Below are 57671 nucleotides of genomic sequence, written 5' to 3' on the forward strand. Positions count from 1 at the left end.
CAATGCCCTTACTGCTCCAACCCGCTGGATTTCGAGCAGCGCAAACAGGAGCTGACTACTGAACAGTGGATCTCGGTTTTTGAACAAGCCCGAAGACTGGGAGCGGCACAGCTGGGCTTCTCCGGTGGCGAACCCCTGCTGCGTGATGATCTGGAAGAACTGATCAGAGCCGCCCGGGATCTGGGGTACTACACCAACCTGATCACCTCCGGCATGGGTCTGACCTATGAGCGGATGCAGGCCTTTAAAGAGGCTGGGCTGGACCATATTCAGGTCAGCTTTCAGGCCAGCAACGCCGAGATGAACAACTACCTGTCCGGCAATCAACGCTCCTTTGATGAGAAGCTGGAAGTTGCCCGCACAGTAAAAGCTCTGGGCTATCCCATGGTGTTCAACTGCGTGATCCACCGGGAAAACATCGACCAGATCGACAAGATCATCGAGCTATCTATCGAGCTGGAATCCGATTACGTGGAACTGGCCACCTCGCAATATTACGGCTGGGCCCTGAAAAACCGGGATCACCTGCTGCCATCCAAAGCGCAGCTGGTAGCCGCAGAAGCGACCACCAATCGCTATCGGGAACAGATCAAAGATACCCACCGTACCAAGCTGATTTTTGTGGTGCCGGATTACTACGAAGAGCGCCCCAAAGGCTGCATGAATGGCTGGGGCAATCTCTTCCTGACCATCACGCCGGATGGCACTGCTCTGCCTTGCCATAGTGCCCGGGAACTGCCGATTGAGTTCCCGAATGTGGCAGATACCCCGGTCGAAGAGATCTGGTATCGCTCAAAGGGCTTTAACCACTATCGCGGCTACGAATGGATGAAAGAGCCTTGCCGCTCCTGTGATGAAAAAGAGCAGGATTTCGGCGGCTGTCGCTGTCAGGCCTTTGCCCTGACCGGTGATGCAGATAACGCCGATCCTGTGTGCAGCAAGTCGCCACACCGTCATCTGATCACAGATGCTCAGGCTAATGCGGACAAAGCCCAACCGGCCAGTGAGCCTCTGATCTACCGTAACCGGAAAAACTCGGCACAGCTGATTTCTGTTCAGCAGATCGAAGAAGAGTCCGTTTAAAAAGCGTTTATGCAAATTTAAAGATGCGTCAAAGACGACAACAAGAGGATCGTGAATGGCAGCAGCGCCGGAGCAGTTAACCTATAACACGCTGACACTGGAACAGGTGGTCGCCTCTCAGGCTCAGGTAAGTTTCCCTCTGAGCATGGACTATGGCGACTTCTGGCTGCTGCACGATCCCGAAACAAGCTCTGCCACCCGCCTCTGGTGGTTGCGACTCCCTCAAACAGACGCAGAAAACCTTGATTCAGAAAGCCCCGATTCAGAAAGCCCCGATTCAGAAAGCATCGATTCAGTAAGCACTCAACCTCAGCCAGTTTTACCGGAAAACCACAGCCTGAGAAGCCGTGTTCACGAATATGGCGGCATGCCCTATACCTTAGGAAGTTGCACTGCCCTTCTGCCTGAAACATCTGAACAGACAGCTGCGACAAAGCTACTGGTCTGGGTTGAAGAAGCGGATCAGCAACTGTATTACCTGCCGTTTGATCCGGCTAATTCTGTGCCAGTCGAAACATCCCAGCTGAACTGCTTAAGTGATTGGACAAAGGAACTATCCGATCAGAGCAGATCCTTCCGTTACGGTGAACCTGTTTTGCATCCGAGTCTGCCCTGGGTTATCGCTATCGAAGAAGAGCATACGCAGGATTCGGTTATCAACCGACTGGTTGCATTTCATCTGCTAAGCCATCAACGGAAAGTGCTGGCAGAAGGCACTGATTTCTATAGCAGCGCAACTCTGAGTCCTGATGGCGAACAGCTAGTTTGGGTGCAATGGCATCATCCCCATCAGCCCTGGAGCGCCAGCCAGCTGGCAACACTGAGCGGCGCATTCGGGGAAGTTCTCGAAACCCATGACCTACCGGAGCATATAATCCTGCTGGATGGCGAGAACGCCTCTTCACATTGCAGCCTGCAACAGCCCAGATTTTGCCCTAACGGCCAGCTCTATTTTCTGAGTGATCAGAATGGGTTCTGGGGCCTTTATCGTTTTAAAGAATATCGTTTTAGAGGGTATCGCTTTAAAGAGTCTAGTTTGAAAGAGAACGGACTTAGCTCAGACGCTCCCAACATTAACGCCAACACTAATACTGACTTTTCCACTGACATCAGTATTGAAGCGGTTTACACCCCACAAGCTGACTGTGGTTCTGCCCCCTGGCAGTTTGGTAATCGTCATTTTCAGTTTCATCAAACCGACAACCAACTCAAACTGATCCTGACGCAATGCACTCAAGGATTATGGCAGCTGTTAGAAGTGGCGCTTCCTGATAAGAGCCAGGGTGAATCACCAGATGCCAGACCACTAGTTGCACTGTCAGAAATGCAAGCAGATAAACACAGTTTTTTCTCTTACCTGAGCATCGCTTCAGAAACGCAGAATCATCTTATCTGCCTGACCGCAGGCTCGAACCGCACCCTGCATCTGGCCCGATTCGATCTGAAAAAACAGAAACCGGAAGTGGTTGAACTCAGTCCAATCACCGCCTTTGCAGAACTTGCAAATTCACCTCAACCGGAACGGCTCAGCCTGAAACTGCCGGAGCATCCGGTGTACGGTATTTTCCACCCAAGTCAGAAACTTCACTCTGAATCGGATGCTAAATCAGGTTCCGAAAACGAGCAGAATCCCTTACTGATCATCACTCATGGCGGACCGACAAGTTGCGCTTTTCCGGGACTTCAGCTGATCGTTCAGTTCTGGTGTCAGCAGGGCTTTAACGTGCTGGAGCTGGATCACAGAGGTAGCACAGGTTATGGCCGTGCCTACCGTGACCTGCTTAAGGGCGAATGGGGCGAAGCCGATCTGGAAGACGCCCGCTTATTCAGCCATTACCTGCAACAGAAACGCGGTATCTCAGCAAACAAGGTGGCGATACGGGGGCACAGCGCAGGTGGTTACACCTGTATGCGCGCGGCTGCTCTGGGTTATTTTGATGCTGTGGTGAGCCTGTACGGCATCAGTGATCTGGAGCGCCTTGCAGCCAGCACGCACAAGTTTGAGTCCCACTACCCTGACTGGCTGATAGCCGCTGCTGACAGCCATCAGATGCTGTATCAACTGCGCTCACCGCGCTTTAACCTCTGTCAGCAAAACCAACATCCGGCGCTCCTTATGTTTCAGGGCGGTCAGGATAAGGTGGTTCCACCGGATCAGAGTCTGCAGTTTAAAAGTGATTACCAGAATGTCGGCGGTTATTGCGAGCTGGTGCTTTATCCGGAAGAGGGTCACGGCTTCCGCCAGTATGAAAACCGACTGGATCAGCTGAACAAAGAATTGGCTTTTTATCGCCAACAGGGAATTTTAGCGCAGGATGCATCACCAGATCAGAAGCGAGCTACTGAACTAAATCCTGACTCATCAGCTGAGCATTCCCATGAGCATCAATAATCCCAACCTTCTTCATCTAAGCCCATCCGATGATAACTATTGCCGCGTCATCATTACCATCCCATTTGGCAGCGGACATGAGCCAGAGGAATGGCTGGGGTTAGCGCACCTTCTGGAACACGCTCTATTTCTGGGTAGCCATGCGCTGCTTCTGGGAAGCCATACCCTGCCGGAAGGTTTATCAAAAGCCAATTCGGGCTCAATATCAGAACTTGCCGCAGGCGAGCTTCAGGGATTGATGGCGCAACAGGGTATTCGTATCAACGCCTCAACACGACTTGAACAAAGCTGTTATATGATCGAATGCCTGCCGGATCAGCTTGAAGAAGCCTTTACCCGGCTCTGTCAGCTGATCTACACGCCGATATTTTCAGCCGAACAGGTGATTTCTGAGATCAGTATTATCGACGGCGAATATCAGGCCTATTGCGAACATCCTGCTCAGCAGCTGCTTAATCTGATGCAAACTCAGGCTCATCCTGAGCACAGCTTTTACCGCTTTCTGGCGGGCAACCGAGCAAGTTTAGGGCACGATGATCCCGAGCTACTCAAACAGCTTAATCTCTGCTTTCAGCAGGGGTATCTGCAACAGACCGCCAGTCTTTATATCGAACATCCTGAAGGTTCGGACTTTGAGCCCCAAAGCAAAGTCCTTTACGAACAGTTAGAAGCGATTCGTCAGCATGCAATCAGAGAACATAGCGAACAAAGTAAGCAGTCACTCACTCCTAATCATCAAGCTCTATCAGATCAGGACAAACCAGCTTCACCACCTCTCTTCTGTGGCCAACAGACTTTTCTCTCCGTAACCGATCAGCCGGTCATTCAGTGGATCTGGCCGGTCAGCAACCCCTCTATCAATGAGCTTTTGTTAACATTCGGGACACCGGATCAACTGGCAAAAGCTCTGCAAATCCCCGGCGAGCACTCACTATCTTTGGCTATGCAGTGGCAACAGCAAGCGGCTCTTCTGGTTGAAACCAGTATTCCGGAATCCGCAGATACGCTGAAGAAGATTCAGGTTCACGCTCAGGAGCAACTGGAGCTTTTACAGAAAAGTATGCGACAAGGGTGCGATGCCCTGATTGCTGATGCGGACAATATAGAAGAGCTTGCCGAAGACACTGCCTCACAACCCAAAAGACCAGCCCTTCTGAGGGCAACCGAAACCGCCATTCAGTATCACTATGCAGCTCTGTTTAGCAGTTTTATATGGGAAACCAAAACCGGCAGAAAAGAGATACAGACCGAAGCGATTAAGGCTTTGTTAAACGCTTTGGATCAACCGCCAGCGGTTACGCTGATCAGCCATCCGGGATTAGGGCAGCTTAAACTCGATCAGGCAGGATTGGATTATCAATCCACAGCGTTTTTCCCAACCCGCTATTTGGCAGCCAATCTTTTAGCGCCAGCCGGGTCAGAGGGTCATGCCTCGAAGATGCTCACTCAGCAACTGGCCTATCCGAAAACTACAAGTCTGATGCCTTTCAGGGCCGTTATGCAGAAGCTGGCAAAAACCAAACTTACCCAGGATCAGCATGAGATTTGCTTTCACCACACGACTCCAAGAAACCACGCGGCTGTTCTCTGGCGAGATATAGCAAGCTTGAATTTAGGCAACTATCCCGAGTCACAATCAGCAGAAGATCTTTGCAGCGAACTTTATCCAAGGTTCTACCAAAAGTTGAGAATCGAGCAGCGTATCGGCTATATCGTGCAGGTCATGCCTTTCCCGCTTGAACAAGCAGACAAGGCCAATGAAAAAAAGCAGGGCATCGCTTTTCTGATACAAAGCGCCACCCACTCCGGCAAACAGCTGCTTCAGATTCTGAACAATGAATTGGAAACAGTTAGCACCACCAATGCTGACAAATCGACGTGTAACAACTCATAACATTCATAGAAAACACCTTTTATTCAAAAATCCGATATCATAGCCGGACTTAAGTATTTGGGGCTACTGGCATTCTGTTTGTTAGCTGAGGGTTATGCCCTCTCCCATTACGGATTTACCTGTTCGGAACCGGATCGCTGTTAATGATATTTGACCGAAATACACCACGCCTGCCCAATGCCGTCATCGGCTCTTTATGGCTAATCGCCTTTAGTATTCTTTTACTGACCTCGTTACAGGTACAGGCGGAAGAGCAACCCATCGCCACCATCTACAGCACCAGCGGTGACGTACAAGTCATTGATTCAAAAAACAAAAGCCAGCCAGCTCAATTAGGCCAATCTCTGATTGAGGGGGAAGCGGTACGTACGGGCAATGATGGTAAAGCAGCGCTTAAAGTTCAGGATGGCAGCACCTTCCGCGTTCGTCCGAACAGTCTGGTTCCCATCGATGGCCGCCTGACCCGGGACAAGGCCGTCGGTACAGTGCTTTTTGTACACGGCAAGGTTGAGCTGATTTCACCGGATGGTCTGTACCGCAGAACGGTTAAAGGCGGCAAAGTTTATCAGGGTGACGTGATCACTACCGGCACAGCCAGTAGCTTACAGCTGGATATGATTGATGGCGGTTATTTTGCCGTACGCCCGGACAGTAAGGTCGAAATCAATGATTACGTCTACCAGCAAAAAGAGACTGATAAAGTAACCGCTACCCTGTTACGCGGGGGCCTGCGCTCAATTACCGGTGCCATCGGGCAAACCAATAAGCGCAACTTTGCATTGAAAACCCCGGTGGCCACCATTGGTATTCGCGGTACCGACCTTGAGATCTACTACCTCTCAGAACAGGATGCAGCCCAATACACAGCGCAGACCGGCAAAGCCACCGAAGCCGGTAGTTACCTGAAGGTGAAATCCGGTGAAGCAGTCCTGAAAACCGACGTTGCGGAACAGACCGTTAAGCCCCGGGAAATTGCCTATACCACCAGTGCAGCTGTCGCTCCCGTATTTGTTCCTGTTGAAGAAGCGGAAGAGAATACTCCGCCAGTCTTTGAAGCAGAAACCTACGAAGAGCCGATTCCCGGTAAAAACGAACCGGAAGAAGAGGATAAACCCTGGCCGATCTATTTTAAGAGCTCAGCTTCTACAGGAATCAGTCAGGCCAGCCGCTATTACAATGTTGATCTGAACGATTCCGAAATCAGCACTTCAACACTGCCTCTGGTTGGCCGGAAGGCGAATAAGGCAGACGGCACCACCAGCAACCCGGAAGCAACCTACCTGAACCTCGATATCGAAGGCAGCATGCACTATCTGCCTTTCGATAATACCGACCTCTACATTGGCGGAATGATCGGCAAACGTTACGCCGACGAAGATCAGGATATTAATCTCATTTCGATACGGATGGGGGCTCAAGTTGAATTTGGCGAACGAGTCACTCTATCTGCCAAATTCAGACATCATCTTGCTGAGTCCGCATTCACAGAAGATCTGGCTGTCGGTGATATCAATCAGCAACCTGAGTCGGGTTACGAGATCGATCAGCTGGTAGCACGACTGGATTTCAACCTCATACCTACTCTGGATCTCTTTACCCAGTTCCATGCTTCTACATTACGTTGGGATGAACCCTACAATGATGGATCAATGGCTTACTTTGATCGCAAGGAAAAGGAGCTGAATATGCTGGAAGTTGGCGGGCGTTACCACTTCTCGCCATTAATGAGCCTGACGGCAAGTCTGGTTGGCGGCGAGTCCATCAGCCCTTATTACATCAATACGACCCGCTATGAAGAGAAAGAGGAGCTTTCAGGTTTCAAATTGAAAGCCGAAACAGGTATAGGGGCAGTAAAACTCTTTGCCGCTGCAGATCAATTTAAAGCAGAAGGTACTGACACCAATACCAATAGCAGCGATATACAGGTGCTGACGCTGGGTGGCGAGATGAGCTTCTCAGAACAACTGGTGTTGAAAGCTGCCAGCCGTCACATGTCCGTTGATAACAGCGACAGCTATGATGGAACCGAAGAGGCAGACTTAACCCAAGTAAGTCTGCGTTATCACTTCTGAGCCGGAAGTTATAAAGATTTGTACTGAAAAGAGCGCTGTTAAGGCGCTCTGATCAGCGTTTGGCTAACTCTTCAGCCAACTGCTGGCAGGGTTGAGTCGGGGCTGAGCCGGCTACCAGCTGATCACAACTTTGAGACAGCATGCTGTCGATGCAGGCCTCTGCCCGACGCTCTATATGCAGGTCACGTACGGGCGGCAAGTCACCTTTGATCGAGCTGCAGACGCTTCCCAAGCTTTGTTTCAGTGCTTGCTGGCTTTCCTCCGGCAGGTTATCGGCATCCAGATGTTGCCAGGCACAGCTCTGAATTCTCTGACATAGCTGATCACCCTTGGCATCCAGCGTCACGCCCTTGGTTAGACCCTCAGCCTGAACAAAGGAAGAAACCGCCACTGTCATCAATACCAGCAAAGTGCTTATTCGCATTTTCACTTCCGCCTATCCCTGATACTCAACGCCATCTCAGATCTGAACATTGAAAATCATAGTGACAGAAGCAAACGCGAGCCAACAGTGTTTTTATGCAACAAAGTTTCACAGACACCGGCAGTCCTAACGGAAGTCAATGGTGTGCTGTTCCGTTACAAAACCAGAACCTATTCCAAAGCTTTGGATAAAAAAATGCCGGACATAAGGTCCGGCATTTTCGTTTCTACGCTAAAAATTTGAAGAGTAAATCAGTGCAGTTTCATCTTAGGTCGAACCACCTTGCCCAGCTTCTCTGCCAGAATCACCAACATCGCTTTTGGCCAGCCATGAATGGCGATCTGGTGCATGCGATAGAGGGAGATATAAACAAAGCGTGCAATTCGTCCCTCGATAAACATGCTGTTACCGGTCAGATTACCCATCAGGCTTCCCACTGTGCTGTAACGACTCAGGTTTACCAGAGAACCATGGTCTTTATAAACATAAGGCTTCTGTGGATCCCCCTTGGTCAGAGCAATAAGGTTAGCCAGCACGCACTCCGCCATCTGATGCGCTGATTGCGCCCGTGGCGGTACCCAGGAACCATCCGGCTGTTCACAGGCACAACAATCGCCAATCACCCAGATATCATCAAAACCTTTGGCCTGAAGGGTTGGTTGCACCAGAATCTGGTTGTTGCGGTTGGTATCAAAAACACCCAGACGGTTGACGAAATCCGGTGCTTTCACACCTGCCGCCCAGATCATCATATCCGCCCTGATCACTTCATCTTCCGCGGTCACAAAGCCTTCTTCTGTGGCTGAAGCAACACGAACCGATTCACGAACATTAACCCCCAGACGAACCAGTTCTTTACGGGCTGACAGAGAGATACGCTCCGGCAGTGCCGGCAGAATTCGAGGCCCTGCTTCAATCAGACTGATCTTCAGCTGCTGCGCCGTCATCTGCGGCAGGCCATAGGATTTCAGCAGATCCGCAACGTGATAAAGCTCCGCCGAAAGCTCTACACCGGTTGCCCCGCCACCAACAATGGCAATATCCAGATTATCGGCAGAAGCCTTCTGGTTAATACGCAGGAAGTTATTGATAAGGCCGTGGTGGAAGCGCTCAGCCTGAGCGTGGGAGTCAAGAAAATAGCAGTGCTCTGCCACACCCGGCGTGCCAAAGTCATTACTGACACTACCAATCGCCAGCACCAGCTTGTCGTAGGAAAGCTTTCGTTCCGGCAGCACCTGATCCCCTTCACTGTCGAAAGAAGGCGCTAAGGTGATGGTTTTGGCTTCGGTATCAAGATCGCAGAATTCACCCAGCTGGAAGGTATAGCCGTGTTTAGCGGCATGGGCGTGATAAACCACACCATCCGTACTGGTGTCGAGAGATCCTGTCGCTACTTCGTGTAGCAGGGGTTTCCAGATATGAGTCCGGTTTTTATCAACCAGGGTAATGTTCGCTTTGCCTTTGCGGCCAAAACGACGTCCTAATTGGGTGGCCAGTTCAAGCCCACCGGCTCCGCCTCCTATGATGACTATCTGTTCCATGGTTTTTTCCTTACTAATGATATGGGACTAAACCCTGCGAAATCAGGTGATTCAGTCCCATGTCATCAACAGAAACGCTAAACGGCCAAGCCGCTGGTGTCCTTATCTAGTTTCTGACCAAACTCCATGTCATACCATCCTGCCTGAGAAGGTAAAAATCAACCAAAACCTGAACTTTAGTCGTAATCAGCGCTCTATACCTGTTGGCTTAACAGCCCTGATTCGCCCACCCTAAGCTGAACATATATCTGTATCTGCACTTATATCTGTAGGGTAAGTGGCTATAATAGCGCCCGTCTATACTCAGCAAGTGATACCTTTAACCGGATTCTCATAGCCCTATGCACAAAACGATATTCACCACCCCCGTTATCCGTCATATCTTCTACTGGTTCTCAGTGATTACGCTGAAGCTGACCGGGTGGAAAATCGAGGGTGATTCCAGAACCATTCCGGATAAAGCGATGTTTGTGGCCGCACCCCATACCACCAACTGGGACCTGCCCTATGCCCTGATGCTGGCGTTCAAACTTCGCTTGCCAATCTACTGGATGGGTAAGACCTCGATCTTCAAATTTCCCTTTGGCGGCATCATGCGCTGGCTGGGCGGTATTCCGGTAGAACGCAGCCGATCAACTAATCTGGTGGATGCCATGGTGCAGCGCTTTCAGGCCGAGGAGAAACTACTGGTGATCATCGCTCCGGAAGGCACCCGTAAAGACGTCGCCGAATGGAAAAGCGGTTTTTATCATATCGCCCATGGCGCAGGTATTCCTCTGGTGCTCGGCTTTATTGACTACCCCAACAAACGGGGCGGTGTAGGTCCACTGTTTCAGACCTCCGGAAATTACGAGAAAGATCTACTGGAGATTAAAGCCTTCTACACCCCCTTCCGCGGCAAATAATTCAGAAAACCCTAAGGAGCGAAACAAGCATGAACTGGAATGTTTATCTTTCTGGCGAGATCCACACCGACTGGCGTGATCAGATTGAAGCCGGTGCCCGTGAGCGCGGCCTGCCAATCACCTTTACTTCCGCCTGCACGAATCACGAAGCCAGCGATGCCGCCGGTGATGTACTGGGCGAACAGAATGACAGCTTCTGGCGTGATCACCAGTCATCCAAAGTAAACGCGATCCGCACCAAAAACCTGATTGAAAAATGCGATATCGCCGTGGTTCGTTTCGGTGACAAATACAAACAGTGGAATGCTGCTTTTGATGCCGGTTACCTGGCGGCACTGGGCAAGCCTTATATCACCCTGCATGATGAAAGCATTATTCACCCACTGAAAGAAGTGGATGCCGCGGCAATGGGCTGGGCAAAAACGCCTCAGCAGGTGGTTGAAGTGCTGGCTTATGTCGTCGCCAGTAAAGCTTAACCAGGCCGATAAAATCGGATAGTTAACGAATGATGTCAGAAGCGATTAACCCCGCTTCTGGCGTCTTACATCCCGCAGGCGCTTCAGGCGATAAAGCCGGTAAACCAGCGCTAATAACAAACAAAAACCGATCGGTAACAGCAAAGCAAAAAACTGATAGCGCTCGAACAACGCGCCGCCTGCAGTACCACCCAGGACAAAACCTGCAATCAGCAGAGAAAACAGCAAAGCCTTGCGTCGGTCAAAACCTCGCCCCTTCAAACTTTGCCCCAGCATAATTCCCAGATCCGTTACGATGCCGGTCATGTGAGTCGTACGAACTACAGCACCGCTGTACGTGGTTGCCAGCGCATTCTGAACACCACAGGCCGCCGAAGCGAGATAATGCCCATAAAGCAAACCTTCATTGAGAGACCAAAGGGTAGCTACCAGTAATAAGGCTTCTATCAGCAGCAGAGAATCGTAGTGACGCCCGAGTTTCAGAGAATTACTGTTCAGCATAAGACCGGAGATGGCCGCTCCAACAAGAAAGCTTACGACCACCCCCAGAAGGTGCAGCGAATCCAGCGGAGAATCGACCCATTGGGTTCCAAGAAGCGTTGCCGTGCCGGAGACGTGGGAAACCGCCTGGTGCTTAAAGCCCAGCAAGCCGACCGCGTTAACACAGCCCGCAATCAGCGCCAGCAGAAAAGCACCGGCTTCCACCCATTTCGGTAAACGAGAGATCAAACCCTGCCCTCTTTGCGGATAAATTCGATTACCGCAAAGAGGGTAACAAATCTGACCGGGCTTCCCCATTGGGTGAAAGTGGTAACAGCAAGGCTGAAAAAACGGGCAATAACCGGTTAAACCGCCATCTTTTCCGTTTCAGCGTACTGTTGCTTCTGAGAAAAAATCCGGTTGCGCCCCGCATCCTTTGCGGCATACAGCAGGTGGTCGGCTCTTTGCATCAGCAGATCCCGGCTTTCCCCTTCATGACGTTCAACAACACCAGCACTAAAGGTTACTGCACCATGTTCTAAAGTGTTCTCGCAGAGCGCGTCTGCCAGACCCTGAATCTGATCAACAGCCTGCTCTTCAGACATAGGCAATAAAAGAACAAACTCTTCACCGCCTAAACGAACCGCCAGACCTTTATTGTTCAAAGCCACCCGGTTCAGCTCTTTGGAGTAGAAACAAAGTACCTCATCACCGTAACTGTGGCCAAAACGATCATTGAGTTTTTTAAAGTGATCCAGATCGAGAATCGCCAGAGAGAAAACAGCCCCGCGCCCCTTCAGAGAATCCAGATAGCGATCCATCGCCCGGCGGTTATGCAAACCCGTTAGCGGGTCCTGCTCGGAGAGGATTCGGAGCTGGTCCGCCAGATGCTCGGCCTTGTCCCGCTCCAACCGGTAACGACGTGAATAACTGCCCATCATCATCAGCAACAAGCCCGCGGTCACCACAAAGCTAAAACTCAGATCCAGCGCCCGGGTCAGTTCATCCGGATAACTAAAAATCAGCTCAGGATGGGTTAGGTCGAGCCACATCAGTATCAGGGGTATTACCACGGCAAGACTGATCCCCAGTTTGCGGTAAACACCAAAGTCCCGGAATGCCACGCTGATATAAGCCAGTGTACAGAGGTTCAGAAAATAGGTCGGACCCGCAAGCCCGGCGTTATAGACCCAATTAATGGGTAAAGCGACCAAAACCAGAAGAAACATAAAAATCAGCGCCATTCGCCGGTACTGATTATGAAACCGGGAGCGATACCAGATCCCCATGATCAGTACGAATAAAGCCAGCTGGGCGTAGGAGAGAATGATATCTGCCGTTTCAAAGATGTAGTTGAAGACGCTGCAGGCCAGATAGCCGAAACCACCCACCAGAAGTACGGCATGATGGGTATATTGATAAGGGGATAATTTATTGCCCAATAAAAAATAAAGCAGCTGATCGAGCGGGGATTTTACTGGCATGAAATAACCTTGCTTCTCAAAAGAAGATCCTTGTAATCCGGTATCGGAGTGGATTGTGCCCTGCAAAATGCAAGGTTAGTACCGAACCGGCATCCTTGTAACACTTGGTCAGATTTACTCAGAATCTGACTGAGCTTCCGCCGCTATTTTCGCTCTGACATCCTTCAGAACGATCTCCAGCGCCTGCTCAGCAATACGGTTATCGATTTGATTGGTTTCCAGGAGTTCAATCAGGTCCACTGCCAGCTTGATATGATCCGGTGCCGTTTCCAGAGACATCAGGCTTTCCTCGCTTTTATCAAAGGGATGACATCATACCTTGCCGCTTATCCGGCGAAAAGCAGGCAAAAAAATGCCTCCTGCACCGGCAGGAGGCATTTTTTGATCTCATAAACTAAAGCTGATTACTTACCGCAAGGCACGCAGGTTTTATCCCCGTAGTAATTATCCTTGTAGTTACACTCAAGGTTTCTCTGATCTGAAACCTGATCTGGTTTGGCTTTCTGAGTCTGAACTTTCTTAATCAGATCTGACATAACACTTCTCCCCGCCCGATAAAAACGGACGCTGAACTAACAGATAGATCACCGACAGTTAGATGAGCTCTATGCTTAGTGATCAGCTCCTCACCGCCTACTGTGATCACTATAGACAGCGACCTGCTATGGGTGAAATTGTCAGTTTCGATCTGAAGGATAGGAAATACCTATAGCCACCCCCTGCCTCTAACCCCATGAACAAAAAGAACAAAATAGCCTTTTTGCACATTATCTTTTGCTTTTTACGACCTAAGTCTAAATTGCCCGATGAATAAGAATAAAAGCGAAAAGGTAAACCCCATGACAGGTTCTTTGCGATCAATAAAAGTAACCACCCGTATTATGTCTCTGGCCACCTTTCTGGTGCTGGTAAAGCTATCTGTGCTCCTGCTGATTCTGTTTCAGCTGAATAAGATTGCCCATTTCAGCAAAAACCAGCAGGAGCAGGTTTCAGAGCAAAACCGCTGGATCGAACAGGAAGCAGAACTGATCGATCTTCAGGCAGAAACCCAGCTTCAGCTGCAACAGGCCCAAAGCATTCAGAAGACCTATTCGGATATGCTGTTCTGGTATTTTGATGGCAGCCTGACCCAGTACTACAACTCCCTGAATAAAGCAGCTGAATCCGCTGATGCTCTGGAAAACAAGCTGGCTAATCTGGCGATGGATCCGGATGCCGGTGAACTTATCCGCCCCATGCTGAGCAACCTCAGTGGCTATCGGGAATATATGGAAAGCGCTAATCAGTTCTACCTGCAGGGCAAAAGCAATCTGGCAGCCTCTGAGATCAGTGAAGCTCATCTGATTGTTGAAGCCATGAATCAACAACTGATGGAACTGACCGGCCTTTTCCAGAAACGTCTGAAGGCGAGTAATCAGCAGGTACAGCATGCGGTTGAACAAACCCTGAACGCCAGCGCACGAGTAGCCGCTTATAGCTCTCAGAGCAGCCAGAGTATCGACAGCATCTTCCGCTCCACTCTGCTGATTCTGTTGTTCACTGTACCCTTATCGATTCTGGTGGCTGTCGCTGTGATCCGATCCATCACCCGACCACTCAACCAACTGCAGCACGAGCTCACCACAATAGGACAGGAAAGCGATCTGACCCGCTCTCTGACCTTAGAAGGTCGGGATGAGATTCGCAGCATGGCAGAAGCAACTCAACAGCTGCTGACCCAGTTTAAGACCACCGTGGATGATGTTGATTATCTGGCGAATGAGCTGAAAGCAACCGCCCGAAAAGGTCTTGAAACCAGCCAGACCACACACCAGCAAAGTGACGAACAGAAGCAACTGAGTGAAACCCTAGCCTCTACGGCAACGGAACTAGGAGCCAGTGCCGACTCTATTCTGCTGACAACGGATCAGGGGCTGGAGCGGGTCGATCAGCTGGCAAACCGAGCTGTTTCAGGGCAACAGGACGTTCAGCAAACCGCCAAAACCATCAGCGAACTATCTGACGGCTTTAGTGACGTTGAGCAAAGTGTGCAGAGCCTGATTCAGCACAGTACCTCGATTCAGTCGGTTCTGGAGGTGATTCAGGGAATCGCCGAACAAACAAACCTACTGGCATTGAATGCCGCCATTGAAGCTGCCAGAGCAGGCGAACAGGGTCGGGGCTTTGCGGTTGTTGCCGATGAGGTACGAAGCCTTGCCCAACGCACCAGCGACTCAACCGATGAGATCCAGCAGATGGTCAACAACCTGCAGCGACACTCGCAGGATGCCATTCGCTCGCTGGAGCAAAACAGAGATCAGGTAAATGCCGGTGTCGCGCTATCGAAAACTGCAGAAGACTCGATACAGATCATCACCGATGAACTGCACCAACTGACCAGGGTAAACCAGTCTATCGCTGAGATCAGCCGGGAGCAGCAACAGGCCGTTACCAGTGTCGATCAGGGCGTGCAGGATATTCTGCAGAGGGCACATGCGGTCACCGAAAAGGCTTCTGCGTCCAGGGCGGTTAATCAGCATCTGGATCAGATGGCGGAGAAACTTCAGCAGCAGATCAGCCACTACCAGCATTGATTCAAGGGAAAAAAGCGAAGAAACGGCAGGCACAAAAAAGCCCCGACTGTGGCGGGGCAAGGATCCCGGAAGATGACGACAAAGCTTCAGAAGGGTTCCGAGGAACAAGGAACCCTGCCGGGTGAGTCTTTCGATAACAGAGCCAACAACGAAAGATTCACCGCTTCTCTTCTGGAAGATCAAGTACGCCGTGAAGCGTAACGTAGCAGGTTTGCCAGAGGCTTCACCGTCAGGTGAACGCCTCCGGCAAGAGGCATCCCGGGACTTAGAAGAAGCCCAGAGGATTGATGTCGTAGCTAACCAGCATGTTCTTGGTCTGCTGGTAATGATCAAGCATCATCTTGTGAGTCTCACGACCTACACCAGACTTCTTGTAGCCACCGAATGCAGCGTGTGCAGGGTACTGGTGGTAGCAGTTGGTCCATACACGACCGGCTTCGATACCACGACCCATGCGGTAAGACAGGTTCATGTCGCGGGTCCAAACACCAGCACCCAGACCGAACTCAGAGTCGTTAGCGATAGCCAGTGCTTCCGCTTCGTCTTTAAAGGTGGTTACGGATACTACAGGACCGAAGATCTCTTCCTGGAATACGCGCATGTCGTTGGTGCCTTTCAGCAGTGTCGGCTGGATGTAGTAACCACCCATCTCATCACTCAGCGCTTCTTTGTCACCACCGATCAGCACTTCAGCACCTTCGGCGCGACCGATATCCAGGTAGCCCAGAATCTTATCGAACTGCTCCTGAGAAGCCTGTGCACCAACCATTACTTCGGTATCCAGCGGGTTACCACGCTTGATCTGACCGATACGCTCGATCACTTTACCGATGAATTCTTCGTAGATGTCTTCCTGAACCAGCAGACGGGAAGGACAAGTACATACTTCACCCTGGTTGAAGAACGCCAGAACGGTACCTTCAACACACTTGCTTACGAATTCATCTTCCTGATCCATAACATCTTTGAAGTAGATGTTAGGAGACTTACCACCCAGCTCAACAGTAGACGGGATGATGTTCTCAGCAGCACATTTCAGAATGTGAGAACCAACAGGAGTAGAACCGGTGAAGGCGATCTTAGCGATACGCTTAGAAGTAGCCAGAGCCTGACCCGCTTCTGCACCGAAACCGTTAACAACGTTCAGAACACCTGCAGGCAGCAGATCTTCGATGGTTTCCAGCAGAACCAGGATAGAAGCAGGAGTCTGCTCAGCTGGTTTCAGAACGATACAGTTACCAGCAGCCAGAGCAGGAGCAATTTTCCATGCCGCCATCAGCAGTGGGAAGTTCCAAGGGATAATCTGACCAACAACACCCAGAGGCTCGTGGAAGTGGTACGCCACAGTGTTCTGGTCTACTTCACCGATAGAACCTTCCTGTGCACGGATGCAGCCTGCGAAGTAGCGGAAGTGGTCAACAGCCAGAGGCACGTCAGCAGCCAGAGTTTCACGAACCGCTTTACCGTTGTCATAAGTTTCAGCAACAGCGATTTTTTCCAGGTTCGCTTCAATACGATCAGCAATTTTCAGCAGCAGGTTAGAACGCTCGGTTACTGAAGTTTTGCCCCAGGCATCTTTAGCAGCGTGCGCAGCGTCCAGTGCCAGCTCGATATCTTCAGCAGTAGAACGTGGAATTTCGCAGATCGCCTTACCGTTTACCGGAGAAGTGTTCGTGAAGTACTGGCCTTTAGCTGGCTCAACCCACTTACCACCGATAAAGTTACCGTAACGCTCTTTGAAGTTTACAACTGCGCCTTCTGTTCCAGGTTGTGCGTAGATCATCTTATATCGCCTCTGTTTGTTGTTGTCTTTAAAGGTCGCCTTCGGCAAGAAAAGCGCCCTTTAGGGCATATCCAATATGAATTAACTCAGGTCGGGAAAACCGCTTCAGGCTGAGCCTCAGACAGTCTGTTCTGACCCTGTGTGACTACATCATGGTTGATCACTGCAAACCCAGACATGGCACTTTAGAGGCTAAAAAATAATCCTTTGGTACTAATTTTTTGGGTCCACGACTATTTGCCACCGCAGGCAAACAGGACTACAGTGCTTTTTGCCGAACACTGAATACGCGGTCTACAAGCAGCAATAAAACCTGTAACCGTAAGATTTTTAAGGCTTTTAAAAACAAAAACCTTTTATTCCATGGTGCATTTTCACGTCTCAGCGCACCCCCACTTTCAGGAGTTAATCCCGATGAAACTGGTAGGCTCACTTCCCTCTCCTTATGTACGCCGTTTACGTCTCTGGCTGGAAGGTCACCACTACGAATTTCTGCCACTGGATATCTACAGTGAAGCAGGCCGTGCCGAGCTGGAAACTTATACCCCGGCGATGAAAGTACCCATGCTGGTCGATGAAGAGCACTCCGTTTATGACTCCAGAATTATTCAGCGCTACCTGAACCAGAAACTGAAGAAAGAACAGCTCAGCTGGGAAGATGAAAACCTGATGTCCCTGATCGACTGCTTGCAGGAATCCTTCATTATTCTGCTGATGAGCCATCGCTCCGGTATCGATACCTCCGATGACCGCCTGATTCTGAACCTGCAGAAGGAACGTATCGCCCGCACGATGCCGGTACTGGAACAGGCCACCAAAGACGGAGACTTCAGCCAGTGGCAATACCCTGCGATCTGCCTGTTTACCCTGCTGGACTGGATTCAGTTCCGCGAACTGTTTGATCTGAAAGATTACCCGGCACTGGCTTCCTTCCATAAAGCACAGCTGGATAAGGCGATTGTTCAGGAAACCGATCCTCGCAAAATCAACTAGTCCCGCCAGATACTGAGTTATCAATATTCTGAAGCTAAAAGACCGGCTGCACGTTAACTACAGCCGGTCTTTTTTTATCTGCAGAGCAGGTGCTTAGAAACCGGGGAAACGGTGCTAAGGGCGAACACCTGCCTGCAGCGAGTCAGCAGGGCTTAGTTCAGGAAACCGAACAGACCACCGCTCTTCTCGTCTTCTTTAGGCAGTTTAAAGGTCCAAACGGAACCACCCTGGTTCAGGTGCTTAACACGCTTAGCTACTTCACCACCCCACAGAGGAACAGCACCACCCCAACCGGATACGACAGATACGTACTGCTCACCATCCTGTTCCCAGGTGATTGGAGAGCCAACGATGCCGGAGCCCGTGTTGAACTTGTACTTCATTTCACCGGTTTTCGCGTCAAACGCCATCAGATAACCTTCTGGGTTACCCATGAATACCAGGTTGCCTTTGGTCGTCAGAACACCACCCCATAGAGGAGCGTAGTTCTTGTAGCGCCACTTCTCTTCACCGGTTTTCGGATCGATTGCGCGCAGAACACCGATGTAATCATCGTGCAGCGGCTTAATGGTGAAGCCCGCACCCAGATACGCAGCGCCCTTCTTATAAGAAGTCGGCTCGTTCCAGATATCCATTTCCCATTCGTTAGACGGTACGTAGAACAGCTCTGTGTCCTGGCTGTACGCCATAGGCATCCAGTTTTTACCACCCAGGAAGGAAGGAGCCGCTACTACCGGCTGACCTTTCTTACCGTCAGCACTCTTACGTGGGTCACCCGGACGACCGTTGTCAGCAAAGATTGGACGACCTTTCTCATCCAGACCTTCAGCCCAGGTGATCTTGTCTACAAATGGGAAACCACGGATAAAGTCACCGTTTTCACGGTTCAGAACGTAGAAGAAACCGTTACGGTCAGCGGTTGCAGCTGCTTTAACAGTTTTGCCATTTTCCTGATAGTTGAAAGAGATCAGCTCGTTCACACCATCGTAATCCCAGCCATCGTGTGGCGTGGTCTGGAAGTGCCATACGATCTTACCGGTGTCAGGCTCGATCGCCAGACGGGAAGAAGAGTACAGGTTGTCGCCCGGACGCAGGTGAGAGTTCCAAGGCGCAGGGTTACCGGTACCGAAGAACAGCAGGTTGGTTTCTGCATCGTAGGTGCCGCCTAACCAGGTCGCTGCACCACCGGATTTCCACAGATCACCCGGCCAGGTTTTACCCGCTTCACCACCGGTGATACCGTTTTCAACCTTCTTACCGTTCTCAAATACATAACCCATGTGACCTTCTACAGTCGGACGGGTCCACAGCAGCTTACCGGTTTTCGCATCGTAAGCATCAACCTTACCAACGACACCAAACTCACCACCGGATACACCGGTAATCAGCTTACCGTCAACAACCAGAGGCGCAGCGGAGATAGAGTAACCCGCTTTGTAGTCGGCAACTTTTTTCTTCCAGCGAACCTTACCGGTTTTCTGATCCAGAGCAACCAGCTTGGCGTCCAGTGTCGCAAAGATCACCAGATCTTCGTACAACGCAGCACCACGGTTAATTACGTCACAGCAAGGCATAATGCCGTCCGGCAGACGGGCATCATACTGCCAAAGCTCATCACCGGTTTTTGCGTCAATCGCAAACAGACGGGAATAAGAGCCGGTTACGAACATCACACCATCTTTAACCAGCGGCTGAGATTCCTGACCACGCTGCTTCTCGCCACCAAAAGAGAACGACCAAACAGGACGCAGGTCTTTAACCGTGTCCGTATCCAGCTTATCCAGTGGTGAGAAACGTTGGCCACGATGGCCCAGACCATTGGTTACCACGTCATTAGTGGTCATCTGGTCGTTAGCAATATCGGTGTCCGTTACCTTAGCGGATGCAGTACCTGCCATCATGGCAGAAACCAATGCCGTCGCCAGAAGCGACTTCTTGCCCAAAGCTTTTGTTATCATGAACTGTCTCCTGTGAGCGCCTTTGTTATTAAATTGTTCGGCTCTCTCATTTCAATGCAGGGGACAGTCACCAACAATACAACCACAGACCAGTTTTGGTTGTACGTTTCGGGGTGAAAAGTGCTGTTTTCACCCACTTTAGGTGTAGACCTTACGTCACAGGTAGTACACCAACAACACCAAGGTATTAGACAGACCGCAATCCCGCTAAGCAGGAAACCTATCCGGCAAATTTAGTGTCAGAATTGAGATTATTATCCGCATCTAATGTGGCAGAATGCGGATATAATCTGTTACTTCATGTAAACGTAATCGAATGACAGATCACCCCGGCACCTATCATGAATGGCGCAGCAGGAAGGGATACCGACGTTATGAGTTTTTTATACCGCTTTAACACCAAGCAGATCTTTCTGGGTATTGTCCTCGCCGAAGCCGCTGCCATCTTTCTGTTGGTCAGTTTTGTCTTTTCCGTTCTCACCGGTCAAACCAAGTCACAGGCCCTGACTGATATGGAAGCCATGACCCGCTCCGTGGCTCAGCAGGTCGATAAGGAGCTGAACAAGGTCGCCCTGAGTACCAAAATCATCTCCGATGCCTACATGCAGGCTTATAACAATCTGCCGGAGCAATTTGATGACCAGCTTTGGCGCAAGCGTATGCATCAGACAGAAACCAGCTGGGGTTTCTTTCACGATGGTCAAAACAGAGCGGAGACCCCTTTTCAGTCTGAGACCCTGACCAGCTTTGTCGACCGGAATACCACCTTTGATCAGGATGTCGCCCGCCAGATCGCCGCAGCAGATGCTGTTAAATATCTGATTCAGGGGGTGTACAACAACTATCGCTACTCCTGGGTTTATATCAGCACCGAAGATGATCTGGTGCATATCTACCCCAGTGTCAGCCTTGAATACTCATCAGCCTCAACCAAGCCAACCAGTAAGCACTGGTATCTGGCCGCAGACTTTGAAAACCGAAGCTACGGTTGGGAAGAACCCTACAGTGACCTGGGGGGACAAGGTCAGATGGTAACCGTCTCCTACCCTTTCTATGATCAGAATGATCAACTCAAGGGTGTGACCTCTCACGATATTAAAGTGCAGCAGCTGTTAGACAGCTTTTTGAAAGATATCGAGCTGTACGATAACGCCACCATTATCGTTACCTCCCAGTACGGCAAAGCGATCTCTACTAATCAACAACGCTACAACGATGAGATCGAGAACCGGAACAAGGACAGCTACAAGGGCGTACTCTATTACATCGCTCCGGAACGCCTGAACGAACTCAAGCTGGAAAACCCGGACTTTGTGAACTCCTCCTTTGTCGAACTGAACCGCCTGTCAGATAGCGTGATGCACCGACTGGCTAATAATCAAGACCTCTCCTTTGAACTGAATATTGATCCTGCCAGTGATAATGAGCTTTATCAGGTCAGCGCGGTACAGATTCCTGCCACCGGCTGGACCATTATTAACGCTGTACCCAATGCTTCGATCGTCGGCACACTGGACTCCATCAACCGACAGATGCAGATCGCTATCGCCATGATTCTGGCCTGTCTGTACGCGGCTATCGGCTTTATCTACTACTCACGCTTGTTTGTACCGATTCATAAGATCTCCAGTATCGCCAAAGCGATCAGTGGCGATAATCTGGATCATAAACTGCCAACCCGCTACTCCGGCGAAATGGGCAACCTGTTTAAAAACTTCGCCCACATGATAGAACAGCTGAAGCAATCCAAAGCCCTTGCCAGTCGCTACCACAAAGAGCTGGAAGAAGAAGTTCAGGCGCGAACTGAAGAACTGCACGAGAAGAACAAACTGCTGGAAAAAATCGCCGAGACAGATGCCCTCACCCAGCTGTCTAACCGAAACAAATTATGGCGTTCACTGGCAGAAGCTCTAGATCCAACTGACCAGCAAAAACCGGAAACCGTTACTTCCGTGATCATGCTGGATATCGACCACTTCAAAGAGGTTAACGACACCTACGGTCATAACACAGGGGATATGGTGCTACAGGAATTCGCCAAAATTCTGCAGAACACCTGTCGTGAGACCGATATTATTGGCCGCTGGGGCGGTGAAGAGTTTCTGATTATCTGCCCGAATACTCAGCAGGATGCCTGCCTCCAACTGGCAGAGACGATCCGCACCCGCATCGAAAGTGCGTCCTTCCCGCAGGTGGGCAAAGTAACTGCAAGCTTTGGCGTTGGTTTGTGCCGAATAAACGATAGCATTGATACCGTTCTGGAACGCACCGACGAAGCCCTCTATCAGGCCAAAGCCAATGGCAGAAATCAGGTGTGCTCATCTGATCCGGAGCGGGCGTCAGAAGCGAGTCCGACGGCATAAAAAAAAGGCCAGCGGGGAGCTGGCCAACAAGAGGGTGAGAACCCAAGAACAACAAGCACGTTGCTTGTTCAGGAGTAGAAAGGAAAACTTCAGTCTTAAACTGACTATAGACTACATTTTTTCCGGTGCACAAAAATTAAACAGAAGCTGATCACTGTTTTAATGCATTTTCTTCATACTGGGGATACCAGTGACTCAGTGATCGGGTGAACTCATAACGCTGCATAACAACAGATTTGAAGGCAGGATTCAGAGGCCAGTTCAGCATCTCAGCCATCGACCAACCCTCTTCAGCCCCCTGTTTAAAGCTTTTATCCAGCCACTTGAGATAGTCCCGGGTCTGTTTGATCCCTTCCCCTTTCTGATGCACAGGCCCATGTCCCGGAACAAGAAGGCTATGGGACAAGCCCTCTAACTGATCAAGAGCTGCCAGCCAATCATTAAGTACCGCATGAGGGGTTGTCAGTGCCCGGTTGTAGAACACCAGATCTCCGGCAAAAAGCACACCTGTGGTACGATCCAGCAGGATCAGATCGCCATGGGAGTGCCCGTCTAAGAGACGCACTTCCAGCTGATGTTCTGATGAACCTGAACCCAGAACAATCTTGCTGACACCTTCTTTCAGCACCACACCCGGAGCGACAGAACGGGTACCTTTCATTGCAGCGCCTACCATCCGGTACAGGTTTTCTGCCAGATCAGGCCCTTGTTCGACAATCATCCGCTGAGTCGGCTCTGCACTATAGGTTCTGTTCTGTGGAAACACCTGATTGCCCAGAAAATGATCCGGATGGGCATGGCTGTTGAGCACATAGCGAATGGGCCCACCACCCTGTTCTTTGATCCATACCGAAAGCGCCTCGGCAAAAGCTCTGGAAGGCCCGGTATCAAAAACCAGAGTTTCCTGCTCGGTCAGAATGATGCCGATATTGGCGATCATACCGCCGTTTTCAGGGGTAAAGGGTTCATTCTTGCCCATGACCACCCAGGTGTCCGGAGCGATATTCACCGGCTTGATCTCATAAGGCGTCGCTGCAAAACTGACGCCGGAGAGCATCCAGAAAAACAGGATTCCCACCAGCACAACACCGGAATGCAGACGCTCCAACCAGAAACGAAGCGTCAGGCGAAGTTGTGACAGCAGACGATTTTTAATCGGCATAGACTTCATCACATCACCTCCTTGCCATTCAGCTGATACACAGGTGAGGTGAAATCGTTGCCATCGTTATCTCTCAGATGCAGCTGGTAACCTTCAAGACTTTCCGGTGCGCTCTCTTTGGCAAAGCTAAAGGTCAGGCGAGGGTTGGCACTCACGGGAGCGGACAGGTTCAAACGACCAAGGGCTGTAGCACTCTGGTCGGTCAGAGTGATCTCATTCAGCCAGAACGCCGGAACCCCTTCCACCAGACCGGTATCCATAGGGTGCGAGACCTGCACCTTCAGGCGGTGGCTGTTGCGGGTAAATAAACGCCCTTCGATCTGGCCCAGATTACTCGCCCAGTCATCACTGGCGGCTTCTTTTTTCGGCGCGGTACAACCACCACCGGAGGCATCCACATAATTGCGCCCCACATGCCAAAGACCAGAAGCATCCTGCACCAGCGCATGCACAGGTGTCGCCTGCTGCACCCGGAACTGCAAACCGATATCCGGCAAACTGCCAGCATCCACTTCGTAAGTGGCGATATGCTGAATCGGGTTCAGATCAGCAAACAGAATCAGGCGGCGGGCATCAGCAATCTGATGACGAACCATCACAGGCACCTGTGTCGAGTCTTCGGCAAATTCCGGCAGGATAATCTGTACCCTGGCGCTGTACTGCCAGGGTTCATCACGGATAAATTGCTCGCGCATGTAATCCCACATCACATCCATCAGGGGATTCGCTTCATCAACAGCAGGCTGAGCAGCTGCAAAAGAGGGTTTGCAGACAGCAAAGAATGAGAGACACGCCATCAGCAGCAGATTACGCGCCTTGGCAGTAAAGCAGATCGACATAACACCTCCTCTGTCAGCGGTACTGACTTATTGTTTTTGTGTTCGGGTGTTCAGTTTTTGATTATTTCAGTTTATTTATGCAGTTATGCCTGTTGTCTCCCGTCAGGAGACAACAGGCTAAATTTATGAAAACAAGCCGCAATTCCGGTAATCCGACCCGGAAGTTGGTTGAACCTCAAAGAACAGCTACTGCGCCGAGCGATACAGATCCGGCAGCATATAGCTGACACCGTAACGCTGACTGATTTTCTCCAGCGTACCGTCTTTAGCTGCAGCCTCCACCACATCCGCCAGTGCGTAGGCAAACTGTCGATAGTTGGTATGCACCGCCATACCGATATCCCAGTCCAGCTTATGTAACCCCGGCAGAGCAATTGCCGGAATCTCCATGGCGGGCTTTTTCTGGCCTGCCAACCACTGCAACTGGCTTTGCATACCCATCATGGCAGCGATCTCTTTGCGCTTCATCGCTTCCATCGCTTCCGAAAGACTCAGGAAGTGGCGTACCTGATTGCGCATCTGGCCGTTAAAAGCCGACAACAGGTAGATATCCGGCAGGCTGTCGGTTTCCACCCCAACCGGGTAGTAACGCAGCACTGCTAAGGTTTCCAGGGAGTCCATCTGAGCAGGGTCATAACCCACGCGCCAGCGTTCTTTCTGATACGGGCCAAACATGTGCACCAGATCGTTTTTCACATGACCAAACTCATCGGTCTGATATGAAAATTCACGATCGTAGGGAACACGCAGCATCACATCGGCGATACCGCCGCCAAGATAGTGGCCTTTCCAGACATGATTACGCAGATCATCGTCCAGAGTTTCATCCGGCACCATCCAGCGAAGTTTCAGATCCAGCTTCATCTTCTTAGCAATATGCTTAGCCAGATCCACATCGATTCCCTGCTCTTTTCCGGACTCATCCTTCCAGGAGTAGGGAGCAAAATCTCTGTACACGGCAATCTCGATAAAACCGGATGCCATAACATCATCATACGAACGCGCCTGAGCCGGCAGCACCTGTCCCAGCAGGACAAGTGCCAGACACAGAGCGCTTAACAGGTTCAGGCGCTTCATCATCAAATCTCTATCTGAGTTCGATTAAGGGTTTGCATCGTGCAATAACCGTTAAAGGTCAGCACTTACAGGTTGGCATCGTACTTGGTTTCTAACCATGCACGAATCGACCACAGAGTTTCCTGACTCAGGTAGTCCGCCATTTTTGGCATGTAAGGTACGCCGTTACGAACAGCACCGTTACGAACACGATATACGAACCACTCGTCGCCATCGTAGCCTGGTTCCAGTTTACGCAGGTCCGGTGCGATACCGCCGGAGATGCCATCCAGACCGTGGCAACGTGCACAGTTTTGCGCGTAAGCAGATTCACCAATCTTGATCGCTTCTTGGTTGCCTGTGTATGGGTTGGTTTCTTCCCACTCGTCACCCAGAGGTGGCAGTGCAGAGATATCAACCTTCTGCGGCGTTACGTCACCATGGGCCCAGGCCTGAGAAGCCATTACGGAAGCGCCCAGTACAGCGGTTACCAGAAGTTTGCGAGCTGTCAGCAGTGTTTGTGAAGGGGTTAGGCTGTTGTGAGTAGTCATTGTTATTCTCCAGTTCTATTTCTAAAGCCTGCTTAAGGGATTATTTTTGTGAAATTGGTTCTTAAAGGCTGTGCTTACATCAACAAGGCGGATAAAACAGGCGACCTCTGTGTGCAGGGCAGTGCACACACAAGCCGCCCAAACCTGAATCAGCGCACGTTAAACACCCCATGCATCCCTTTGTGCTCCAGACCTTCTGCGAAGAACTTAAACTTGCCCGGTTTTACCGGTACGAAGTACAGTTCCATCTCGCCAGCCTGTTCGAATTCCAGCTCGACCAGAGAAACGGCCTTGATCTCTACATCTGCGACTTCCACTTTGCGCAGATAAACAGAGGCGAAGAACTCCGGAGCTTTCAGTGCGTACTCCTTCAGACCGGAGGATTCAATCTCAAGACTGTAGGCCTTGCCTGTCTCAAGCTGATACTCGGTCTGTGACATGCCGTAACCGCTTTCCTGAGTACCCAGTACCAGTTTTGGCAGCTCGGTAGGTTTGCGGGTCAGATCTCCTTTTGCCTGTGCCATTGCAGGCAGCAGAGCAATCAATGCAGTCAGTACGATACTTTTCATGTGAGTCATAGGTGCTTCCTCCTGAATATGACATTCATGTTAGGAAGTGACCGAAACTGAAAATATGGTACTTGAGAACTAGATTGTTCCTTCTTTGTTCTCATTCATAAATGCCCACCACAGACCTAATCTGCAGCTATATTCATTGACCGGCGTCACAGCTGGAGGGAAAAATGCTAAGGATATTTGCTGCTGTCCAGACTCTCAGAGCAGGACATAAAAAAGACAATAAAAACAAAAAGATAACGGCAAAAAAAGGCCCTATCAAAGCGGCTTTTGCCGTCGGAATCGCACTTTTCAGCGCCAGCAGCCTGCCTGCTATTGCGGCAAAGAAAGTGACCGAAATCCCCCTTCATTACCTACGCCTTGTGCCTGAAGCACGCCCTGTGCTTTCCAATATTCTGCCGCCGCCGAAAGATCTCGGAGAGGCCGGTGCTGAGCTTGCGATTGCCGACAGCAACACCACAGGACGCTTTCTGGGTCAGCACTACACCCTTAACAGCCAGCGCTTTGATGAAGCCGATGCCCTGTTAAAAGCAGCAGAATCCATTATCAAAAAAGATGCCGTCGTACTGGTAGACGTGCCAACTGCTCTGATGGCTCAGCTGGACAAACAAGCCAAAGAGAAAGGCGCACTGCTGTTTAACGTGGCCAATCCGGATGATGCCCTGCGTACCAGCCAATGTCTGAATAACACTTTCCATACCTACCCCAGCCGCAGCATGCTGACCGATGCGCTGGCACAGTGGCTGGCGGGACGCCGTTTCAGTCAATGGTTTCTGATTGCAGGGCCGACTGAAGGTGATCAGGCTTATCTGGCCGCTCTGAAGCGCTCGGCCAAACGCTTTGGCGGCAAGATCGTTGACGAGAAAAGCTGGAGTTTTGATACCGACCTGCGTCGCACCGCTCAGAAAGAGCTGCCTCTGTTTACTCAGGCAGAAGACTACGACGTAGTTCTGGTGGCCGATGAAGAGGGCGACTTTGGTCATTACGTCCCTTACAACACCTGGCTGCCACGGCCGGTGGCCGGTACTCAGGGTCTGACACCGGTTGCCTGGCACCGCGTTGTGGAGCAATGGGGCGCGGCTCAGCTGCAATCCCGTTTTATCAGGCAGCAGGAGCGCAACATGCAGAGTGAAGACTACGCCGCATGGGCTGCGGTTCGCTCAGTTGCTGAAGCGGTGACCCAGAACCGGAAAGATCCGAAGGCCTATGAAGCCTCACATATTCAACAGTTTCTTCTGAGCGACAAATTCCATCTGGCGGCCTTTAAGGGCCACAAGCTGACCTATCGCGACTGGAACGGCCAACTGCGCCAGCCAATCCCTCTGGTTCAGCCCCGTTCGCTGGTATCCCAGTCACCGCAGGCTGGTTATCTGCACCCGGTCACCGAACTGGACACCCTGGGTTTTGACCGCCAGGAAAGCCAGTGTGAAATGAAGAACACGCTTTAACAGCTTCGCCAAAGAGTGAAGTGCTGAAATAACAATAAAACCCTGACCGAAACCAGCCCATGAAGGCTGAAACGATGAAAAAAATAACACCTTACGGACACAGGTAACCGACTATGAAAATGCTAACAACCAACAAAATGCTAAAGCAGCTGAGAAATCTGCCAGCCAAAGCAGGCCTTTCCGCTCTTATGCTGGGTTCACTCGCGCTGGCCAACCCGGCTGCCGCTGATATGGCTTATATCAGTAACGAGAAAGACAACTCCCTCTCTGTGATCAATCTGGACACACTGGAAGTAGTAAACACCATCGATGTGGGTCAGCGCCCGCGGGGTATCGTGTTCAGCAAGGACTACACCAAGCTTTATATCTGCGCCAGCGACGATGACACCGTACAGATTATGGATACCCGCACCGGTCAGATTATCGCCAACCTGCCATCCGGTGATGACCCGGAGCAGTTCGCCCTCTCCCCCAACAACCGTCACCTCTTTATCGCCAACGAAGATGATGCCCTCGTAACCATCGTTGACACCGAAAAGCGCGATGTCATCGCCCAGATCGATGTAGGTGTCGAGCCGGAAGGCATGGCGGTCAGCCCGAACGGCAAAATTGCGGTAAACACCTCTGAAACCACCAGCATGCTGCACTGGATCGATACCGAAACCCACGAGCTGTACGACAACACTTTAGTGGATCAGCGCCCTCGTCATGTGGAGTTCAATAAAGATGGAAGCCTGCTGTGGGCATCCTCCGAGATTGGCGGCTCCGTGGTGGTGATCAACACCGAAAACCGCGAAATCCTGAAAAAGCTGCGTTTTGAAATCTCAGGTATTCACCCGGATCGCATTCAGCCCGTGGGTGTAAAACTGAGCGCCGATGGTCGCTACGCCTTTGTTGCCTTAGGCCCTGCTAACCATGTTGCGGTTGTTGATGCCAAAAGCTACGAAGTGATCGATTATCTGCTGGTGGGTCGTCGTGTATGGCACATGGAATTCAGCCCGGATCAGAAACGCCTGCTGACCACTAACGGTATCAGCGGTGATGTTTCCGTGATCGATGTTGACAAACTGAAAGTGATCAAGAGCATCAAAGTTGGCCGCTACCCTTGGGGTGTTGCGATTCTGCCGACAGAAGCGATGAACCAGCTACAGGCTGAACGCTAAGGAGTCGCCCATGAAGCCGCTGAACATGACCGATACTGACGCCAACACTGTCAGTTCCGATGAGGTACTGAACTCAGTTCCTGTTCTACTCTCGGTTCAGGGACTGAACCATCGTTATGGCCAGCGGCAGGCGCTTAATCAGATCGACCTTAAGCTCTATCAGGGGCGCTTTAATGCGCTTCTGGGGGCTAACGGTGCAGGCAAATCGACTCTGTTTAATCTATTGGCAGGGCTGATTCGCCGTCAGGAGGGGGAGCTGGTGTTTAACGGCGATCCCCTTGATAAAGCGACACCGGACTACCTCTGCAATCTGGGGATCGTTTTCCAGCAAAGTACGCTGGATCTGGATCTGACGGTCGGCCAGAACCTGCACTACCATGCATCCCTTCAGGGCATGAGCCGCAAAGAGGCCAAAAACCGGATCCATCAAGAACTGGAACGTCTTGAACTACTTGACCGATTGAAAACACCAGTGCGCCAACTCAACGGCGGCCATAAGCGTCGGGTAGAGATCGCCAGGGCACTGCTGCATAACCCCGCCTTTCTGATGCTGGATGAAGCCACAGCAGGTCTTGATATTCAGACTCGCCGCCAACTCACCGAATACCTGCATCAGCGCTGCGAAGAAGGTTTAACGGTACTTTGGACAACCCATCTGCTGGAAGAGATCGCTGATGAAGATCCAGTCACTATTCTTCATCAGGGAGAAGTGGTTTGCGCAGGGCTACAGAAAACGCTTCTTGCAAAAAGTCCGGATGCCTCACTGGCCGGGCTGTTAAACGGTCGCGTCGAGGGCTGTAAAAAGGCCGCGGGTCAGACCAGCAAAACGCCATCACAAAACCCGGAGCCAGCGCTATGAATGCCCCGATTAAGATCCGAAAACATCAGGGTGGTATCAGCCGCTACTGGCGCACCTTTGTCGGTATCAGCCAGCGTGAACTGCTGCGTTTTGTTCAACAACGTACCCGCTTCCTCAGTGCTCTGATCCGCCCTCTGCTCTGGCTGGTGGTGTTCGCCGCCGGTTTTCGTGCCGTGCTGGGTGTTTCCATCATGCCGCCCTACGGCACTTACATCACCTATCAGGTTTATATCGCACCAGGCTTAGTAGCCATGATCCTGCTGTTTAACGCTATGCAAAGCGCGCTCTCTATGGTGTACGACCGGGAGATGGGCAGCATGAAGGTTCTGCTCACCAGCCCGCCACCACGAAGCTTTCTGCTGATCAGTAAGTTAGTCGCCAATGCCTTAGTCTCACTGCCTCAGGTGATGGTGTTTCTGCTGATCGCCCTTCTGGTGGATGTTGATCCACCACTGATCGGCTATCTGGCGGTTCTTCCTGCTGCACTGCTGGTTTCTGTCATGCTGGGGGCGATCGGTTTGTTTATCTCAACCTTTATCCGCCAACTGGAGAACTTTGCCGGCGTGATGAACTTTGTCATCTTCCCGATGTTCTTTCTCTCCTCTGCACTCTATCCCCTCTGGAAGATGCAGGAGGCCGGTATTCTGCTGCATACCGTCTGCCAGCTGAATCCGTTCACCTATGGGGTGGAACTCATACGTTTCAGCCTGTATGGCGAACTGGACAGCCACTCGCTGATGGTGGTTTCAGGAATCACTCTTGCCTTCCTGACGCTGGCAATTATCAGCTTCGATCCGCAACGTGGTATGAAAAGTAGCGGAAAACCAGTACCAAAGGCGTAGTTTTTCTACGCCCTGAGTAGTAATCAGCAACCACCAAAGCAGAAGATCATTTTTTAACCAGAAGGCCTAAGTTAAAACTGAGGCCAGTGACAACACGGCCCAGCTAATGCTCTGCAACTTTTAAGCAACAGCCTTCTGGCGACGAGAGACAATAATGACAATATCTCGCACAGGGGTTCCGAATGGCACAGCTCTGCCTGCTCGTTGGTATGAGACCATCCGGTATCGCCTGACAGCTTTACTGCAACCTGCCGATAATCTGACTGCGCTCTCCTTCGAAATCCCGAAGAAGGTGTTAGCCGTATCCATGATTCTTTTCTCAGCAATCAGCTTATCAGCCTGTAGCGTTATCGAGACGTCCCTCGCATTGCAGAACTCATCTGTTGCCGAAGAACAGATTCAGGCTCAACTGAATCCGGATCAGTATCTGCAACCCCTAAGCGAAGAAGACCAGCAACTACTTTCCGATCCCAGCCTTTTTGACGCTAATGGCCTGCGAAACAGCCGTTATCGTGCTCCGGTTCCCTCTCAGGCTCCGGGAGCTATGACCCTTTCTGATAGCGAGTTTGTCACGCTTAACGAACAAAACCGTTTACTTCTGATCGATGTTCTTCCGACAACCTTGCGGGAAGGTCGCTTTATCAATACCAAACAACATAAAACGATCCCCGGTAGTTTCTGGTTGGCCAATACCGGCAAGGCCGATGCCCCTGAATCGATCAATCGGTATTTCTCTGATCAGCTTTCCATCCTGATGGCGCGCCATCCCGATAAGACTCCGGTATTCTTCTGTAAAACCGATTGCTGGATGTCCTGGAATGCCGCAGCCAAAGCCAGTGCATTGGGAATTAAACCTCTGTACTGGTATCCCTCAGGCATCGATGGCTGGCAGGAAAAAGGAGGGGATCTGGTGCTGCAACCACCGGTTCCATTAAGCGGGTCATACACTCAGCAAGGTGTCTCCACCACGCAATAAAACAGGATAACCACTTTAATATTAAGGGGTTACATAAATAGTTTATGTAGAATTCACTGAACTATTGTCGGATGCACAAAACGGAACCAAACAGTCATGATAGACTGCGAAATGATTCCGAAGGCAGACGAAGTCAGGTTGAACAGCCTGCAAAGCCCAACAAACAACCCAATAACAGCCCTGTGACCAGTACGGCTCTATGACTAATACAGCCTTGAAGCTAGAACAGCTCTGCGAACTAACGACGGCCCACGACAAAAGACAATAAGAAGGGGTTTGCCATGTATAAAATTGTGACTGCTGATGACCATCCTATCTTCCGGGAAGCGATCGCCAATGTGGTGCGCAGCCGGTATCCGGACAGCGAAATTCTGGAGACCTGCAATCTGGATGATACCCTTGCTCTGATCGAGCAGGATGACGAGGTCGATCTGGTACTGCTCGATCTGAATATGGACGGTATGGATGGCTTTCAGGGCCTGATGCGTCTGCGCGAAATGGCACCTTCAATCCCTGTTGTTATTGTCTCTGCCGAAGAAGACAAAAAGGTTGTTCTGCAGGCGATCACCTTTGGTGCGGTTGGCTTTATTACCAAATCCTCCCCACGGGATCAGATGCATAAGGCTCTGGAACAGATTCTGGCGGGTAGCGTCTATCTACCCTCAGATATTATCCGTGGCGACAATAACTCTTCTGCAAATCTTTCCGGCGCACAGGCGCTGCGCCAGCAGAAACAGGCAGAAACCATTGACCCTGCACTGCTCTCTTCCCTGACCCGCCGCCAGATTATTGTGCTGCAGCGTATGGCTGAAGGGGAATCCAACAAGCAGATTGCTTATACCCTGTCGATTGCTGAAACCACAGTTAAAGCCCACGTATCCGCTATTCTGCGTAAGCTTGGTGTGAGCAACCGCATTCAGGCCGTCATTGCAGCCCGCGATATCGACTTCTCTGAGCTCTCCCGCTTCTGAGCTAACGGTTTTAGATCTCTGCGTCAGAGTCATCAGTCAGCCATCAAAAAGCCCGCATATAGCGGGCTTTTAGCGTTTGTTAACGGCTATCAAACATCAATCCGGCAGATAGCCCACACGGAAGCCTCCCCAGTGGCGACCATTCACAAAGACAGGAACAGAGAGGTCGTGCAGAACCTCGCCCGTATCCCGTTTGTAGGTTTGCAACAGTAGCTTCTCCTGATGCTGACCACCACGCTGGCCGGTTTTGTCGTTGAAGATTCGCTTGCTACGGCTCTTCACCAGATCCACTTCAGGATCACCGCTTTCTTTATGGGCATACTGGTTATTGTGGGTTGGTACATAGCCGTGATCGTCGATCATGATCGCGTATGCAAAGCCATTAGAGTTCAGAGTATCTTCCTGAATGGCCGGTAGCACCCGATCCGTAAACTGATCAAAACGGGTCGAGTATTTCTGCGGGTTTGTACCGGAAATCGGCTGGTAGTTGCGATCAAACAGGTCATCCATGGTCAGAGTGCCACTGGCAACAGCCTGCTCAAAGGCCTCCTGCACGCGTTCCGCTGCCCGACGACAGGCTGCGTAACTATCGCGATGTTTACCTGCTGCCGCCTGACGGGCAAGCTCTGCAGTAATGGTCTCAGCGCCATGCATCAGACTTTCTGCCTGGGTCGAAAGATCGTGCATCTGACCATTCCCCTCCGTCACTTCCTCTTTCAGGGAAGAGATAGAGCGGGAGATATCTTCGATATGTTCATGGCTATGCACCACGGCTTCAGCAATACTGCTGATCTGATGCTCAACCTCATCAAATTGATTGGCCATATCCCCCAGACGATTACCCACAGTTTCAACTTTCTCGGAGCCAAAGTTGATACGGGAAACCAGATCTTCGATAGTGGTCACCACTTCCTGTGTACTGGACTGAATCTCCTGCACGATATTGGCAACCTGCTGGGTGGAGTCAGAAGTACGACTGGCAAGGCTACGCACCTCATCTGCAACGACTGCGAAGCCACGACCGTGTTCACCGGCACGGGCGGCTTCAATCGCTGCGTTCAGCGCCAGCAGATTGGTTTGTTCAGCGATACCCTCAATAACTCGGGTTACATCCTGAATCATGTCGGATTTTTCGTTCAGCTGATTGATCAGCCCCAGAGTATGGTCTGTGCGGGAGCTGATATCCCGCATCTGGGCAATCGCTTCCTGCAGCTCATCACGACCGGTAAAGCTGTACTCTTTTGCCTGAGTCGCCAGTTCAGTAACACTACTGGCGTTCACAGAAACCTGTTGCATGGTAACGGTGATGGATTCGACGCGAGTGGAGACTTTTTCAACTTCGTCCTGCTGAATATCCAGGCGCTTATCCATCTGATCAGCCAGGTGAGATACTTCTGCAGTAGCGATGGCGGTTTTACTGGCAGTACCGCCAAGGGCTTCTGCCATTAAACGTAGCTTGGCATAACCACCGACAAAGCGACTGACCGGTGTACCTGTCATACCCTGTTGCTGAAGGGCGGAGCGTGCCTGTTGAAGGTCTTCAGTAGTGACTTCTTCTTTCCTTAACAGACCATCCAATACCGGATGTGAGCCTCCACTGGCTCTGCCGCCAGTTAATGCCAGCAACACCGGTAAGGCTGCAGCAATTAATAGGCCTATGCCCCAGGCCGTTGGAATCGTGTCGGACAGCATGCCAAACAGCACACCACCTAAGACCGGTATCCCTGCCGCTATCTGAATTATTTTTGGATTAGCCGTTGAACTCATACGCAAATCAGCTCCACCCTGCCTGCACAGGAACTTGTTGTAATAATTGTTGTGGTTATAAGTTTTTTATTATTTTGGAACTCCATAATAAGGCCTGATGCCATAGCAATACGCCCTACTTTAGTCCAACAAAACTAACCACTTAGCGTAAGATGACAGCAAAATTCACTATTTTATTAGCTGCAACGCACAATATTGGTATGACCTACAAGGGTTTCTACTAGGTTGCTTACAGTGAGAAACAAAAAACCACCTGAAATCAGGCGGTTCCGAAGAGAGATGTAGAGTTCTTAGACTATCCCAGTCTCTATAACTCCAGTGTCAGGCGGGAACAAAACGCAGAGCAACGCCGTTGTTGCACCAACGTTCTCCGGTCGGCTTAGGACCATCGTTGAACACATGCCCCTGATGACCACCGCAACGGGTGCAATGGTATTCAGTACGGGGATAGATCAGCTTGAAATCGGTCTTGGTGCCGATATGTCCTTCAACCACAGTAAAGAAACTTGGCCAGCCGGTGCCGCTGTCGTATTTCATCTCTGAGGTAAACAACAGCAGATCACAACCTGCGCAGCGATACTCCCCTTTACGCTTCTCTTCGTTCAGGGGACTGGTAAATGCACGCTCAGTGCCCTCTTCACGGAGCACATAAAACTGCATCTTGTCGAGGCGCTCTTTCCACTCTTTATGGCTGAGCTTAAGGGGTTCGATCTGATGATCCGGCCGATGGCTGGCCTCTAAGGCAGGAACAAAGGAAATAGCTGCCGGAAAACCAACCAGCGCCTGTAAAAAAGTACGACGTTTCATCGGGTACTCCTGACTCACGAAAAACAAATAACCTAGAACAAAGGCTTTGATGTCTATACGCAGGCAATACCCGATATGGATTCAATCGGTAAAGGGTGAGTTGATCAAAACTCATCAGGCATCACTTCGTTTCCAGAAACCCTGACTGCCACCCGCCTGCTCCGGATCAAACCAGTTCAGGTTTTCATGCAGAGACACCACTTCGCCGACAATGATCAGTGACGGCGGCTCGACCTGCTTATCAGCGATATGCTCGGCCAGAGTTCCCAGAGTAGCGATATAGTTTTTCTGGTTACGGGTCGTACCCTGCTGAATCAGAGCTGCCGGAGTGTCTGCACTTCGGCCATGGGCAATCAACTGTCGGGTGATTTCCGGTAAACCCACCAGCCCCATATAGAACACAAGAGTCTGAGACGGTGTAGCAAGTTCCGTCCAGGGCAGATTGCTACTACCATCTTTCAGGTGACCGGTGACAAAACGAACTGACTGGGCATGATCTCTGTGAGTTAGCGGGATACCAGCATAAGCGGCACAACCGGATGCTGCGGTAATGCCCGGCACCACCTGAAACGGCACGCGGTTCTGACTCAGCGTTTCGATCTCCTCACCGCCGCGACCAAAGATAAAGGGATCACCGCCTTTCAGGCGAAGTACCCGTTTACCCTGCAACGCCAGATCCACTAACAACTGGTTAATATCCCCCTGAGGCACCGCATGATCAGAACGGGCTTTGCCCACATAGATGCGTTCAGCATCGCTACGGCAAAGATCAACAATCTCAGGCGCCACCAGACGGTCATAAAGCACCACATCTGCCTGCTGGATCAGACGAACCGCACGCAGCGTCAGTAGTTCCGGATCCCCCGGCCCACCGCCAACCAGATACACTTCACCCGTTACCACGCCGGTTTCGGCTTCAGCCTGAGCGAGATTATTTTCCAGTAGCTGTGATGCCTGTGCTTCACGGCCGGAAAGCATCAGCTCACCTACCGCACCTTCAAGCTGCTGCGACCAGAAACGCTCACGCAATTTCAAAGTCGGGAATAAGGCTTTAACCCGATCTGCACCCTGATGAACCAGTTTCGCCAGATGACCAAAGGAACGGGGAATCAAAGATTCAAGACGGGCTTTCATAATACGCGCCAGCACGGGTGCTTCACCGGTAGAGCCCACCGCAATCAACACCGGATGACGATCAATCAGATAAGGCAGGGAGACGTTAGACCATTCCGGGTGAGCCGCCACATTCACCAGTCGTCCCTTCGCCTTTAGCTCAGCCGCCTGCTGTTGCAGCTCCTCCCTTGCGCCTTCAGCCAGAATCACTAACGGATAAAGCTCAGCCTTGGTAAGCGCCTGCTCCATAGCGATTTCAGCAACATCATGCTCCTGCATCAACTGCTGCAATCCTTCACTTAAAGGCTGGGAAGCAGCGACAGCGACTTTGGCTCCGGCTCTTAACAAAGCCTGAAGCTTACGGCGGGCAGTATCATCATGGCCGATCACTACGGCACCAAATTCCTGGGTATTCGCCATCAGGGGGAGCATTTTCATGGGCTGATCTCACAAGGGGAAGGACAGGTTTAATTTTATATAACCAAATCAAAGATACAAGAAATCTTTTATAACCAATTTGGAGCACCAGAACTCAAAAATGCACCAGATTCGTGCAAAAAAGGGTAAATAAACCACCTGATATAAAAAAACGGCCTGTGCTTTTCAGCATAGGCCGTTTTCTTGCGCGCGATACTTAAGCAGATTAACCGATAACGGTAATACCACCCATGTACGGCTGCAGAGCTTCCGGCACGTGGATACGGCCTTCTGCGTCCTGATAGTTTTCCATAACCGCAACCAGTGTACGGCCAACCGCCAGACCGGAGCCGTTCAGGGTGTGCAGAAGTTCAGGCTTGTTGGTTTCCGGATTACGGAAACGGGCCTGCAGACGACGCGCCTGGAAGTCTTCAAAGTTAGAGCAGGAAGAGATCTCACGGTACTTCTGTTGACCCGGCAGCCATACTTCAATGTCATAGGTTTTGGCTGCGGAGAAACCGATATCGCCACCACACAGGGTCACCACACGGTATGGCAGGTTCAGCGCCTGCAGGATTTTCTCTGCGTGGCCGGTCAGTTCTTCCAGCGCTTCGTAGGACTTGGACGGCTCAACCAGCTGTACCATTTCCACTTTCTCGAACTGGTGCTGACGGATCATGCCACGGGTGTCACGACCGTAAGAACCTGCTTCACTACGGAAACAAGGGGTGTGAGCGGTCATCTTCAGTGGCAGATCTTTCGCCGCCAGAATCTCGTCACGCACCATGTTAGTTACCGGAACTTCAGCAGTCGGGATCAGGTAGTACTCGCTTTCGCCCTGAAGCTTGAACAGATCTTCTTCGAACTTAGGCAGCTGCCCCGTACCGCGTAGTGAGTCCTTATTTACCATGTAAGGCACGTAAACTTCAGTATAGCCATGCTCACCGGTGTGGGTGTCCAGCATAAACTGAGTCAGGGCACGGTGCATGCGGGCCAGAGCACCACGCATAGCCGTGAAACGGGAACCGGTGATTTTTACGCCGGTTTCAAAGTCCAGCAGACCACCAACCGCACCCAGATCAACGTGATCTTTCGCTTCAAAATCCAGCTCTTTTGGTGTGCCCCAACGGCGCACTTCGACGTTGTCGTCTTCGCTGCTGCCCGCCGGTACAGATTCGTGCGGCAGGTTAGGAATGGTCAGCATCAGGTTGTTCAGCTCTTCCTGCAGCTCAGCCAGCTTCTGCTTACCGGCATCCAGACGATCACCCAGATCGCTCACTTCAGCCAGCAGAGGGGCGATATCTTCACCGGAAGCTTTGGCCTTACCAATCGCTTTCGATCGGGTATTACGCTCGTTCTGCAGCTGTTCGGTTTCAGTCTGCAATTCTTTACGCTGGGACTCCAGCTCCTGCAGACGGGCGGTATCCAGTTCAAAACCGCGAATTTTCAGTTTTTCCGCAACAGTTTCCAGATCCGTACGGATCAGCTTTGCATCAAGCATTATGATTACCCATTAGTTACAGTCATATTCCCGGTCAGGCAAGCTGCCTGCCCAACCACATGCCAACGGCTACCGCAGCCAGACAGCAAACGACACTCAAAACAATGTACAGTATTGCTGCGGATACCCGCCCGCTTTGAAAAAGATTCAGTGATTCCAGTGCGAAGGTTGAAAAGGTGGTAAATGCTCCGGTAAAACCTGCCATCAGAATCGCCTGAGCGTGAGGCTCAAGCTTTAGCTGCTGGACCAGAAGGGTGTACAGAAAACCAATCAGTACAGAACCAAGAACATTGACCGTCAGCGTTCCGTAAGGAAAGCCCCGCCCAAACCATTGAGTGACCAAGCCGACAACCCAGTAACGCCCCATCGCTCCGAATGCTCCGCCAATCGCAACGGCTAACATCTGATTCATGATGGCTCCCTTTTTAAGGTTTACGGGGTTGGGCTTAGAGGCTGAATAACAACAGCCAATTCACTGAAATCCAAGGGGCAACATTGTAGAGAAAAGAGCAGCATTTCCAAAGCCCCTGCCAGTGAATAATCACGGATAAATTGATACATGGGCGCTTTAAATAAAAAAAGCCCGCCAATAAATGGCGGGCAGCTTTCAACAACTCACAGGTTTAAGGATATTCGTTGAGACAAAAAGATGATCAGGCTACAGCTTCCTGCTGAATCAGAGACTTATAAAGTCGCTTATATTCTTCTGCGACGTTGTCACCAAAGAGAGGGTCTTCCCGGGTTTGCAATTTAACCTGCAGGTTGAGCCAGTCTTTATCCTGCATCAGTTTTTCCAGCAGAGGGAATACGGTGCCTTCTTCCTGGTTCAGGTGGTCATACTGCTGGCGGATAAAGTCTTCCAACCGCTGATTGAATACATCCATGGAAACAACAGAATCCATCAGAATGCTTTCAATAAGCTGCTGGAACTCACGGGTATTATCACGGATCAGCTTGTGTTCGGCTTCAACTTCTAACAACGCTTGTTTGCTGGAAGGGTATTGCTGGGTTGCGTAATCGTAGATCTGATCTTCAAGGGGATGGTGGTGGGCATCGGCGTAATCAACAATGTAGGTGACAACGTCCAGTATCAGTTGGTAATCAGGGCGCTCACCCTCTTTGAGACTTACCAGCTTATCTTTAAGAACTTCCAGCAGTCGGCTGAGATTCAGATGGTCCAGATGCAGTTGTGACATGATGGTACTCATCTCACACCTCCTATTTTCGGTAGGGAAATAAACCGCACAAGCGGTTTAGCTTGCTTAAGTCATTACCGGCCCTTTTTATTTTTAACTTCAATTTCTGAGTTGGCGGTAACGCTTTTCCAAAACGCCCTATCGAATATAGTCAGCCCCGAAAAAACTGCTCATGACCTGCATCAAATATACCGGATAAAAAGCAGGGCTATTTGTCGCATGTCTGACTTGCTACAAACGAAGTGCAAACCTGCCTTCTATGTAGCCCTAAAACGCACCAAAACAGCGCGTGAAAAATGAGAAAAAACGAACAATAGAGAGACCGGGAATCAATACTTATCGGGATAGCGCTTCAGATCACTGGCGGCGTCTTTTTCCGCCAGCCATTGCAGCTTCTGCGCGATCTTTTGCTCCAGCCCACGATTTTCAGGATAGTAGTAGCGGGTGTGCGCCAGCTCTTCCGGGAAGTAATTTTCACCTGCTGCATAAGCATCCGGTTCATCATGGGCATAGCGATACTCTTGTCCGAAGCCCATCTCTTTCATCAGCTTAGTCGGCGCATTTCGCAGGTGAACCGGCACATCGTAATTACCGGTTTCGACCACATGGGCACGAGCCTGATTGTACGCCTTGTAGGCAGCATTACTCTTCGGCGCGGAGGCCAGGTAGAGAATCGCCTGCGCAACAGCAAGCTCTCCTTCCGGGCTGCCAAGGCGCTCCTGAACATCCCAGGCATTAAGACAGAGCTGTAGCGCACGGGGATCGGCATTACCGATCTCTTCGCTCGCCATACGCACGACACGCCGGGCTATATAGAGCGGATCACAGCCACCATCGAGCATACGGCAGAACCAGTAGAGTGCGGCATCCGGCGCTGAACCCCGCACAGACTTGTGCAGGGCAGAGATCTGCTCGTAAAAGAGATCACCGCCTTTATCCATCCGGCGGGTACTTTCTGCCAGCACCTCGGTCATCACCTGAGCATTGATCTGCCGTCCGTCCGAGGTATCTTCCGCCAGATCCGAAGCGACTTCCAAAAGATTCAGCGCACGTCGGGCATCGCCATCAGCGGCTTTGGCCAATAGCTCCAGATGCTGATCATCAACCTGCAGATTCTGTTCACCCAAGCCCCGTTCGGTATCGGTTACCGCATGACGCAAAACCTGCACCAGATCGTCCGCCTCGAGACTCCGCAGTACATAAACACGGGCACGGGAAAGCAGTGCATTATTGAGTTCAAAGGAGGGGTTTTCCGTGGTCGCACCGACAAAGATAAAAGTGCCGTCTTCCACAAAAGGCAAAAAAGCATCCTGCTGGGATTTGTTAAAGCGGTGCACCTCATCGACAAAGAGCAGGGTTTTACCACCGTGAGCCCGGGTCTGCTGAGCACGCTCTACTGCTGTCCGAATCTCTTTTACCCCGGACAATACAGCCGAAATACTTTCAAAACGTGCCTTAGTCAGCTCTGCGATCAAGCGGGCCAGCGTGGTTTTACCCACCCCCGGCGGCCCCCAGAAAATCATCGAGTGCAGCTGATCCCGTTCAATCGCCTGACGCAGAGGTTTATCTGCTGCCAGCAGGTGCTGCTGACCGGAGTATTCATCCAGGGTACGTGGACGCATACGGGCAGCCAGCGGCTGCCACTTAGGTTCTTCGGCAAAGAGATCCATATCGGAAAGGGCTTACTGCATGATCACGTCGACACCTTCCGGTATCGCAAAGGTAAAACGGTCTTCGGCAAGCTCAGGATTCAGCTTGGTAGAGAAAAGCTCGATAGAGGTACGCTGGCCAAGACTATCAGACAGCAGCAAAGAAGCCAGTTCATCCGCCACAAAGCTCAGGCGCAGCTCTTCAAACAGTGATTCCTGACCAGTAGGAATCAGCAGAAACTCTTTGAACTGAGCGCTTTCGCGGGTCAGCTTGATGGTAAAACGTTCTTCAATCGAATCGATATTGCCACTCAGCAGCATGGCTGGTGTACGGTTCTGAGACGGATCCATCTGTTGAACGGTTACCTGCTCCAGATCCGGGTCGAACAACCACAGGGTTTCACCATCGGATACCACGGTCTGAGGGAAAGGGTTTTCGGTTTCCCAGTAGAACTTACCGGGTCGGGCAAGGCTCAGATGGCCGGAAACTTCCTGCAGACGACTGCCTTTAGCGTCCAGAATACGCTGCTGAAAATCTGCATCCAGCGTCTCCATTTTAGCCAGGAGCTCCCCAAGCTGATGAGCTGCCGCAGAACTGCTGGTATCAGAGCTGGCAGCATTTTGAGCTGAATTGTCCGCCTGAACAGAAGAGATCTGAAACAGAAACACACTGATAATTGCCAACACAAAAGCGTTAAAACGTTGCATAGAATTCCTTAAGCTAAGATCCACAAAACTCAGATCTACAAAACTATGATCTTCAAAATCAGGATCCTCAAAATCAGGATCCACTTTCCCTTAAGTCAGGGTTATTCCTGTGGTTGGCTGGGCGGTGCCAGCACTTCACGCTGACCATTACTGCCCATGCCGGATACCACTCCTGCAGCTTCAAGGGACTCAACCAAGCGTGCTGCCCGGTTGTAGCCGATCTTGAAGCGACGCTGAATACCGGATGCGGAAACACGACGGGTTTCGGTAATAAATTCCACTACCTCATCGTAGAGAGCATCCCGGTCTTCATCGCCGGATTCGGCACCACCACCTTCAGATGGGACACCGTTTTCTTCCCATCCGTTCAAAATACTGTCCACAAAGTCCGGAGTGCCACGACGTTTCCAGTTCTCAACCACGCGGTGCACTTCATCATCATCAACAAAGGCACCGTGCACACGAATCGGCATCGCGGTTCCCGGCGGCAGATAAAGCATGTCACCATGACCCAGCAGCTGCTCAGCACCGCCCTGATCCAGAATGGTTCGGGAGTCGATTTTCGAAGACACTTGAAAGGCGATTCGAGTCGGAATATTAGCCTTGATCAGACCGGTAATTACATCCACCGATGGACGCTGGGTCGCCAGAATCAGGTGGATACCGGCCGCACGGGCTTTCTGGGCCAGACGGGCAATCAGCTCCTCCACCTTCTTACCGACGATCATCATCATGTCGGCAAACTCATCGATCACAACCACGATGAAAGGCAGTTTTTCCAACGTCGGTGGCGCTTCACCCTGCTCAGGTTTAGCAGTCGGATCGGCAACTCTCGCCCCCTGAGCAGCAGCCTCATCCAGCTTGCTGTTGAAACCTGCGATATTACGCACGCCCATGGCCGCCATCAGCTTGTAGCGGCGCTCCATCTCAGCCACACACCAGCGCAGCGCATTGGCGGCATCCTTCATATCGGTCACGACCGGGGTCAGCAGATGCGGAATACCATCATAAACCGACAGCTCCAGCATCTTAGGATCAACCATGATCAGGCGCAGTTCTTCCGGTGTGGCCTTGAACAGCATGCTCAACAGCATGGCGTTCACACCTACCGACTTACCGGAACCTGTGGTACCCGCCACCAGCAGGTGCGGCATCTTGGCAAGATTAGCAACCACAGGCTGACCGGCAATATCATCGCCCAGCGCTAAAGTCAGCGGAGAGTCAGATTTCGAGTAAGAGTTATGATTCAGCACTTTATGCAGGCGAATCATCGCCCGGTTCTGGTTCGGGATCTCAATACCGACAGAAGACTTACCGGCAATCACCTCAACCACGCGTACACTGGTCACAGCAAGCGCACGGGCAAGATCTGTTGCCAGATTGGTAATCTTACTGGCTTTAACCCCGGCAGCAGGCTGAATCTCGAAACGGGTAATCACAGGCCCCGGATGCACATCAACCACCTGCGCCACCACGTTAAATTCTTTCAGGCGCACCTCAAGCAATTCAGACATGGTCTGCAACTGTTCAGGGGTGTAACTCGGTTTATTAAAGTTATCGCCCTGAGTCAGCAGATCGATGGACGGCTTATCACCGGTAATCTCACCAACTGGCGTGGTATCCGGTTTCTGAAAACGCGCAACACTCCAGATTTCGCCATCTTCGGTGACTTGGGTAACTGCAGCCAGACGCTCTTCCATAGTCGGTTCAGTCTCGAAACCATCCACCACGGCAGGAACTTGCGTATCTGCACCCTCTTCCCAAGGTGGAGCCTCTGACATATCAGCCATAACAGGTTGTGGCTCATCCATAGCGGTTTGAGCAGAACCCCTTGGCGAGGTAGCCTGTGCTTCAGGCATAGCAACCGGAGTTTGCATTGCAGGTGTATGTTGATCAGCTTGCTGAGGCATTTGTTGATTCTGCACACCGCCAAAAGCCTGCTGAAGTGATGGAGAGATATCCAGTGTTGGCTCCACCGCGCTCAGGCGATCATCGTCAGTAGCCACTAAAGGTGCGCCCAAAGTCAGAGCGGGCTCTACCCTTTCCTGAGCCGGAGCACGACGACCAGCGTTAGCCTCTTTGCTGTTACGCTCTTTGTTGTTAAACAGAGGTGGCAACATTGGCAGGCTATTCAATAGGTGCTTGTGCCATGGCTGGGGCGGATTTTTTTCCTCCCAGCTATCCTCATCAATATCTTTCGCTGGCTCATAAGAAGCGGTTGATTGCTGCTGGGCATTATCAGGATAAGCGTCGCGTACAGGAGCAAAAAAAGCGTCATTTTCTGAATTCAGTGGTGCGGCAGGTGCAGGCTGCCCCTGATAGCGATCAGCATAAAGCTGATCCGCAGAAGGCGCAGAATATTGCTCCGGTAAACCAGCACTTGTGTCTTTAGCTTCTTTTTTCAGCCATTGAAAAACACGGTTAGCACCCGCTTCCGCGTAAAAACCCAGGGTGTCGATAATTAACATCCAGGACCAGCCGGTAAGCAGCGAGAAACCTATCATCCAGAGCGCCAACATCAGCAGGGTAGAGCCCATCAGCCCCAGACTGGTGAGCAGAATACTGGTGAAAGCTTCACCGATAATACCGCCAGCACCGCTCGGCAGAGCACTTTCCGGATGATAGAAATGCAGGCTCGCCAATGTCGCATTGGCACAGATCCAGACCACAAAGCCAAGAAAACGTAGCCCCAGAGCAGCACTATCCAGCTGCTGACGACCGATATAAATTCGGTGCGCAGAGTAATAAAGCATCACGAGAGGAAACAGATAGGCAGAATAGCCGGTAATACTTAGCAGCAGATCGGATGTGTAGGCACCGAAACGCCCCATCAGATTCTCCGGAATACCGGAACTCTGACTGGTGGACCAGCCACCATCCTGAGCATCAAAACTGACCAGAGCGAGCACCAGAAAGCTGCACAGCGCCAGAATCAAAATCACAACGCCTTCCCGTGCGCCTTTGCGAATTCGATCTGCCAGCTCCTGACCCGGCTCAGATGAAGGAGTCGGTTCCGGTTGATGGTCTGTTGTCATGAAACTTCTACCCTAATGAATTGTGCCCTTATAATACCTGAGCAATGAGATAAGCAAAACGAAGGCAATCAAATACTTGGCATCCATCTTCGCCCCTTCCCGCTTATCACCCGAATACCGTTAATGAGCTGTTTTTATGATAGAGCTACCCTGGCTTGATCCTCAGTATCCACCTGCCTTTCCACCGGTAACCGAAGCACTGGAGGAACCTCCGGGCATTCTCGCCTTTGGCGGCCAACTCAACGATCAATGGCTGCTTGCTGCCTACCGTCAGGGCATCTTCCCCTGGTTTAATCCCGGCGAACCGATTCTTTGGTGGTCGCCGGATCCACGCATGGTGATTCTGCCGGATAACTTTAAGGTTCGCCGCAGCCTGAAAAAAACGATCCGCAAGCAACTTTATGAGATCACCTTTGATCAGGCCTTTGATCAGGTATTGGATGGCTGTGCAGCAGCCCGCAACTATACCGAGGAAACCTGGATCACCCCGGAAATGCGTACCGCCTATCTGAATCTTCATCACAAAGGCTATGCCCACTCGGTAGAGGCCTGGCAGGATGGCAAACTGGTCGGCGGCCTGTACGGCGTAGCCATCGGCAGGATCTTTTGCGGCGAGTCGATGTTTGCCCGGGCGACCGATGCCTCCAAGGTGGCTTTTGTGCATCTGGTGGAACAGCTGAAAGCCTGGCAATTTGAGCTGATCGATTGTCAGGTTTACACTGACCATCTGGCGAGTTTTGGTGCTGAAGAGATCGATAGAGCGCGTTTTCTTGACTATCTTAAACTGTATGCCGCCGCCCCTATGCCGGTTGGCCCTTGGTCACTGGAACAACGCATTAAGGAATCTGTGCTTTGAGTAGTGATGCCCCTTTTATAGAGCCGCAACTGCGCTTTTATATGACGGTGCCCCATGACTGCAGTTATCTGGCAGATCATACGGCCACCACACTCTTCCTTGATCCCGAACAACAGGTAAACCAGCAGGTTTACGACCTGCTGACCCTTGTGGGTTTCCGTCGCAGTGGAAAACATCTCTACCGCCCGAATTGCAAAGGCTGCAACGCCTGTATTTCGGTTCGGGTGCCCACCGAGGAGTTCCGACTGAAACGCAAGCACCGCAAAACACTGAACAGAAATAAAGATCTGAGCGCCATGATCATGCCTGCCCGCTACGTGCAGGAGCATTACGATCTCTATGAGCGCTATATCAACGAGCGCCATGCCGATGGCGATATGTTTCCACCGTCAGAAGATCAGTACAAATCCTTCCTGACCATGGATAAACACTTCTCTCATCTGGTGGAGTTTCGGGACGAGAAAGGCAAACTGGTGGCAGTTTCGGCTATGGATACCCTGAGTCATGGCATCTCTGCTATCTACACTTTTTACGAACCGGACCAACCGAAGCGTTCTCTGGGCGTTTACGTGGTGCTCTGGTTGATTTTGCATGCCCGATACCATCATCTGCCCTACCTGTATCTGGGTTACTGGATCGAAAGTTGTCAGAAGATGAGCTACAAAACAGAGTACCGGCCTCTTGAACAACTGAGAGATAATCATTGGTACCCACTTGAACTGCAGGATGATGCCCAAAGTCATTCCGATTGGCAGTCACTTTTGTAGTCTTATGCCAGGGCCCTCAATCCAAACAGCTTCTGTCAGAGAAATGTCATCAGATGATGGCATTTTAGCGGGCTGACAATCGTTGTGATTGTCGAAAAAGAGCCTTCTCCTGAAAGAATTTCCAGCTTTTTTTAGGGAACTTTTGATTAGCCTGGCAAAATAGGGCAAAATACGCGCGCTTATTTTGTGTGTGGCGTTATCTGATTTACACCGAGCCCATCGCACTGAACCAGCCCTTCCGAGCCGAGCTCCTTCACGGTCTGGTTGTGTAGCACCAAATTTTTCGTACCCGCCGCTTCGGCCTTAAGGACATGCCAGTTCAAACGAAGTGCGGTTTATAGACAGCAGAAAGAACCCGAGGTATTTCCTGCATGGCAAAAGAAGATTCTATTGAAATGGAAGGCACCGTGGTCGACACGCTGCCCAACACTATGTTCCGCGTTGAGCTGGAAAACGGTCACATCGTTACTGCTCACATCTCCGGTAAAATGCGTAAAAACTACATCCGCATTCTGACTGGCGATAAAGTAAAAGTGGAACTGACGCCATACGACCTGACTAAAGGCCGTATCGTTTACCGCGCCCGTTAATAGCGGAGCCTTCAGTCTGAAGGCAGCGATATAGTTTCTGAAAAAGCCCGATCTCTTTCTGAGCAATCAGATGGAATCGGGCTTTTTTGGCTGCACTCGTTTTGATCTATCAAACCGACACATTAAACGATCGCCATAAAAAAGCCCCGCCGAAGCGAGGCATTTTTTACTCATGACCGATCAGATAAGACCGGATAAATCAGAGCCAGAGCATCAGGCAACTTCACCTGCTTTTTCAGCCTCCAGTACGATCTCTCCATTCTCATCCAGAGTGACATGAACTTCACCGCCACCGGTCTCTGCCAGGTCACCAAACAGGATAATCTCAGCCAGCGGTTTCTTGATTTTCTCCTGAATCAGACGCGCCATCGGACGGGCCCCCATCTCAGGATCATAACCATTTTCCGCGAGCCAGTTCTTAGCATCATCTTCCAGTACCAGCTGCACTTTCTTCTCATCCAGCTGCGCCTGTAGCTCTACCAGGAACTTATCAACCACGTTACGGATCATTTCGAAGTTCAGTGCAGAGAACTGAATAATGCCATCCAGACGGTTACGGAACTCTGGTGTAAAGGTCTTACGGATAACCTCCATACCATCAGTACTGTGATCCTGACTGGCAAAACCGATGGAACGACGACTGATCGCTTCCGCACCGGCGTTAGTGGTCATAATCAGAATGACATTACGGAAGTCCGCTTTACGGCCATTGTTATCGGTCAGCGTTCCGTGATCCATCACCTGCAGCAGCAGGTTGAAGACTTCAGGGTGTGCTTTCTCGATCTCATCCAGCAGCAGTACGCAATGCGGGTTCTTGGTAATCGCTTCAGTCAGCAGGCCACCCTGATCGTAACCGACATAACCCGGAGGCGCACCGATCAGACGGGATACGGTGTGACGCTCCATGTATTCGGACATATCGAAGCGTACCAGCTCAATACCCATGATATTTGCCAGCTGCTTACTTACCTCGGTCTTACCAACACCGGTAGGGCCTGCGAACAGGAAGGAACCGATTGGTTTCTCCGGCGATTTCAGCCCTGCACGGGACAGTTTGATAGCGTTCGACATGGAAGTGATCGCATCGTCCTGACCAAAGACCAGCATCTGCAGGTTTTTCTCCAGATCTTTAAGGACTTTCTTGTCAGACGTAGTAACACTTTTCGGTGGAATACGCGCAATCTTAGCGACAACCGTTTCTACCTGCTCCACATCGATCGTATCAACACGATCTTCTTCTTTAAGAAGGCGCTGATACGCACCGGCTTCATCAATTACGTCAATCGCCTTATCCGGCATGTGACGGTCATTGATATAACGATCTGCCAGCTTAGCCGCTGCCTCCAACGCTTCGTTGGTGTACTTCAGATCATGATGTTTCTCGAAACGACTGCGCAGACCTTTCAGAATCTCAATCGTGTCATCAACGGTTGGCTCCATCACATCCACTTTCTGGAAGCGGCGGGCCAGAGCACGATCTTTCTCAAAAATGCCACGGAACTCCTGGAAGGTAGTGGAACCGATGCAGCGGATCTCACCGGAACTCAGCAGGGGTTTCAGCAGGTTAGAGGCATCCATCACACCACCGGAAGCTGCACCAGCGCCGATAATGGTGTGGATCTCATCAATAAACAGGATCGCATGAGGCTGCTTCTTCAGCTCGCCTAACAGGGCCTTCAGACGCTTCTCAAAGTCACCGCGATATTTGGTACCCGCCAGCAGCGCGCCCATATCCAGCGAGTAAACCACGCTTTCCTGAATCACATCAGGTACTTCGCCATCGATGATGCGCTTAGCCAGACCTTCAGCAATAGCGGTCTTACCCACGCCAGCTTCACCCACCAGCAGCGGGTTGTTTTTGCGGCGACGGGCCAGAATCTGAATAACGCGCTCTACTTCATGGTCGCGACCCACTAAAGGATCGATACGCCCCAGGCGCGCCTGCTCATTCAGGTTGGTTGAGTAACCCGTAAGAGGATTATTGGCATTGCCTTCCTGTGCACCATCTTCTGATTCTTCATGGTGATGCTCTTGCTCCATCGGCGCTTCATGACCGGCAACCTTGGAGATTCCGTGAGAGATGTAGTTAACCGCATCAACACGGGCAACATTCTGTTGGCGCAGGAAGTAAACCGCCTGACTTTCCTGCTCACTAAAGATAGCAACCAGAACATTAGCGCCGGTTACTTCACTTTTACCGGAAGACTGAACGTGGAATACCGCACGCTGCAACACGCGCTGAAAGCCAAGTGTAGGCTGAGTTTCACGTTCCAGTTGGTCATCAGGAATCAGAGGCGTGGTCGAGTTAATAAAGTCCTGCAACTCGATACGCAGCTTGTTCATATTGGCACCGCAGGCCTGAAGCACGCGTGCGGCAGAGTCATTATCCAGCAACGCCAGCAACAGATGTTCAACTGTCATAAACTCATGGCGTTTGCTGCGAGCTACGGTAAATGCAGCGTTTAACGTTGATTCGAGGTCTTTGCTTAACATGGGACTACCCTCTCTTGCCGCTTTTTTATATCGGCCCTTTTTATTCCGGGATTGATTCCGGTATCAGCCCTGAAGGCTTCAATCAGCCTGCTCAATATCACACATCAGTGGGTGTTCATGTTCTCTTGAGCACTGATTTACCTGGGCGCATTTGGTTTCAGCAATATCCCTGGTAAATATTCCGCACACGCCCTTGCCTTGGGTGTGTACTGCCAGCATGACTTGCGTGGCTTTCTCCTCATCCATGTTGAAAAACACGGTGAGCACTTCAACAACAAACTCCATCGGTGTGTAGTCATCATTCAGCATCACTACTTTGTACATTGGCGGACGCTGAAGTTCAGGTTTAGACGGAGCGACTGCCACTCCGCTGTCACCGTCGTGCTGATAAGGATCTGAATGGTCATCCTGATTAACGATGGTGAAATAAGGGTTTGCCATGGCGGTACCGCTAATCCTCTATTTTTAAGTTTAGTTTAAAGCGCGCTTTAGCTAAAAAATAAGCACAGATTTGATCAAACTCAAGTTTATAAATCGGTCAAGCAGGCAAAACGCTTAAGATTCCTAAGTCTAAGAGCCGCCTTTTATGACCCTGCTGTTTATCTATATGGGGCTAATAACCTAGTTATAAACTAAGAATAATTAAAAATTCCGGAAACACAACGTACCAAAGTCGGATAACACCTTATTTTTTCAGCACTTTACCCTGATGTGTGAAATCTTTAACAGATCACACAAAAGCACAACAAACAAAACCTACACCAGCTCGGCATCCAATCACCGGCTAAACAGCCGATCAGACTGAGGCCTGTTCCGAAATGAATACGATAAAAGGATCCGGAAAAACCAAACCCATGCCGGGATCAGCCTGCATCCGACTGCAACTCCCTATATCAAGCCGGCTCTTTGCTTTAAAATCTGATACTTAAGTCGTTTACTGCATCACCTGTTTTACTCTGCCAAGCGTTAAAAGGATCATCTCACCCCATGAGCCGACTGATTTTATTCAACAAACCCTTTCAGGTTCTGTCCCAATTTACGGACTCTGAAGGACGCAGCACCCTGGCAGACTATATAACTGAATCCGGCATCTATCCCGCAGGTCGCCTCGATTACGACTCCGAAGGCCTGTTGCTGCTGACCGATGATGGCCAGCTGCAGCACAGAATTGCATCGCCAGATATGAAGCTCCCCAAGACCTATGTTATTCAGGTTGAAGGTGACGTGACTGAAGAAGCCCTGCAACAACTGCGCAAGGGCGTAGAGCTAAAGGACGGCATGACACGTCCGGCCAAAGCCAGAAAGATCGGCGATCCGGGCTTTGCTGAACGCAATCCGCCGGTTCGCAAGCGTCAGAGCATCCCAACATCCTGGGTAGAGCTTGTCATCAGTGAAGGGCGCAACCGCCAGGTACGCCGCATGAGTGCGGCGGTCGGCTTTCCAACCCTGCGCCTGGTTCGCACCCGTATCGGCAACTGGACGCTGGAAGGCATTAGCGAAGGCGAAAGCGCTGAGATCGAGGTCAACCTACCGGTTGTACCTAAAAACACCTCTTCCAGAGCAAAAGCCAAAAGCACAGCTCCGGGAAATCGCAGCAAAAGACCAATCGGTAAAAGCCCCCCCAACAGCAACAAGGATGGAAAAAGTAACAGGGGTGGAAAAACCGGTAATCGCCCCCACTCTAAAGGACATTCGCGCACTGGGCAGAAAAGCCCCACTGGCAAAGCCAAGCGCTAACCACTTTATCCATGTGCTGCTGCCTAATGAGCAAGAGCACCGCAAAATGCTTTAAAGGATCACCATGCTGTCACGTGACGATGTCTGGAAACCCAATTCCACCGTAGCCACGGTTGTTGTTAAAAAAGATGCGGAAACCGGTGAAGACCGCTTCCTCGTAGTTGAGGAATGGAGTCAGGGCCGCAAGGTACTCAATCAACCTGCCGGCCATATCGAGAAGGATGAAAGCCTAATCGATGCAGCCCTCAGGGAAACGCTGGAGGAAACCCGTTGGGACGTGCGTGTTACTGCGTATATGGGGCTATATATCAACAAAGCTTCGGAACAGCTGACCTATCACAGACACTGCTTTATCGCCGAACCGGTTCAGCATCATCCTGATGCCATTCTGGATGACGGTATCGAAGATGCTCACTGGCTGACCTGGGAAGAGCTGCTTCTGCAAGCAGCAGAAGACAAAATGCGAAGCGAAGCGGTGTTAAAGTGCTTTGAAGATTACCGAAAAGGTAAAAGCTACCCGCTGGATCTGATTACGGACTTCAGCCACCCGGAATAACAAGGCAGCTCAGTTAGTAGAGCAAAAGCCAAAAGCATCCGTACAGAACAGCTACAAGCCCTTTAACAACCTCAACGAGTTTAACTGCGCGGGCAGGTAACATCCGTTATAATCCCGCCAGTCTGCCCAATACTGAAAAACGATTAGCGAATCATCATGCCAAACAGTCAAAACAGCCCGGAAAGCCAAACAGCCAACAGCAACACTAACGCCACTGACAACAGCCAGATCAAAGTGATCGTTGGTATGTCCGGCGGTGTTGATTCTTCCGTATCTGCCGTCCTGCTGATGCAGCAGGGTTATCAGGTAGAAGGCCTGTTTATGAAAAACTGGGATGAAGATGACGGTACAGAATACTGCACCGCCAAGGAAGATCTGGCAGATGCTCAGGCGGTTTGTGATCGTATCGGTATCAAACTGCACAAAGCCAACTTTGCTGCAGAATACTGGGATAATGTTTTCGAGCACTTTCTGGCGGAATATAAAGCAGGACGCACACCAAACCCGGACATCCTGTGCAACAAAGAGATCAAATTCAAAGCCTTTCTGGAATACGCCGAAGCATTGGGCGCAGATCTGATTGCAACCGGCCACTATGTTCGCCGTGGCGAACAGGATGGTAAAGCAACGCTGCTGAAAGGTCTGGATAACAATAAAGACCAAAGTTACTTCCTGCACGCCGTCGGCCATAACGAGATCGGTAAGACACTATTCCCGGTGGGCGAAATTGAAAAACCGGAAGTACGCCGCATCGCAGAAGAACATGATCTGATTACCGCCCGGAAAAAAGACAGCACAGGCATCTGCTTTATCGGTGAACGCCGCTTTAAAGATTTCCTGCAGCAATACCTGCCAGCACAACCGGGCACCATCTGCACACCGGAAGGTGATGTGATCGGCAAACACAGCGGCCTGATGTACTACACCATAGGTCAGCGTCAGGGATTGGGCATCGGCGGTCTGAAAGAGTACTCAGAAGATCCTTGGTTTGTGGCCGAGAAAGATCTGGATAACAACATCCTGATCGCCGTACAGGGCACCGACCACCCACTACTGTTCAGCCGTGGCCTGAAAACAGAGAGTGTTGACTGGGTTGCCGGTGAGCCACCGGTTGCGGGCGAGTTCAAGTGTCGCGCTAAAACCCGCTACCGTCAGGATGATCAGGCCTGCACCGTGAAACCTTTGGGCAATAACGAGTTCGAAGTGATCTTCGATGAGCCTCAGCGTGCCGTTACTCCGGGGCAATCCGTTGTTTTCTATCTGGATGATATCTGTCTGGGTGGCGCCGTGATCGAAAAGACCTGGCGCGACGAAGCCTGAAACTGAGCAACAGACAACAGCATCCGGACACACTGACTACAGGAATACTAAGACGACTATGAGCTCAACCCGACAGGATCAGGAACAGGCTTTAGCACTGGCAGGTGTTTTTCAGGCTGCCGCACTGGTACATCAGCTGGCGAATAAGGGCATGGTGGGTCAGGATAGCTTTGAAACCAGTATCGCCAGTATTCTGGTAACCGATCCGGAGAATACTCTGGCGGTTTACGGAGGTTCAGCTCATGGGCTGAATCTGGGGATTCGTACCCTACGCGGTTTTGTGAATAAGGATAACGACACTTCGACCCACGTACTGCGCTATGCGATGTCGATCCTGTATCTGGAAAAACGTCTGCGCAAAGATAATCAGATGCTGAACGCCATCGGTCAGCGTCTTGAGCAGGTAAAAATGCAGAGCCATCACTTCTCAAATACCCATGAGAACGTGATTGCCAGTATCGCCGGCCTTTATCAGGACACGATCAGCACCTTCTCCTTTCGAATCCAGGTACAGGGCGAACCGAACATCCTGCGTCAGAATTCTAATGCGGAAAAAGTTCGTGCCCTGCTATTTGCCGGTATCCGCTCTGCGATTCTCTGGCACCAACTCGGAGGCCGCCGTTGGAAGCTGCTTTTGGGTCGTAAGAAGATACTTCGCGCCCTGGATGAAGCTACACGACTCTGATTCGCACGCTGAATTTCTACAGTGACGTATCAATTAAGAGCTGCCCGGGGCGGCTCATTTGGTTTGTAGCCTGCACAAACCGAGACTCTTACACAGCCGGTACAATCGCAGCTGTAAGCATCAATAAAACCAGCTATAACCGCCAACAAAACCCAGCCCCAAGCCTCTGCAAAGCCATTAGACCGAGAAACATTAGCGGTAATCCTGTAATAAAGTTCAGTTTCAGGTATGATGGCGCCTTTCATGAAATCAGCTTACAGAGAGCAGTAACAAACAATGCAGCTTTCCAGCCTTACCGCAATATCCCCCGTTGATGGCCGTTATGGCTCTAAGACCGCTGACCTGCGCCCTTGGGTGAGTGAATTTGGTCTGATCCGTGCCCGTGTTGAAGTTGAAATCCGCTGGTTACAGCGTCTGGCAGATCACGATCAAATTGCTGAAGTTCCTGCACTGAGCGCAGAAGCAAACCAGATTCTGAACGATCTGGTTGCCAACTTCAGCGAAGAAGATGCTCAGCGCATTAAAGAGATCGAACGCACCACCAACCACGATGTAAAAGCGGTTGAGTACTTCATCAAAGAGCGTATTGAAGTTAACAGCGAACTGCAGGCAATCACTGAGTTTGTTCACTTCGCCTGTACTTCTGAAGACATCAACAACCTGTCTCACGCTCTGATGCTGAAAGGCGCACTGGACAATGTTGTTCTGCCAACCATGAAAGAAGTGGTTGAAGCGATCCGTCAGCTGGCAATCAACAATGCCGAACAGCCAATGCTGTCCCGCACCCACGGTCAGACTGCATCTCCGACCACTCTGGGTAAAGAGATGGCCAACGTTGCAGCGCGTCTGCGGCGTCAGGTTAAACAGATCGAAGCGGTTGAACTGCTGGGTAAAATCAACGGTGCTGTAGGTAACTACAACGCTCACCTGTCTGCTTACCCAAGCATCGACTGGGCTGAAAACGCTAAAGTTTTCGTTGAGAGCCTGGGTCTGACTTTCAACCCGTACACCACTCAGATTGAGCCACACGACTACATCGCTGAACTGTTTGATGCGGTTGCTCGTTTCAACACCATCCTGATCGACTTTGATCGTGATGTTTGGGGTTATATCTCTCTGGGCTACTTCAAGCAGCGCACTATCGCTGGCGAAGTGGGCTCTTCCACTATGCCGCACAAGGTTAACCCGATCGACTTCGAAAACTCCGAAGGCAACCTGGGTATCGCTAACGCTATCATGCAGCATCTGGCCGCTAAGCTGCCGATCTCCCGCTGGCAGCGTGACCTGACGGACTCCACGGTTCTGCGTAACCTGGGTGTTGGTTTTGGCCAGTCACTGATCGCTTATCAGGCTTCCCTGAAAGGTATCAGCAAACTGCAAACTAACGCTGATCGTCTGAATGCAGACCTGGAAAACAGCTGGGAAGTACTGGCTGAACCAATCCAGACTGTAATGCGTCGTTACAACATCGAAAAACCATACGAGAAGCTGAAAGAGCTGACCCGTGGTAAAGCGATCACGAAAGAAACCCTGCAGGAATTTGTTCAGACCCTGGACATGCCGCAGGAAGCGAAAGATGAGCTGATGCAGCTGACGCCGCACAACTACATCGGTAACGCGATCGATCAGGCGAAAGCGATCTAACGGTCTTCCGTTCAGTAGCAACGTCTAAAAAGAGAAGGCCCTGATATCCGTCAGGGCCTTTTTCTTTGGCTTGTGTTTCTCTGTTCTGCTCTTTTTTAGAAGTTCTGCCAGCAGAACTTTATTCACCCGTTTTTTTATTTTATATCCGGAAAGATAATTATGTTACAGCTCCCTGAAAGCCTGCTGGGCCATATCAGCTACGAAGAGTTTCTGCGGGATTACTGGCAGAAAAAGCCACTCTTTATCAAAAATGCCATTCCAGATTTTGAATCCCCGATTGATGAGCATGAGCTGGCGGGATTAGCCCTTGAAGAACAGGTGGAATCTCGCCTTGTAATGAAAACCGGGCCTAATGGCGAAAAATGGCACCTCGAAAACGGCCCTTTTAAAGAAGACCGTTTCAATGATCTGCCTAAGACTCACTGGACACTGTTAGTTCAGGCGGTGGATCACTACATCCCTGAAGTCGCCGCCCTGATGGAAGCCTTTGATTTCATCCCGAGCTGGCGTGTAGATGACATCATGATCAGCTACGCCCCCAAAGAAGGTAGCGTTGGCCCGCATCTGGATTACTACGACGTATTCCTGCTGCAGGCTCAAGGCACTCGTCGCTGGCAGATCGGTGGTTTTGCTGATGACAAAACGCCTTTTATTCCGGATGTTGCCCTGCGCATTCTTCAGGAATTCGATGCCACAGAAACCTTTGTCTGCGAACCGGGTGATCTGCTCTATCTGCCGCCGCAACTGTCACACTATGGTGTATCCCAGTCCGATGACTGCATGACCTGGTCTGTGGGCTTCCGCGCCCCTTCTGCCGATGAGATCGTAACCTCCCTGGCTGACTATATTGGCGAGTCACTATGTGAAGATGATCGCTACAAAGATCCCGATCTGGCGCTGCAAAGCCACACCAGCGAGATCGGTGACGATGCGATCAGCCGCGTACAGGCGATTATTCAGGAAAAACTGGCAGACAAAGCGACCATTAAAGCCTGGTTTGGCCGCTATATGACCCAGCCCAAGTACCTGGATCAATTGGTTCCGGCTGAAAAAGCCCTGACTCTTGCTGAACTGGAGCAGGAAATCGCTAGCGGAATGGCAATTTGCCTGAGCGAAGGTAGCCGACTGGCCTTCTCAAATGCCGAAAATGGCATTTTGCTGTTTACTGATGGCGATGGATTTGACGTTTCAGAGCAGGATCAGCAGGTAGCTCTCTTTCTCACGGAGCAAAAACATCTGACACAAGATGAATTATCTTCATCATCAAATGAATTTAAAGAAATTATATTAGAGTTAGTTAACCGTGGTTCACTTTTCCTAAGTGACTAAACCATTGTAGACAGTCACGATAATCGTATCGTGACTGTCAGCTCTCTCTTTTTACTCCTTCCAATCTGCTCTGGCATAACAATCTGTTACAGCCCAAGATACCGACCTCTGAGCCCCACCTGCCTTAAGATAGAAAGCAATCCTGACACACTGTTCAGTTTCGACCTTCATAACACACCATTAAAAACGACCAGATTGTCGACAATCCATAAGATACAGCCGTCAAAACCCCGTCATAAAACCGTCATTTCTGAAAGTAAAACTACAACAGTTTTGCGATGCAGCAAGAAAAATTCATTCAAACGGTAGTCAGACTACAGAAAACAATTTGTAGTGTAGTTACAACAACTTATATAGCCCAAAGTAGCGTTTGCAAAGGCTTTACAGCTTAGGGCATAGTAAAAACACACAAAACGACAAACACTCGTTTTAAGCGCCGGACAAATTTTCAAAGAAGATTTCTGACACTTAAAACGCGTAGCTGCCGGAGTGACAGAAACAGCGACTAACGCTGTTTCAAAATCACAGGCACAACAAGAATGGATCTGCTCCGACGGCACATCGAAGCAGAACAAAGGATACCTTAAGGCTTCAGGCACAGCGTTAACGGAACAAGCATCCGACAACGGTGAAGCCTT

Annotated in this window: 49 protein-coding genes (1 of these 49 only partly in view); 25 read left to right on the plus strand and 24 right to left on the minus strand. The window is 50.9% G+C overall.

Annotation, left to right across the window (positions count from 1 at the left end; all coding sequences use genetic code 11):
* The 4 genes from pqqE to BV405_RS07265 all read left to right on the plus strand — a co-directional run.
* Positions 1-1083: the 3' portion of a pyrroloquinoline quinone biosynthesis protein PqqE gene (pqqE, locus tag BV405_RS07250; protein ID WP_281251647.1), read on the plus strand. Its footprint begins 114 nt before the window's first position; the window shows 1083 of its 1197 coding nt (coding positions 115-1197); its start codon lies off the left edge, out of view; the stop codon is at positions 1081-1083.
* A 55-nt stretch (positions 1084-1138) separates the two neighbouring features.
* Entirely contained in the window at positions 1139-3475 is a 2337-nt protein-coding gene (locus BV405_RS07255; RefSeq protein ID WP_086480216.1) for an alpha/beta hydrolase family protein, read from the plus strand.
* Positions 3462-5369, plus strand: coding sequence for an insulinase family protein (locus BV405_RS07260; protein ID WP_086480217.1), 1908 nt, complete (start codon positions 3462-3464; stop codon positions 5367-5369). Before BV405_RS07255 ends, BV405_RS07260 begins: the two co-directional genes overlap by 14 nt.
* A 143-nt stretch (positions 5370-5512) precedes the next feature.
* Positions 5513-7441, plus strand: coding sequence for a FecR domain-containing protein (locus tag BV405_RS07265; protein ID WP_086480218.1), 1929 nt, complete (start codon positions 5513-5515; stop codon positions 7439-7441).
* A gap of 52 nt (positions 7442-7493) precedes the next feature.
* Here the strand turns inward: BV405_RS07265 and BV405_RS07270 are convergent, their stop codons facing one another.
* Positions 7494-7865, minus strand: coding sequence for a hypothetical protein (locus BV405_RS07270; RefSeq protein ID WP_140054512.1), 372 nt, complete (start codon positions 7863-7865; stop codon positions 7494-7496).
* A gap of 251 nt (positions 7866-8116) precedes the next feature.
* The gene (locus BV405_RS07275; RefSeq protein ID WP_086480220.1) at positions 8117-9406 is read right to left on the minus strand and encodes an NAD(P)/FAD-dependent oxidoreductase; all 1290 of its coding nucleotides are present in this window, start codon (positions 9404-9406) and stop codon (positions 8117-8119) included.
* Positions 9407-9747: 341 nt separating this feature from the next.
* Between BV405_RS07275 and BV405_RS07280 the strand changes: the two genes are divergently transcribed.
* Together BV405_RS07280 and BV405_RS07285 are read left to right on the plus strand one after the other, a co-directional pair.
* On the plus strand, positions 9748-10311 hold the full coding sequence (locus BV405_RS07280; RefSeq protein WP_086480221.1) for a lysophospholipid acyltransferase family protein: 564 nt from the start codon (positions 9748-9750) through the stop codon (positions 10309-10311).
* A 29-nt stretch (positions 10312-10340) separates the two neighbouring features.
* A complete protein-coding gene (locus tag BV405_RS07285; protein ID WP_086480222.1) occupies positions 10341-10787 on the plus strand; it encodes a YtoQ family protein in 447 nt (148 codons plus the stop codon).
* 45 nt (positions 10788-10832) lie between these two features.
* Here BV405_RS07285 and BV405_RS07290 read toward each other — a convergent pair whose 3' ends face one another.
* The 4 genes from BV405_RS07290 to BV405_RS17980 form a co-directional block, all read right to left on the minus strand.
* Entirely contained in the window at positions 10833-11516 is a 684-nt protein-coding gene (locus BV405_RS07290) for a YoaK family protein (RefSeq protein ID WP_086480223.1), read from the minus strand.
* A 116-nt stretch (positions 11517-11632) separates the two neighbouring features.
* Complete coding sequence (locus BV405_RS07295; RefSeq protein WP_086480224.1) at positions 11633-12751, minus strand: GGDEF domain-containing protein; 1119 nt, start codon at positions 12749-12751, stop codon at positions 11633-11635.
* Positions 12752-12865: 114 nt separating this feature from the next.
* A complete protein-coding gene (locus BV405_RS07300) occupies positions 12866-13030 on the minus strand; it encodes a DUF2496 domain-containing protein (protein WP_086480225.1) in 165 nt (54 codons plus the stop codon).
* A gap of 125 nt (positions 13031-13155) precedes the next feature.
* Entirely contained in the window at positions 13156-13287 is a 132-nt protein-coding gene (locus BV405_RS17980; protein WP_281251648.1) for a hypothetical protein, read from the minus strand.
* Positions 13288-13590: 303 nt separating this feature from the next.
* On the opposite strand from BV405_RS17980, the gene BV405_RS07305 reads away from it, so the two are divergent.
* Together BV405_RS07305 and BV405_RS17985 are read left to right on the plus strand one after the other, a co-directional pair.
* Positions 13591-15324 carry a methyl-accepting chemotaxis protein gene (locus tag BV405_RS07305; protein WP_086480226.1) on the plus strand — a complete coding sequence of 578 codons (1734 nt, stop codon included), beginning with the start codon at positions 13591-13593 and terminating at the stop codon, positions 15322-15324.
* A gap of 72 nt (positions 15325-15396) precedes the next feature.
* Positions 15397-15525: a hypothetical protein gene (locus tag BV405_RS17985; RefSeq protein WP_281251649.1), complete on the plus strand. Its 129-nt coding sequence runs from the start codon at positions 15397-15399 to the stop codon at positions 15523-15525.
* 64 nt (positions 15526-15589) lie between these two features.
* On the opposite strand, the gene exaC is transcribed toward BV405_RS17985, so the two are convergent.
* Positions 15590-17107, minus strand: coding sequence for an acetaldehyde dehydrogenase ExaC (gene exaC / locus BV405_RS07310; protein WP_086480227.1), 1518 nt, complete (start codon positions 17105-17107; stop codon positions 15590-15592).
* 414 nt (positions 17108-17521) lie between these two features.
* Here exaC and BV405_RS07315 point away from each other — a divergent pair, with 414 nt between their 5' ends.
* Positions 17522-18100: a glutathione S-transferase family protein gene (locus BV405_RS07315; protein WP_176330078.1), complete on the plus strand. Its 579-nt coding sequence runs from the start codon at positions 17522-17524 to the stop codon at positions 18098-18100.
* A gap of 152 nt (positions 18101-18252) precedes the next feature.
* Here the strand turns inward: BV405_RS07315 and BV405_RS07320 are convergent, their stop codons facing one another.
* Complete coding sequence (locus tag BV405_RS07320; RefSeq protein ID WP_086480229.1) at positions 18253-20058, minus strand: PQQ-dependent methanol/ethanol family dehydrogenase; 1806 nt, start codon at positions 20056-20058, stop codon at positions 18253-18255.
* Positions 20059-20432: 374 nt separating this feature from the next.
* Here BV405_RS07320 and BV405_RS07325 point away from each other — a divergent pair, with 374 nt between their 5' ends.
* Positions 20433-22421, plus strand: coding sequence for a diguanylate cyclase (locus tag BV405_RS07325; protein ID WP_176330079.1), 1989 nt, complete (start codon positions 20433-20435; stop codon positions 22419-22421).
* A gap of 151 nt (positions 22422-22572) precedes the next feature.
* On the opposite strand, the gene BV405_RS07330 is transcribed toward BV405_RS07325, so the two are convergent.
* The 5 genes from BV405_RS07330 to BV405_RS07350 all read right to left on the minus strand — a co-directional run bounded on the left by BV405_RS07330 (position 22573) and on the right by BV405_RS07350 (position 26607).
* Entirely contained in the window at positions 22573-23592 is a 1020-nt protein-coding gene (locus tag BV405_RS07330) for a quinoprotein relay system zinc metallohydrolase 1 (protein ID WP_086480231.1), read from the minus strand.
* Positions 23592-24422 (minus strand): quinoprotein dehydrogenase-associated SoxYZ-like carrier, encoded by an 831-nt coding sequence (locus BV405_RS07335; RefSeq protein ID WP_086480232.1) that lies wholly within the window; start codon positions 24420-24422, stop codon positions 23592-23594. The genes BV405_RS07330 and BV405_RS07335 overlap by 1 nt, the downstream gene beginning before the upstream one ends.
* A 186-nt stretch (positions 24423-24608) precedes the next feature.
* Positions 24609-25502, minus strand: coding sequence for a substrate-binding periplasmic protein (locus BV405_RS07340; RefSeq protein ID WP_245832270.1), 894 nt, complete (start codon positions 25500-25502; stop codon positions 24609-24611).
* 62 nt (positions 25503-25564) lie between these two features.
* On the minus strand, positions 25565-26029 hold the full coding sequence (gene pedF, locus BV405_RS07345; protein ID WP_086480233.1) for a cytochrome c-550 PedF: 465 nt from the start codon (positions 26027-26029) through the stop codon (positions 25565-25567).
* Positions 26030-26178: 149 nt separating this feature from the next.
* Positions 26179-26607: a cupredoxin domain-containing protein gene (locus tag BV405_RS07350; RefSeq protein ID WP_086480234.1), complete on the minus strand. Its 429-nt coding sequence runs from the start codon at positions 26605-26607 to the stop codon at positions 26179-26181.
* A 164-nt stretch (positions 26608-26771) separates the two neighbouring features.
* Between BV405_RS07350 and BV405_RS07355 the strand changes: the two genes are divergently transcribed.
* From BV405_RS07355 to BV405_RS07380, 6 genes are all read left to right on the plus strand, one after another.
* A complete protein-coding gene (locus BV405_RS07355; protein ID WP_086480235.1) occupies positions 26772-28052 on the plus strand; it encodes an ABC transporter substrate-binding protein in 1281 nt (426 codons plus the stop codon).
* Positions 28053-28165: 113 nt separating this feature from the next.
* Positions 28166-29215 (plus strand): YVTN family beta-propeller repeat protein, encoded by a 1050-nt coding sequence (locus tag BV405_RS07360; RefSeq protein WP_245832271.1) that lies wholly within the window; start codon positions 28166-28168, stop codon positions 29213-29215.
* 10 nt (positions 29216-29225) lie between these two features.
* Positions 29226-30074: an ATP-binding cassette domain-containing protein gene (locus tag BV405_RS07365; RefSeq protein ID WP_245832272.1), complete on the plus strand. Its 849-nt coding sequence runs from the start codon at positions 29226-29228 to the stop codon at positions 30072-30074.
* The gene (locus BV405_RS07370) at positions 30071-30916 is read left to right on the plus strand and encodes an ABC transporter permease (protein WP_086480236.1); all 846 of its coding nucleotides are present in this window, start codon (positions 30071-30073) and stop codon (positions 30914-30916) included. The genes BV405_RS07365 and BV405_RS07370 overlap by 4 nt, the downstream gene beginning before the upstream one ends.
* Before the next feature lie 154 nt (positions 30917-31070).
* Complete coding sequence (locus BV405_RS07375; RefSeq protein ID WP_086480237.1) at positions 31071-31892, plus strand: rhodanese-like domain-containing protein; 822 nt, start codon at positions 31071-31073, stop codon at positions 31890-31892.
* Positions 31893-32173: 281 nt separating this feature from the next.
* Positions 32174-32863 carry a response regulator gene (locus tag BV405_RS07380; RefSeq protein ID WP_086480238.1) on the plus strand — a complete coding sequence of 230 codons (690 nt, stop codon included), beginning with the start codon at positions 32174-32176 and terminating at the stop codon, positions 32861-32863.
* Between the two features lie 96 nt (positions 32864-32959).
* On the opposite strand, the gene BV405_RS07385 is transcribed toward BV405_RS07380, so the two are convergent.
* The 9 genes from BV405_RS07385 to BV405_RS18085 all read right to left on the minus strand — a co-directional run bounded on the left by BV405_RS07385 (position 32960) and on the right by BV405_RS18085 (position 45056).
* Positions 32960-34630: a methyl-accepting chemotaxis protein gene (locus BV405_RS07385; protein ID WP_086480239.1), complete on the minus strand. Its 1671-nt coding sequence runs from the start codon at positions 34628-34630 to the stop codon at positions 32960-32962.
* Between the two features lie 321 nt (positions 34631-34951).
* Positions 34952-35437 carry a peptide-methionine (R)-S-oxide reductase MsrB gene (msrB, locus tag BV405_RS07390; RefSeq protein ID WP_086480240.1) on the minus strand — a complete coding sequence of 162 codons (486 nt, stop codon included), beginning with the start codon at positions 35435-35437 and terminating at the stop codon, positions 34952-34954.
* A gap of 114 nt (positions 35438-35551) precedes the next feature.
* Positions 35552-36988 carry a siroheme synthase CysG gene (cysG, locus tag BV405_RS07395; protein WP_086480241.1) on the minus strand — a complete coding sequence of 479 codons (1437 nt, stop codon included), beginning with the start codon at positions 36986-36988 and terminating at the stop codon, positions 35552-35554.
* Between the two features lie 205 nt (positions 36989-37193).
* Positions 37194-38468: a serine--tRNA ligase gene (gene serS, locus BV405_RS07400; protein WP_086480242.1), complete on the minus strand. Its 1275-nt coding sequence runs from the start codon at positions 38466-38468 to the stop codon at positions 37194-37196.
* Between the two features lie 34 nt (positions 38469-38502).
* On the minus strand, positions 38503-38880 hold the full coding sequence (crcB, locus tag BV405_RS07405; protein ID WP_086480243.1) for a fluoride efflux transporter CrcB: 378 nt from the start codon (positions 38878-38880) through the stop codon (positions 38503-38505).
* A gap of 241 nt (positions 38881-39121) precedes the next feature.
* Positions 39122-39676, minus strand: coding sequence for a hemerythrin domain-containing protein (locus BV405_RS07410; protein WP_086480244.1), 555 nt, complete (start codon positions 39674-39676; stop codon positions 39122-39124).
* A 317-nt stretch (positions 39677-39993) separates the two neighbouring features.
* Entirely contained in the window at positions 39994-41334 is a 1341-nt protein-coding gene (locus tag BV405_RS07415) for a replication-associated recombination protein A (RefSeq protein WP_086480245.1), read from the minus strand.
* Between the two features lie 12 nt (positions 41335-41346).
* Entirely contained in the window at positions 41347-42021 is a 675-nt protein-coding gene (lolA, locus tag BV405_RS07420; RefSeq protein ID WP_140054516.1) for an outer membrane lipoprotein periplasmic chaperone LolA, read from the minus strand.
* A 101-nt stretch (positions 42022-42122) separates the two neighbouring features.
* Positions 42123-45056, minus strand: a complete 2934-nt coding sequence (locus BV405_RS18085) for a DNA translocase FtsK 4TM domain-containing protein (protein ID WP_086480247.1) — start codon at positions 45054-45056, stop codon at positions 42123-42125.
* A gap of 136 nt (positions 45057-45192) precedes the next feature.
* On the opposite strand from BV405_RS18085, the gene aat reads away from it, so the two are divergent.
* The 3 genes from aat to infA all read left to right on the plus strand — a co-directional run bounded on the left by aat (position 45193) and on the right by infA (position 47269).
* The gene (aat, locus tag BV405_RS07430; RefSeq protein ID WP_086480248.1) at positions 45193-45912 is read left to right on the plus strand and encodes a leucyl/phenylalanyl-tRNA--protein transferase; all 720 of its coding nucleotides are present in this window, start codon (positions 45193-45195) and stop codon (positions 45910-45912) included.
* A complete protein-coding gene (locus BV405_RS07435; protein ID WP_086480249.1) occupies positions 45909-46679 on the plus strand; it encodes an arginyltransferase in 771 nt (256 codons plus the stop codon). Before aat ends, BV405_RS07435 begins: the two co-directional genes overlap by 4 nt.
* A gap of 371 nt (positions 46680-47050) precedes the next feature.
* On the plus strand, positions 47051-47269 hold the full coding sequence (gene infA, locus BV405_RS07440; RefSeq protein ID WP_078744381.1) for a translation initiation factor IF-1: 219 nt from the start codon (positions 47051-47053) through the stop codon (positions 47267-47269).
* A 213-nt stretch (positions 47270-47482) separates the two neighbouring features.
* On the opposite strand, the gene clpA is transcribed toward infA, so the two are convergent.
* Together clpA and clpS are read right to left on the minus strand one after the other, a co-directional pair.
* Positions 47483-49762 carry an ATP-dependent Clp protease ATP-binding subunit ClpA gene (clpA, locus tag BV405_RS07445; protein WP_086480250.1) on the minus strand — a complete coding sequence of 760 codons (2280 nt, stop codon included), beginning with the start codon at positions 49760-49762 and terminating at the stop codon, positions 47483-47485.
* A gap of 78 nt (positions 49763-49840) precedes the next feature.
* Entirely contained in the window at positions 49841-50203 is a 363-nt protein-coding gene (clpS, locus tag BV405_RS07450) for an ATP-dependent Clp protease adapter ClpS (protein ID WP_086480251.1), read from the minus strand.
* Positions 50204-50749: 546 nt separating this feature from the next.
* On the opposite strand from clpS, the gene BV405_RS07455 reads away from it, so the two are divergent.
* The 6 genes from BV405_RS07455 to BV405_RS07480 all read left to right on the plus strand — a co-directional run bounded on the left by BV405_RS07455 (position 50750) and on the right by BV405_RS07480 (position 57033).
* Entirely contained in the window at positions 50750-51499 is a 750-nt protein-coding gene (locus BV405_RS07455; RefSeq protein ID WP_086480252.1) for a pseudouridine synthase, read from the plus strand.
* A gap of 64 nt (positions 51500-51563) precedes the next feature.
* On the plus strand, positions 51564-52055 hold the full coding sequence (locus BV405_RS07460; protein WP_086480253.1) for an NUDIX hydrolase: 492 nt from the start codon (positions 51564-51566) through the stop codon (positions 52053-52055).
* A gap of 156 nt (positions 52056-52211) precedes the next feature.
* Positions 52212-53375, plus strand: a complete 1164-nt coding sequence (mnmA, locus tag BV405_RS07465; protein WP_086480254.1) for a tRNA 2-thiouridine(34) synthase MnmA — start codon at positions 52212-52214, stop codon at positions 53373-53375.
* A 58-nt stretch (positions 53376-53433) separates the two neighbouring features.
* On the plus strand, positions 53434-54060 hold the full coding sequence (gene hflD / locus BV405_RS07470) for a high frequency lysogenization protein HflD (RefSeq protein ID WP_086480255.1): 627 nt from the start codon (positions 53434-53436) through the stop codon (positions 54058-54060).
* Positions 54061-54336: 276 nt separating this feature from the next.
* The gene (gene purB / locus BV405_RS07475) at positions 54337-55704 is read left to right on the plus strand and encodes an adenylosuccinate lyase (RefSeq protein ID WP_086480256.1); all 1368 of its coding nucleotides are present in this window, start codon (positions 54337-54339) and stop codon (positions 55702-55704) included.
* 159 nt (positions 55705-55863) lie between these two features.
* Complete coding sequence (locus BV405_RS07480) at positions 55864-57033, plus strand: cupin domain-containing protein (RefSeq protein ID WP_086480257.1); 1170 nt, start codon at positions 55864-55866, stop codon at positions 57031-57033.
* Positions 57034-57671: the final 638 nt, after the last annotated feature.

The sequence above is a fragment of the Oceanospirillum sanctuarii genome (assembly GCF_002150805.1).
In the GTDB taxonomy this organism is placed as follows: Bacteria; Pseudomonadota; Gammaproteobacteria; order Pseudomonadales; family Halomonadaceae; genus Oceanospirillum; species Oceanospirillum sanctuarii.

What these genes read in the sequence shown, in the direction of transcription:
- msrB (WP_086480240.1), bottom strand. Translation starts at nt 35,437, where the DNA reads ATGAAACGTCGTACTTTTTTACAGGCGCTGGTTGGTTTTCCGGCAGCT.
- BV405_RS07280 (WP_086480221.1), top strand. Translation starts at nt 9,748, where the DNA reads ATGCACAAAACGATATTCACCACCCCCGTTATCCGTCATATCTTCTAC.
- BV405_RS07460 (WP_086480253.1), top strand. Translation starts at nt 51,564, where the DNA reads ATGCTGTCACGTGACGATGTCTGGAAACCCAATTCCACCGTAGCCACG.
- BV405_RS07325 (WP_176330079.1), top strand. Translation starts at nt 20,433, where the DNA reads ATGAGTTTTTTATACCGCTTTAACACCAAGCAGATCTTTCTGGGTATT.
- BV405_RS07380 (WP_086480238.1), top strand. Translation starts at nt 32,174, where the DNA reads ATGTATAAAATTGTGACTGCTGATGACCATCCTATCTTCCGGGAAGCG.
- mnmA (WP_086480254.1), top strand. Translation starts at nt 52,212, where the DNA reads ATGCCAAACAGTCAAAACAGCCCGGAAAGCCAAACAGCCAACAGCAAC.
- BV405_RS07340 (WP_245832270.1), bottom strand. Translation starts at nt 25,502, where the DNA reads ATGATGAAGCGCCTGAACCTGTTAAGCGCTCTGTGTCTGGCACTTGTC.
- serS (WP_086480242.1), bottom strand. Translation starts at nt 38,468, where the DNA reads ATGCTTGATGCAAAGCTGATCCGTACGGATCTGGAAACTGTTGCGGAA.
- BV405_RS07260 (WP_086480217.1), top strand. Translation starts at nt 3,462, where the DNA reads ATGAGCATCAATAATCCCAACCTTCTTCATCTAAGCCCATCCGATGAT.
- lolA (WP_140054516.1), bottom strand. Translation starts at nt 42,021, where the DNA reads ATGCAACGTTTTAACGCTTTTGTGTTGGCAATTATCAGTGTGTTTCTG.
- exaC (WP_086480227.1), bottom strand. Translation starts at nt 17,107, where the DNA reads ATGATCTACGCACAACCTGGAACAGAAGGCGCAGTTGTAAACTTCAAA.
- purB (WP_086480256.1), top strand. Translation starts at nt 54,337, where the DNA reads ATGCAGCTTTCCAGCCTTACCGCAATATCCCCCGTTGATGGCCGTTAT.
- BV405_RS07355 (WP_086480235.1), top strand. Translation starts at nt 26,772, where the DNA reads ATGCTAAGGATATTTGCTGCTGTCCAGACTCTCAGAGCAGGACATAAA.
- BV405_RS07270 (WP_140054512.1), bottom strand. Translation starts at nt 7,865, where the DNA reads ATGCGAATAAGCACTTTGCTGGTATTGATGACAGTGGCGGTTTCTTCC.
- hflD (WP_086480255.1), top strand. Translation starts at nt 53,434, where the DNA reads ATGAGCTCAACCCGACAGGATCAGGAACAGGCTTTAGCACTGGCAGGT.
- BV405_RS07360 (WP_245832271.1), top strand. Translation starts at nt 28,166, where the DNA reads ATGAAAATGCTAACAACCAACAAAATGCTAAAGCAGCTGAGAAATCTG.
- BV405_RS07480 (WP_086480257.1), top strand. Translation starts at nt 55,864, where the DNA reads ATGTTACAGCTCCCTGAAAGCCTGCTGGGCCATATCAGCTACGAAGAG.
- BV405_RS07285 (WP_086480222.1), top strand. Translation starts at nt 10,341, where the DNA reads ATGAACTGGAATGTTTATCTTTCTGGCGAGATCCACACCGACTGGCGT.
- BV405_RS07305 (WP_086480226.1), top strand. Translation starts at nt 13,591, where the DNA reads ATGACAGGTTCTTTGCGATCAATAAAAGTAACCACCCGTATTATGTCT.
- BV405_RS17985 (WP_281251649.1), top strand. Translation starts at nt 15,397, where the DNA reads ATGACGACAAAGCTTCAGAAGGGTTCCGAGGAACAAGGAACCCTGCCG.
- BV405_RS07455 (WP_086480252.1), top strand. Translation starts at nt 50,750, where the DNA reads ATGAGCCGACTGATTTTATTCAACAAACCCTTTCAGGTTCTGTCCCAA.
- BV405_RS07385 (WP_086480239.1), bottom strand. Translation starts at nt 34,630, where the DNA reads ATGAGTTCAACGGCTAATCCAAAAATAATTCAGATAGCGGCAGGGATA.
- BV405_RS07330 (WP_086480231.1), bottom strand. Translation starts at nt 23,592, where the DNA reads ATGAAGTCTATGCCGATTAAAAATCGTCTGCTGTCACAACTTCGCCTG.
- BV405_RS07365 (WP_245832272.1), top strand. Translation starts at nt 29,226, where the DNA reads ATGAAGCCGCTGAACATGACCGATACTGACGCCAACACTGTCAGTTCC.
- BV405_RS07265 (WP_086480218.1), top strand. Translation starts at nt 5,513, where the DNA reads ATGATATTTGACCGAAATACACCACGCCTGCCCAATGCCGTCATCGGC.
- pedF (WP_086480233.1), bottom strand. Translation starts at nt 26,029, where the DNA reads ATGACTACTCACAACAGCCTAACCCCTTCACAAACACTGCTGACAGCT.
- clpA (WP_086480250.1), bottom strand. Translation starts at nt 49,762, where the DNA reads ATGTTAAGCAAAGACCTCGAATCAACGTTAAACGCTGCATTTACCGTA.
- BV405_RS17980 (WP_281251648.1), bottom strand. Translation starts at nt 13,287, where the DNA reads ATGTCAGATCTGATTAAGAAAGTTCAGACTCAGAAAGCCAAACCAGAT.
- BV405_RS07295 (WP_086480224.1), bottom strand. Translation starts at nt 12,751, where the DNA reads ATGCCAGTAAAATCCCCGCTCGATCAGCTGCTTTATTTTTTATTGGGC.
- BV405_RS07415 (WP_086480245.1), bottom strand. Translation starts at nt 41,334, where the DNA reads ATGGATCTCTTTGCCGAAGAACCTAAGTGGCAGCCGCTGGCTGCCCGT.
- aat (WP_086480248.1), top strand. Translation starts at nt 45,193, where the DNA reads ATGATAGAGCTACCCTGGCTTGATCCTCAGTATCCACCTGCCTTTCCA.
- BV405_RS07410 (WP_086480244.1), bottom strand. Translation starts at nt 39,676, where the DNA reads ATGAGTACCATCATGTCACAACTGCATCTGGACCATCTGAATCTCAGC.
- BV405_RS07370 (WP_086480236.1), top strand. Translation starts at nt 30,071, where the DNA reads ATGAATGCCCCGATTAAGATCCGAAAACATCAGGGTGGTATCAGCCGC.
- infA (WP_078744381.1), top strand. Translation starts at nt 47,051, where the DNA reads ATGGCAAAAGAAGATTCTATTGAAATGGAAGGCACCGTGGTCGACACG.
- clpS (WP_086480251.1), bottom strand. Translation starts at nt 50,203, where the DNA reads ATGGCAAACCCTTATTTCACCATCGTTAATCAGGATGACCATTCAGAT.
- BV405_RS07315 (WP_176330078.1), top strand. Translation starts at nt 17,522, where the DNA reads ATGAAACTGGTAGGCTCACTTCCCTCTCCTTATGTACGCCGTTTACGT.
- crcB (WP_086480243.1), bottom strand. Translation starts at nt 38,880, where the DNA reads ATGAATCAGATGTTAGCCGTTGCGATTGGCGGAGCATTCGGAGCGATG.
- BV405_RS07275 (WP_086480220.1), bottom strand. Translation starts at nt 9,406, where the DNA reads ATGGAACAGATAGTCATCATAGGAGGCGGAGCCGGTGGGCTTGAACTG.
- BV405_RS07335 (WP_086480232.1), bottom strand. Translation starts at nt 24,422, where the DNA reads ATGTCGATCTGCTTTACTGCCAAGGCGCGTAATCTGCTGCTGATGGCG.
- BV405_RS07320 (WP_086480229.1), bottom strand. Translation starts at nt 20,058, where the DNA reads ATGATAACAAAAGCTTTGGGCAAGAAGTCGCTTCTGGCGACGGCATTG.
- BV405_RS07350 (WP_086480234.1), bottom strand. Translation starts at nt 26,607, where the DNA reads ATGACTCACATGAAAAGTATCGTACTGACTGCATTGATTGCTCTGCTG.
- cysG (WP_086480241.1), bottom strand. Translation starts at nt 36,988, where the DNA reads ATGAAAATGCTCCCCCTGATGGCGAATACCCAGGAATTTGGTGCCGTA.
- BV405_RS07375 (WP_086480237.1), top strand. Translation starts at nt 31,071, where the DNA reads ATGACAATATCTCGCACAGGGGTTCCGAATGGCACAGCTCTGCCTGCT.
- BV405_RS07300 (WP_086480225.1), bottom strand. Translation starts at nt 13,030, where the DNA reads ATGTCTCTGGAAACGGCACCGGATCATATCAAGCTGGCAGTGGACCTG.
- BV405_RS07255 (WP_086480216.1), top strand. Translation starts at nt 1,139, where the DNA reads ATGGCAGCAGCGCCGGAGCAGTTAACCTATAACACGCTGACACTGGAA.
- BV405_RS18085 (WP_086480247.1), bottom strand. Translation starts at nt 45,056, where the DNA reads ATGACAACAGACCATCAACCGGAACCGACTCCTTCATCTGAGCCGGGT.